50 protein-coding genes and 1 riboswitch (1 of these 51 running past the window's edge) are annotated in these 51,532 nt (G+C 32.0%); of the genes, 28 read left to right on the top strand and 22 right to left on the bottom strand.

The genetic code is table 11. From position 1 onward, the window contains the following. Positions 1 to 732 precede the first annotated feature (732 nt). The 5 genes from KPL50_RS14235 to KPL50_RS14215 all read left to right on the top strand — a co-directional run bounded on the left by KPL50_RS14235 (position 733) and on the right by KPL50_RS14215 (position 5,372). Complete coding sequence (locus KPL50_RS14235) at positions 733 to 1,695, top strand: helix-turn-helix transcriptional regulator (RefSeq protein WP_216299191.1); 963 nt, start codon at positions 733 to 735, stop codon at positions 1,693 to 1,695. Positions 1,696 to 1,907: 212 nt separating this feature from the next. Further along, on the top strand, positions 1,908 to 2,717 hold the full coding sequence (gene modA, locus KPL50_RS14230; RefSeq protein ID WP_216299190.1) for a molybdate ABC transporter substrate-binding protein: 810 nt from the start codon (positions 1,908 to 1,910) through the stop codon (positions 2,715 to 2,717). Between the two features lie 17 nt (positions 2,718 to 2,734). Continuing rightward, positions 2,735 to 3,418 carry a molybdate ABC transporter permease subunit gene (gene modB, locus KPL50_RS14225; protein ID WP_216299189.1) on the top strand — a complete coding sequence of 228 codons (684 nt, stop codon included), beginning with the start codon at positions 2,735 to 2,737 and terminating at the stop codon, positions 3,416 to 3,418. A 1-nt stretch (position 3,419) separates the two neighbouring features. After that, complete coding sequence (locus tag KPL50_RS14220; RefSeq protein WP_216299188.1) at positions 3,420 to 4,496, top strand: sulfate/molybdate ABC transporter ATP-binding protein; 1,077 nt, start codon at positions 3,420 to 3,422, stop codon at positions 4,494 to 4,496. A gap of 60 nt (positions 4,497 to 4,556) precedes the next feature. Continuing rightward, a complete protein-coding gene (locus KPL50_RS14215) occupies positions 4,557 to 5,372 on the top strand; it encodes a Cof-type HAD-IIB family hydrolase (RefSeq protein WP_216299187.1) in 816 nt (271 codons plus the stop codon). A 70-nt stretch (positions 5,373 to 5,442) separates the two neighbouring features. On the opposite strand, the gene KPL50_RS14210 is transcribed toward KPL50_RS14215, so the two are convergent. After that, the gene (locus tag KPL50_RS14210) at positions 5,443 to 6,642 is read right to left on the bottom strand and encodes a hypothetical protein (protein ID WP_216299186.1); all 1,200 of its coding nucleotides are present in this window, start codon (positions 6,640 to 6,642) and stop codon (positions 5,443 to 5,445) included. Between the two features lie 197 nt (positions 6,643 to 6,839). Here KPL50_RS14210 and KPL50_RS14205 point away from each other — a divergent pair, with 197 nt between their 5' ends. From KPL50_RS14205 to KPL50_RS14195, 3 genes are read left to right on the top strand one after another with little or no spacing between them, the layout of a single operon-like run. Beyond that, complete coding sequence (locus KPL50_RS14205; RefSeq protein WP_216299185.1) at positions 6,840 to 7,754, top strand: metal ABC transporter substrate-binding protein; 915 nt, start codon at positions 6,840 to 6,842, stop codon at positions 7,752 to 7,754. A 14-nt stretch (positions 7,755 to 7,768) separates the two neighbouring features. Continuing rightward, entirely contained in the window at positions 7,769 to 8,593 is an 825-nt protein-coding gene (locus tag KPL50_RS14200; RefSeq protein WP_216299198.1) for a metal ABC transporter ATP-binding protein, read from the top strand. Then, positions 8,593 to 9,435, top strand: a complete 843-nt coding sequence (locus tag KPL50_RS14195) for a metal ABC transporter permease (protein WP_216299184.1) — start codon at positions 8,593 to 8,595, stop codon at positions 9,433 to 9,435. The genes KPL50_RS14200 and KPL50_RS14195 overlap by 1 nt, the downstream gene beginning before the upstream one ends. A gap of 43 nt (positions 9,436 to 9,478) precedes the next feature. Here the strand turns inward: KPL50_RS14195 and KPL50_RS14190 are convergent, their stop codons facing one another. From KPL50_RS14190 to KPL50_RS14170, 5 genes are read right to left on the bottom strand one after another with little or no spacing between them, the layout of a single operon-like run. Continuing rightward, the gene (locus KPL50_RS14190; protein ID WP_216299183.1) at positions 9,479 to 10,471 is read right to left on the bottom strand and encodes a GTP-binding protein; all 993 of its coding nucleotides are present in this window, start codon (positions 10,469 to 10,471) and stop codon (positions 9,479 to 9,481) included. Between the two features lie 32 nt (positions 10,472 to 10,503). After that, the gene (locus tag KPL50_RS14185; protein ID WP_216299182.1) at positions 10,504 to 11,124 is read right to left on the bottom strand and encodes a hypothetical protein; all 621 of its coding nucleotides are present in this window, start codon (positions 11,122 to 11,124) and stop codon (positions 10,504 to 10,506) included. 1 nt (position 11,125) lies between these two features. After that, positions 11,126 to 11,914 carry a hypothetical protein gene (locus KPL50_RS14180; RefSeq protein WP_216299181.1) on the bottom strand — a complete coding sequence of 263 codons (789 nt, stop codon included), beginning with the start codon at positions 11,912 to 11,914 and terminating at the stop codon, positions 11,126 to 11,128. After that, positions 11,898 to 12,767, bottom strand: a complete 870-nt coding sequence (locus KPL50_RS14175) for an ABC transporter ATP-binding protein (RefSeq protein WP_216299180.1) — start codon at positions 12,765 to 12,767, stop codon at positions 11,898 to 11,900. Before KPL50_RS14175 ends, KPL50_RS14180 begins: the two co-directional genes overlap by 17 nt. 12 nt (positions 12,768 to 12,779) lie before the next feature. Further along, positions 12,780 to 13,142: a GntR family transcriptional regulator gene (locus KPL50_RS14170; protein WP_216299179.1), complete on the bottom strand. Its 363-nt coding sequence runs from the start codon at positions 13,140 to 13,142 to the stop codon at positions 12,780 to 12,782. 199 nt (positions 13,143 to 13,341) lie between these two features. On the opposite strand from KPL50_RS14170, the gene KPL50_RS14165 reads away from it, so the two are divergent. After that, positions 13,342 to 13,911, top strand: coding sequence for a GDSL-type esterase/lipase family protein (locus KPL50_RS14165; RefSeq protein WP_216299178.1), 570 nt, complete (start codon positions 13,342 to 13,344; stop codon positions 13,909 to 13,911). A 132-nt stretch (positions 13,912 to 14,043) separates the two neighbouring features. On the opposite strand, the gene KPL50_RS14160 is transcribed toward KPL50_RS14165, so the two are convergent. After that, positions 14,044 to 14,889 carry a DUF2785 domain-containing protein gene (locus tag KPL50_RS14160; protein ID WP_216299177.1) on the bottom strand — a complete coding sequence of 282 codons (846 nt, stop codon included), beginning with the start codon at positions 14,887 to 14,889 and terminating at the stop codon, positions 14,044 to 14,046. Between the two features lie 123 nt (positions 14,890 to 15,012). Further along, positions 15,013 to 15,264: a GNAT family N-acetyltransferase gene (locus tag KPL50_RS14155; protein ID WP_309245180.1), complete on the bottom strand. Its 252-nt coding sequence runs from the start codon at positions 15,262 to 15,264 to the stop codon at positions 15,013 to 15,015. Positions 15,265 to 15,315: 51 nt separating this feature from the next. Here KPL50_RS14155 and KPL50_RS14150 point away from each other — a divergent pair, with 51 nt between their 5' ends. After that, positions 15,316 to 15,528 carry a hypothetical protein gene (locus tag KPL50_RS14150; RefSeq protein ID WP_216299176.1) on the top strand — a complete coding sequence of 71 codons (213 nt, stop codon included), beginning with the start codon at positions 15,316 to 15,318 and terminating at the stop codon, positions 15,526 to 15,528. On the opposite strand, the gene KPL50_RS14145 is transcribed toward KPL50_RS14150, so the two are convergent. Further along, positions 15,497 to 16,375 (bottom strand): glycoside hydrolase family 73 protein, encoded by an 879-nt coding sequence (locus KPL50_RS14145; protein ID WP_375372925.1) that lies wholly within the window; start codon positions 16,373 to 16,375, stop codon positions 15,497 to 15,499. The two genes, KPL50_RS14150 and KPL50_RS14145, sit on opposite strands and share 32 nt — an antisense overlap. A 480-nt stretch (positions 16,376 to 16,855) precedes the next feature. Here KPL50_RS14145 and KPL50_RS14140 point away from each other — a divergent pair, with 480 nt between their 5' ends. The 7 genes from KPL50_RS14140 to KPL50_RS14110 all read left to right on the top strand — a co-directional run bounded on the left by KPL50_RS14140 (position 16,856) and on the right by KPL50_RS14110 (position 28,087). Further along, on the top strand, positions 16,856 to 17,542 hold the full coding sequence (locus KPL50_RS14140) for an ABC transporter ATP-binding protein (protein ID WP_216299174.1): 687 nt from the start codon (positions 16,856 to 16,858) through the stop codon (positions 17,540 to 17,542). 12 nt (positions 17,543 to 17,554) lie between these two features. Beyond that, the gene (locus KPL50_RS14135) at positions 17,555 to 20,062 is read left to right on the top strand and encodes an ABC transporter permease (protein ID WP_216299173.1); all 2,508 of its coding nucleotides are present in this window, start codon (positions 17,555 to 17,557) and stop codon (positions 20,060 to 20,062) included. A gap of 269 nt (positions 20,063 to 20,331) precedes the next feature. Further along, positions 20,332 to 21,015, top strand: coding sequence for an ABC transporter ATP-binding protein (locus KPL50_RS14130; protein WP_216299172.1), 684 nt, complete (start codon positions 20,332 to 20,334; stop codon positions 21,013 to 21,015). Positions 21,016 to 21,030: 15 nt separating this feature from the next. Continuing rightward, complete coding sequence (locus tag KPL50_RS14125) at positions 21,031 to 23,544, top strand: ABC transporter permease (RefSeq protein ID WP_216299171.1); 2,514 nt, start codon at positions 21,031 to 21,033, stop codon at positions 23,542 to 23,544. 162 nt (positions 23,545 to 23,706) lie between these two features. After that, positions 23,707 to 25,905, top strand: a complete 2,199-nt coding sequence (locus KPL50_RS14120) for a serine hydrolase (protein ID WP_216299170.1) — start codon at positions 23,707 to 23,709, stop codon at positions 25,903 to 25,905. A gap of 164 nt (positions 25,906 to 26,069) precedes the next feature. Then, a complete protein-coding gene (locus KPL50_RS14115; RefSeq protein ID WP_216299169.1) occupies positions 26,070 to 26,765 on the top strand; it encodes a response regulator transcription factor in 696 nt (231 codons plus the stop codon). Positions 26,766 to 26,845: 80 nt separating this feature from the next. After that, positions 26,846 to 28,087: a HAMP domain-containing sensor histidine kinase gene (locus tag KPL50_RS14110; RefSeq protein WP_216299168.1), complete on the top strand. Its 1,242-nt coding sequence runs from the start codon at positions 26,846 to 26,848 to the stop codon at positions 28,085 to 28,087. A 135-nt stretch (positions 28,088 to 28,222) separates the two neighbouring features. Here the strand turns inward: KPL50_RS14110 and KPL50_RS14105 are convergent, their stop codons facing one another. The 5 genes from KPL50_RS14105 to KPL50_RS14085 all read right to left on the bottom strand — a co-directional run bounded on the left by KPL50_RS14105 (position 28,223) and on the right by KPL50_RS14085 (position 32,574). Then, a complete protein-coding gene (locus KPL50_RS14105; protein WP_216299167.1) occupies positions 28,223 to 29,275 on the bottom strand; it encodes an HD-GYP domain-containing protein in 1,053 nt (350 codons plus the stop codon). Between the two features lie 226 nt (positions 29,276 to 29,501). After that, positions 29,502 to 29,801 carry a hypothetical protein gene (locus KPL50_RS14100; RefSeq protein ID WP_216299166.1) on the bottom strand — a complete coding sequence of 100 codons (300 nt, stop codon included), beginning with the start codon at positions 29,799 to 29,801 and terminating at the stop codon, positions 29,502 to 29,504. 166 nt (positions 29,802 to 29,967) lie between these two features. Further along, on the bottom strand, positions 29,968 to 31,443 hold the full coding sequence (locus KPL50_RS14095) for a 4Fe-4S dicluster domain-containing protein (protein WP_216299165.1): 1,476 nt from the start codon (positions 31,441 to 31,443) through the stop codon (positions 29,968 to 29,970). Between the two features lie 81 nt (positions 31,444 to 31,524). After that, positions 31,525 to 31,704 (bottom strand): hypothetical protein, encoded by a 180-nt coding sequence (locus tag KPL50_RS14090; RefSeq protein WP_216299164.1) that lies wholly within the window; start codon positions 31,702 to 31,704, stop codon positions 31,525 to 31,527. A gap of 165 nt (positions 31,705 to 31,869) precedes the next feature. Next, a complete protein-coding gene (locus KPL50_RS14085; RefSeq protein WP_216299163.1) occupies positions 31,870 to 32,574 on the bottom strand; it encodes an FTR1 family protein in 705 nt (234 codons plus the stop codon). A gap of 351 nt (positions 32,575 to 32,925) precedes the next feature. Here KPL50_RS14085 and KPL50_RS14080 point away from each other — a divergent pair, with 351 nt between their 5' ends. Further along, positions 32,926 to 33,579, top strand: a complete 654-nt coding sequence (locus tag KPL50_RS14080) for a (Fe-S)-binding protein (protein WP_216299162.1) — start codon at positions 32,926 to 32,928, stop codon at positions 33,577 to 33,579. A 125-nt stretch (positions 33,580 to 33,704) separates the two neighbouring features. Here KPL50_RS14080 and KPL50_RS14075 read toward each other — a convergent pair whose 3' ends face one another. The 5 genes from KPL50_RS14075 to KPL50_RS14055 form a co-directional block, all read right to left on the bottom strand. After that, positions 33,705 to 34,412: an MIP/aquaporin family protein gene (locus KPL50_RS14075; RefSeq protein ID WP_216299161.1), complete on the bottom strand. Its 708-nt coding sequence runs from the start codon at positions 34,410 to 34,412 to the stop codon at positions 33,705 to 33,707. A gap of 80 nt (positions 34,413 to 34,492) precedes the next feature. After that, complete coding sequence (gene glpK / locus KPL50_RS14070; protein WP_216299160.1) at positions 34,493 to 35,986, bottom strand: glycerol kinase GlpK; 1,494 nt, start codon at positions 35,984 to 35,986, stop codon at positions 34,493 to 34,495. A gap of 145 nt (positions 35,987 to 36,131) precedes the next feature. Then, on the bottom strand, positions 36,132 to 36,497 hold the full coding sequence (locus tag KPL50_RS14065) for a DUF1667 domain-containing protein (RefSeq protein ID WP_216299159.1): 366 nt from the start codon (positions 36,495 to 36,497) through the stop codon (positions 36,132 to 36,134). A 6-nt stretch (positions 36,498 to 36,503) separates the two neighbouring features. Then, a complete protein-coding gene (locus KPL50_RS14060; protein ID WP_216299158.1) occupies positions 36,504 to 37,763 on the bottom strand; it encodes an NAD(P)/FAD-dependent oxidoreductase in 1,260 nt (419 codons plus the stop codon). A gap of 15 nt (positions 37,764 to 37,778) precedes the next feature. After that, the gene (locus KPL50_RS14055; RefSeq protein WP_216299157.1) at positions 37,779 to 39,218 is read right to left on the bottom strand and encodes an NAD(P)/FAD-dependent oxidoreductase; all 1,440 of its coding nucleotides are present in this window, start codon (positions 39,216 to 39,218) and stop codon (positions 37,779 to 37,781) included. 429 nt (positions 39,219 to 39,647) lie between these two features. Between KPL50_RS14055 and tnpB the strand changes: the two genes are divergently transcribed. The 5 genes from tnpB to KPL50_RS14030 all read left to right on the top strand — a co-directional run bounded on the left by tnpB (position 39,648) and on the right by KPL50_RS14030 (position 45,450). After that, on the top strand, positions 39,648 to 40,712 hold the full coding sequence (tnpB, locus tag KPL50_RS14050; RefSeq protein ID WP_216299156.1) for an IS200/IS605 family element RNA-guided endonuclease TnpB: 1,065 nt from the start codon (positions 39,648 to 39,650) through the stop codon (positions 40,710 to 40,712). Positions 40,713 to 41,064: 352 nt separating this feature from the next. Next, on the top strand, positions 41,065 to 41,637 hold the full coding sequence (locus KPL50_RS14045) for a glycerol-3-phosphate responsive antiterminator (protein ID WP_216299155.1): 573 nt from the start codon (positions 41,065 to 41,067) through the stop codon (positions 41,635 to 41,637). A gap of 679 nt (positions 41,638 to 42,316) precedes the next feature. Continuing rightward, positions 42,317 to 43,600, top strand: a complete 1,284-nt coding sequence (locus KPL50_RS14040) for an extracellular solute-binding protein (RefSeq protein ID WP_216299154.1) — start codon at positions 42,317 to 42,319, stop codon at positions 43,598 to 43,600. Positions 43,601 to 43,654: 54 nt separating this feature from the next. Beyond that, the gene (locus KPL50_RS14035) at positions 43,655 to 44,584 is read left to right on the top strand and encodes a carbohydrate ABC transporter permease (protein WP_216299153.1); all 930 of its coding nucleotides are present in this window, start codon (positions 43,655 to 43,657) and stop codon (positions 44,582 to 44,584) included. An 11-nt stretch (positions 44,585 to 44,595) separates the two neighbouring features. Beyond that, a complete protein-coding gene (locus KPL50_RS14030) occupies positions 44,596 to 45,450 on the top strand; it encodes a sugar ABC transporter permease (protein WP_216299152.1) in 855 nt (284 codons plus the stop codon). Between the two features lie 129 nt (positions 45,451 to 45,579). On the opposite strand, the gene KPL50_RS14025 is transcribed toward KPL50_RS14030, so the two are convergent. Further along, complete coding sequence (locus KPL50_RS14025) at positions 45,580 to 45,744, bottom strand: hypothetical protein (protein ID WP_216299151.1); 165 nt, start codon at positions 45,742 to 45,744, stop codon at positions 45,580 to 45,582. Positions 45,745 to 46,154: 410 nt separating this feature from the next. On the opposite strand from KPL50_RS14025, the gene KPL50_RS14020 reads away from it, so the two are divergent. Then, on the top strand, positions 46,155 to 46,472 hold the full coding sequence (locus KPL50_RS14020) for a hypothetical protein (protein WP_216299150.1): 318 nt from the start codon (positions 46,155 to 46,157) through the stop codon (positions 46,470 to 46,472). A gap of 54 nt (positions 46,473 to 46,526) precedes the next feature. Here the strand turns inward: KPL50_RS14020 and KPL50_RS14015 are convergent, their stop codons facing one another. Then, positions 46,527 to 47,876 (bottom strand): hypothetical protein, encoded by a 1,350-nt coding sequence (locus tag KPL50_RS14015; RefSeq protein WP_216299149.1) that lies wholly within the window; start codon positions 47,874 to 47,876, stop codon positions 46,527 to 46,529. A gap of 305 nt (positions 47,877 to 48,181) precedes the next feature. Further along, a riboswitch (molybdenum cofactor riboswitch) is annotated at positions 48,182 to 48,297 on the top strand. Between the two features lie 195 nt (positions 48,298 to 48,492). Between KPL50_RS14015 and KPL50_RS14010 the strand changes: the two genes are divergently transcribed. The 4 genes from KPL50_RS14010 to KPL50_RS13995 all read left to right on the top strand — a co-directional run bounded on the left by KPL50_RS14010 (position 48,493) and on the right by KPL50_RS13995 (position 51,065). Continuing rightward, on the top strand, positions 48,493 to 48,984 hold the full coding sequence (locus KPL50_RS14010; protein WP_216299148.1) for a molybdenum cofactor biosynthesis protein B: 492 nt from the start codon (positions 48,493 to 48,495) through the stop codon (positions 48,982 to 48,984). Positions 48,985 to 49,162: 178 nt separating this feature from the next. Then, positions 49,163 to 50,122: a GTP 3',8-cyclase MoaA gene (gene moaA, locus KPL50_RS14005; RefSeq protein WP_216299147.1), complete on the top strand. Its 960-nt coding sequence runs from the start codon at positions 49,163 to 49,165 to the stop codon at positions 50,120 to 50,122. A 23-nt stretch (positions 50,123 to 50,145) separates the two neighbouring features. After that, a complete protein-coding gene (gene moaC / locus KPL50_RS14000; RefSeq protein ID WP_216299146.1) occupies positions 50,146 to 50,625 on the top strand; it encodes a cyclic pyranopterin monophosphate synthase MoaC in 480 nt (159 codons plus the stop codon). Next, on the top strand, positions 50,625 to 51,065 hold the full coding sequence (locus tag KPL50_RS13995) for an MOSC domain-containing protein (protein WP_216299145.1): 441 nt from the start codon (positions 50,625 to 50,627) through the stop codon (positions 51,063 to 51,065). The genes moaC and KPL50_RS13995 overlap by 1 nt, the downstream gene beginning before the upstream one ends. A 63-nt stretch (positions 51,066 to 51,128) precedes the next feature. Here KPL50_RS13995 and KPL50_RS13990 read toward each other — a convergent pair whose 3' ends face one another. Further along, positions 51,129 to 51,532, bottom strand: partial view of a hypothetical protein gene (locus tag KPL50_RS13990; protein WP_216299144.1) — the 3' portion only. The gene runs 502 nt beyond the window's last position; the window shows 404 of its 906 coding nt (coding positions 503–906); its start codon lies off the right edge, out of view; its stop codon occupies positions 51,129 to 51,131.

The raw sequence follows: 51,532 nt of genomic DNA, 5'->3' as shown, positions 1-51,532 counted from the left end.
CTCTACTATTGTATTTTTGAATTCCTCTGTGTATTGTTTTTGACCTCTTGCCATTATAAACACATCCTTCTCTTATTTATATTTTAATGTGTTCGGCTTTTCGTGTCTACAATATTATACTAACACCAATATCTTGCTCAGTCGCTTCCTATATGGAAGCGTGGATTGAAATTTTAAATCATCCTTTAACAGTGTTTTGTCTAAGAGGTCGCTTCCTATATGGAAGCATGATATATCCTAAAGTAAGGGGTGATTTTATACATATTACATTAATTCTAGAATATGTAATATGTAAAACAAATAATCCATATTTGAAGTTAGACAAAATCAATTAACCTTATATAAAAGAAGGAGTTGTTAATAAAGTGAAGAGTTCGATGAAGCATTTCTATATATTTAATTATATATGAAAAAGCAAGAATCAATGAAATAGAGTTTTTAATGTTATAATAAAAGTATAGTCGCTTATCAGTGAAAGCATAAGGAAAGAAATCAAAAAATGATAAAAAATTAAAATAGGATAAAAGATAAAAAAAAACAATAGCGATTATTGTGTCAAATTATATTGGATTAGAATTTGGTGTAACTTCTGGCAGTATTGCAATATAGTTATACCGCTGACTAATATAGCAAATATCACAAAGGGAATGGTTATTGGAGCAGTATTATCAACAAATCTTTAATAAGTTAACTATACTTAGAAAAAAATATTAAATGATGGGAGGTTAAAACGTGGAGAGAAATTTTGCATTAACACCTTTAGAGGTTGCGGAGATGCTTAAAATATCAAAGAATACTGTTTATGAATTAGTAAAAAGAGGAGAGCTTAATTCTTATAGGGTTGGTAACAAGGTAAGAATAGAAATGAAGGATATAGAAGATTATAAGAATAAATCTAAAAAACTTCAAAATACTAAACAAAATGATGAATCAGTTAATTCTAATATGACATTAGCGACTCCATACCAAATAGAAGAAGGTCAGGAAAATCATGATTTCGTCATTTGTGGCCAAGATATTATGCTTGATATATTATCTAGATATTTACAACATAATGTTAAAGGGATTCAGGCACTTAGATCTTATACCGGAAGCTATAATGGGTTATATGCTCTTTATCATGGCAGTGTTCAGATTACTGCTACTCATTTATGGGATGGCGATACAGGGCAGTATAATATACCTTATGTAAAAAGAATGCTTCCAGGAATAGCTGCAATTATAGTGCATCTTGCCAAAAGAATGCAAGGAATTTATGTTGCAAAGGGTAATCCTAAAGGAATAAAAGGGTTAGAAGATCTAAAACAACCTGGAATTAAGATAATAAATCGCGAAAAAGGAAGTGGTACGAGAATCTTGCTCGATGAGCATTTAAAAAGGCTAGGTATAAGCACCCAAAGTGTAGCTGGATATGAAAGAGAATGTTTTTCACATCTTGCTGTAGCTAGCACTGTTTCTAGAGGAGAAGCAGATTTTGGTATTGGTAATGAAAAGACTAGTCAACAGGTAAAGGGAATTGATTTTATCCCACTGCAAACAGAAAGCTATGAACTTGTTATTAAGAAAGAGGATATTCAAAAACCATATTTTCAGTCTGTGCTTCAAATTATTCGGTCTGATGAGTTTAAATTAGAACTACAGGGTATTGGTGGATATGATTTAAAAGATTTAGGGAAAATAACAGCAGAGACATAGGAAAAGTGATTTAGTCTTTATGCTAGATCACTTTATTATTATGATAAACAATAAATTTGATATAGAAGTAGATCATTGTTGAACTTTTTCTTGTATAAATATATAATAGAACATAACGGAACATAACAATAGCGATTAAAACATTACTGTCGTGTGCGTTTTTGTTATGTTTCGAATGAAAACGTTTTAAATATATTATAGGGGGAAGAAAAATGAAAAAAAGGTTAAGTTCTTTATTAGTTATGTCTTTAGTTATGGTTATGTTGGCGATGACGGGTTGTGGTCAGAAGGCTAATCCAGCACCAGTAGCTTTGCCACAACCAGTTACATTGACAATTTCTGCGGCTGCAAGTTTAACAGAGGTAATGGGGGAAATAAAAACACTTTATAAAGTAGAAAAACCAAATGTTACAATAAATTATAATTTTGCGTCTTCAGGAATACTTCAGAAACAAATAGAACAAGGTGCTGAGGTGGATTTGTTTTTTTCAGCGGGTACAAAACAGATGGTTGCTTTGAAGGAAAAAGCTTTGCTAATAGATGATACCAATGTTAATTTAGTAGGAAATAGTGTAGTTCTTATAGTTAAAAGTGATTCTACATTGGGTATTAATGATTTCAAGGATGTGGCAGATGCTAAAATTGTAAAAATAGCATTAGGAGAACCAAAAACAGTTCCTGTAGGTCAATATTCAGAAGAAGTATTTACATCATTAAATATCCTTGATATAGTTAAGTCAAAAGCTGTTTACGCAAAAGACGTTAAGGAAGTTTTGACTTGGGTTGAAACCGGAAATGTAGATGCGGGAGTAGTATATGGTACTGATGCTAAAACTTCTAAAAAAGTAAAGGTTGTTGCACTTGCTAGTGATGATTTATACAAAACACCGGTGGTATATCCAGCAGCTGTAATTAAAGCTAGTAAAAATATAGAAGATACTAAGAATTTTTTGAAATTTTTATCTAGTGATAAAGCAAAAGAAGTTTTTACAACATATGGTTTTGATTCTCTTTTGAAATAAGTTAGGAGTTGAATAGGATGTCGGAATTTTCACCCTTATGGATTTCCATAAAAACAGCTTTTACAGCTACTTTTATAGTGTTTTTCATTGGAATTGCAGCAGCTTGGTTTATGTCTAGATATAAAGGCCGCGCTAGAGGGATTCTAGATGGAATTCTTACCTTACCAATGGTACTTCCTCCAACAGTTTTGGGTTTTATATTACTTATTATTATTGGAAAAAATTATCCCATTGGTAAACTACTAAATGGATTTGGAATCACATTAATATTCACCTGGGCGGCTACAGTTATAGCTGCAACTGTAGTTGCTTTTCCTTTAATGTATAGGACCTGTGTAGGTGCTTTTCGTCAAATTGATGTTAATGTTCTTAATGCGGCTAGAACCTTGGGAGCATCAGAGTGGAAAATATTTTGGAAGGTAGCAGTTCCACTGGCCTTACCTGGAATTGCAGCAGGTACAGTACTAGCCTTTGCAAGGGCTTTAGGAGAGTTTGGGGCTACCATGATGATTGCTGGTAGCATTCCTGGTAAAACGCAAACAATTCCTATTGCAATATATTTTGCAGTGATTGCTGGAGAAAATTCTAATGCTGTTAAATGGGTTATACTAATATTTATAATATCCTTAACAGTCATGGTAGCTAGTGACAAATGGACTGAAAAGCAAGGGTTTTTAGTATCCTCTGCAAGGGGGAAATAATATGGGTTTACAAGTTAATATTATAAAAAAACTACCAGACTTTGAGCTTAGAGTTGATTTTAAAGCAGATAATGATATTTTAGGATTTTTAGGAGCATCTGGATCAGGTAAAAGCATGACACTAAGTTGTATAGCAGGAATTATTACTCCAGACAGTGGGAAAATAGTATTAAATGACCGAGTCTTATTTGACTCGGAGAATAAAATCAATATTCCAATTAGGGAAAGGAAAGTAGGATTCCTTTTTCAAAATTATGCCCTGTTCCCTAATATGACCGTAGAACAGAACATTGGGTTTGGTCTTCCTAAAAGTATTGCTAAAGTTGAAAGAAACAATAAAATTAAAAAGAAAATTCTAGATTTACAGCTTAATGGAATGGAAAAAAGATATCCGTCTCAATTATCAGGAGGTCAACAACAGAGGGTTGCACTTGCTAGAGCTCTTGTCGTGGATCCTGAAATATTACTCCTTGATGAACCTTTTTCGGCATTGGATGAGCATCTTAGGAATAGTATGATAGTACAGCTTAAGGACGACCTTATGATGTTTAAAGGAACTTCTATTTTTGTCACACATAACATAGAAGAAGCATACCAATTATGCAATAACATAATAATTATAGAAAAGGGAAGTATTGATGCTATTGGAAATAAAGATATTATATTTAATAGCCCGCCAACACTTTGTTCTGCAAAACTAACAGGTTGTAAAAATATTTCAAAGGCTAGAAAAATTGAAAATAACATTATAGAAGCTATTGATTGGGGATGTAGAATTACTTTTGATTATGAAATAGAGGATAGTATAACAGATATCGGAATTAGGGCTCACTATTTAGAAATTATGCTGGATGATGAAGATGTAAATACTTTCAACTGCTGGGTTGTCTTTACTGGTGAAACTTTATTTAGAAGGAGTGTATATCTTAAATTTAGTGAACCTATAGGAGATGAAAAAGATTATCATATACTGTGGGATATTTCAAAGGAAGAATGGGATTTGATTGAGGGAGAATCTCTTCCTTTGAAAATAAGAATTAACCCAGAGAAAGTTATACAAATCAATACAAATAGATAGCAAACATAAAAGAATAAGATAGTTAAATGATAATAAATAATAAATATATGGGAGATTAATATGACTTTTAAACTAGTAGTTACTGATATGGATGGTACTTTTTTAAATAGTAAAGACGAAATATCCTATGAGAATTTAAAAATTGTGGAAGAATTAAATGAAAGAGGAATTTTATTTTCTATAGCTACTGGTAGATTGGATACAATGATTAAACCTTATCTGAGGCAAATAGGAAATAATAACCCAGTTATATCTTGTAATGGTGCACTAGTTAGAAATCTTAGTAAAGGTGAGTTCTATCATGCACAGATTATAGAAAGAGAGGATTTCACAAAAATTATAGATATCTGCAAGAAAAATAGTCTTGTCTTTGCTGTATATTGTGAGTATACGGTTTATAGTGAAAGTATAGAGGGCAGAGTAAAGTACTTTGTAGAGCGTAATGAGGGCCTATGTGAAGAAGAAAAGGTAGCTATTAAAATTGTTGGGAATATATACAAAGACTTAGATGAAAAAGTATTTAAAATTTTAGTATCAAATGATAATTTTGAACTTCTTGAACAAGTTAAAGAAGAAATAAATAAAATTCCGGGCATTGAGGCAATTAAATCATCCTCAAACTTACTAGATATTATGGCAGCGGGAGTAACTAAAGGCAATGCGCTAAAGGATTTAGCAGAGACATTGAAAATAAAAAGAGAAGAAATTATTGCTATAGGTGATAACCATAATGATATTAGTATGCTCCAGTATGCAGGATATGCTATTGCAGTTGCAAATGCAGAGCAGGTTGTAAAAGACATAGCGGATTTAGTAACAGTTTCAAATGATGAAGACGGTGTTGCAAAGGCACTAAGAGAAGTGCTTAATATATAATAGATTACTAAAGGTATAAAATAAAAGGAGCAACAGAAATTTATTTCAAATTTCTGTTGCTCCTTTTATTTTAATCAGTGGGATTTAAAACTACCAGGGTATTTCCAATTTTTTGATTTTTCCAATTAAAAACCATACAGGAATCTAAATTAGGGTCATACATATTAACCGCTTCATCTTTGAGGAAATTTTTCAAATTAAAGGCTGCATATATAAAAGCTGCCTTTTTCTTGTTTACACTAGTGTATTTTCTCATATTAATTAACCCACAAGCTGCGCCTGCTATATGGAATGAAGGATCATATAAGCTATTACGACTATCACAAACTATTAACTTAACATTTTCTCGAAGTTTGCTTATAAGCTGTCTTAAAAGAGTCATTCCTTTTCCTTGAGGAAGCTCTACATCTGTTATTTCAGCACTTAGACTTTCACAGACCTTACTCCATAATTCCCTATCTGACTCTTTATCAATATCTAAACAATCTCCCAGGGTTATGGACTCAAGATATCTTAAATCGTGGAATACATTACAATCTTTCAAAAGATCACAAAAATCAATTATAATAGGTTTATTTTCAGCTATTATAATATTATCTCCTTGAAAATCTCCATGTGCATATGATGTAAGACAAACTACCTTTAAATTATTCCAAACATTTTCATTATTAAAATAATAGTATGGATTAGGTAGCAAGATGTCCGTTCCATCTAAAGATATCCACTTTATATTTTTGCTTACCCCTATGGATTCAAAAGCTTGTATATATTTACTATCCATATATCTATAGGAAAGTTCGTTTTTAACTATATCCATTGGAGACATGTTCTGTTTAACATGCTCTTTGTTCCAGGTAAATAAAAACTTAGTTATCGCTGATACTATATTATCTTTAAGCTCATCTTCTTTTAGAACCTTATCCAAAAATGTAACACTGTTATATATGTCATCCCCTGCTAAATCATATAAGTTAACATACAAGGTACCCTTGCTTTTATGTTGAATTTTATAACTAGATAGTAACTTAGCTATATACTTTTGCATATTGTTTTCTGAAGCGAGTCCGTAAGCCTTTTGGAATACTTCTGCTTCATTATTTTTAGTTACCTTTAATATACCTACTCTATTGGCACTTCCATATTCAACCATAAATACTCCGGCCTCAGACCTTCCACTTTTAAAAGTTTTTAATACTTGAAAAGGAGCAAATTTATCTTTTGTATCTTCACCTATCTTATTTATTTGATTAAGTACATCTGTAATATCCATAGTTAAACCTCCCAAGAAACATTTATAAAAATTGCGCTTTATTAAAATAAGCTCAACTTCATATAGTATAATATAATCACTCTGAATACACAAATCATTGTGAAGAATTCGGGGTTGCTATTTTTTACAAGGTGTAATATAATTTATAAGAAATGTAAATGCAAATGATTTGCATTTAATGAAAGGGTGAATAAACAATGAAAAATATAGTTACTAAAATAACATCACTAATACTTGTATCTGTAGTGCTTTTTAGTGGATGTACTTCTAAAAAAAATAATGAGGCATCATCTGATGCTGTTGCAAATAGTAAAGCTTTGACCGTTGCAGCTTCCTTTTATCCTATGTACATATTCTCATTAAATGTAGCAAAGGATGTTCCAAATGTAAAAGTTATAAGTATGACAAAACCAATGACAGGCTGCCTTCATGATTATTCAGTTACTACTGATGATATGAAAACACTAGATGGAGCGCAGGTATTTGTAACTAATGGTGCTGGGATGGAATCATTTATGGAAAAGGTAACAAAACAAATGCCTAATCTTAAAGTTATTGAGGCTAGTAAAGGAATACAACTTATTAAAGGTGAAGGCAATGAGGGAGATAATCCCCATTTATGGGTAAGTATATCTAATGCAATAACTCAAGTGAAAAATATATCAGAGCAGTTATCTACAATAGATCCTGATAATGCACAAAAATATAAAGCAAATACAGAGGCATATATAGTTAAACTTGAGGCTCAAAGAGTTAAAATGCACAAGTCATTAGATACTATTAAAAATCGTGACATAGTTACTTTCCACGAGGCATTTCCGTATTTTGCTAAGGAATTTAATTTCAATATAGTAGGAGTTATTGAACGTGAACCTGGTTCTGCTCCAAGTGCAAAAGAATTACAAGAAACTATTGAACAAGTAAAAAAATTAAAAGTAAAAGCATTGTTTGCAGAACCTCAATATCCTGCTAAATCTGCTGAAACTATTGCAAAAGAAACAGGTACAAAAGTATATACTCTTGATCCCTTTGTTACAGGCCCTATGGAGGCAGATGCATATATTAACATTATGAACAGTAATTTAAAAGTGTTAGAAGAGGCTTTAAAATGATAAATAATAATAAAATGATAAATGCTAATAAGTTGACAAATAGCGTTAAAATTAACAGTATAAATTGTAAAAAATGCAGCTGTGGTTTATGTTGCACAAAAATAAAAGATTTTGGTGTAACTATTGGAAAAACAGAAATATTAAAAGATGTCAATCTCCACATTCATTGTGGGGATTTGACTGCCATAATAGGAGCAAATGGTGCAGGAAAGAGTACACTATTAAAAGCACTATTGGGAGGGATACCACATTCAGGGCATATTACTTTTGCTGGCGGAAACAAAAAGGTTATAAGTAACCCTAAAATGGGGTATGTGCCTCAAAAACTTGATTTTGATAGTAGCTCACCGGTAAGTGTTATGGATATTTTTGCAGCTACATTAAGTAGTAGACCTATTTGGTTTTCTATTTCCAAGGATATAAGAAAAAAAGCTCTTAAAAGTTTATCCTTGGTTGATGGAGAATATCTTCTAGATAAGCGTTTAGGGGTATTATCTGGTGGAGAATTACAAAGAGTGCTTTTAGCCCTAGCACTAGAGCCTATACCAGATATATTATTATTAGATGAGCCAGTATCAGGAATTGATCAAAATGGGCTAAAACTATTTTATAAAACTGTATCAAATCTAAGGAAAGAATATGATTTATCAATCATTTTAGTTTCTCATGATCTACATTTAGTATCAAAATATGCGGATCGCATTGCATTTATCAATAATAAAACTATTGAATGCTGTGGTACGTCAGAAGAAGTATTTAGCAATGAAAAAGTAATTGATGTGTTTGGTGTAGATTGGAATAAGGTTTTGGTAGATAAAAATGATGGGGAGGATGACTAATGTCTTTATGGTATAATATCATAGATTTTTTACTTCCCTTTGATTGGGCTCATTATACATTTATGAAAAATGCATTATTAGGGGTTTTATTGGTTACTCCTATGTTTGGTTTACTTGGTACAATGGTTGTAAATAATAAAATGGCTTTTTTTTCAGATGCACTGGGACATTCAGCTCTTACGGGAATAGCAATTGGGGTAATTTTAGGTATAAAAAATCCAATATGGTCTATGCTAGCATTTTCACTTATGCTTGCTGTAGTAATAACAAAAGTTAAGAATGTAAATACTTCCTCAACGGATACTATAATAGGTGTTTTTTCATCTACAGCAGTTGCACTTGGTGTTGTACTGTTATCATTTGGAGGTGGATTTACAAAATATTCGGTTTATCTTATAGGGGATTTATTAAGCATTAGTGAAATTGATTTGTTAATACTTCCAATTATATTTGTAATTGTGGTTATTATTTGGGTAATTGCCTTTAATAAGCTTCTCTTAGTAAGTGTAAATCCATTATTGGCAAGAAGCAGAGGTATTAACGTTAATTTTTATGAATATCTATTTACAATTACTGTTGCAATTATTGTAACAATATCCATTCAATGGGTAGGAGTTCTAATTATAAGTTCAATGCTGGTGCTACCTGCGGCTGCGGCAAGAAATATTTCTAGCAATATGAGGCAGTACCATATATATTCTATAGCAATTGCACTTATTTCAGGGATTGTAGGACTTATTTTATCTTATTTTTTAGGTTCTGCTTCGGGTGCTACTATGGTACTGATTTCTTCAATGTTTTTTGGAATTACATTTTTTATGAAATTGAAATTCTATTCATAGAAATAGAGAAAGGAGCTAGATTAGCTCCTTTTTTAATTTCCATCTATTCTCTTACAGCAAACAAATTACAAAGTTTATTCTTATTTAGGTTTTTACCAATTATACACAATCTCCCTGTATAATCAGGGCTTATAGTTTTAACTTCAAATTCACCAGGAACATAATCAAATTGTAACCATGTATTGTTAGTACTTTTTACAATTCCTTTTCCTCTCAAAATCAAACCATAAGTTTTATGGTTTGACATATTGCTAAGAATTTCTTTTAGTACCTCTTCTTCGTATACATTTGGAGTCTCAGCACCCCAAACTTGAAAAACTTCATCTGCATTATGTTTATGCGCGTGAGAATCTCCACTTTGATTCCATTTATCATAGGAATGGCCCTTTATAGAAAAGTTTTTCGCACTTTTTATTTGTTTTTCTAATGATGCTGAATCATTTTGCTCTGCAACATCTATTATAATATTTGAAGTTATGAGCTCTAAGGCTGTTGTGATTATATTACATTTATTATTTAACTTACGTATAGAATTAACCACAGACTCTAGATTTTCTTTATCAGATTTTTCCGTTCTACTTAAAATAATTGTTTTTGCATTTTCTATTTGATTTTCAAAAAACTCACCAAAGTTATCTATGTATAGTTCATATTTTAATACGTCTACAAGGGTTATAATCATATTAATTTTTATTAGAGCTTTTAATTTAGTTGAATCACAGGCTTTGATTATATCTGAAAGTTTTGCCACGCCAGATGGTTCTATAATTATTCTATCTGGATTATACTTTGTTACAATCTCTTCAATAGCTTTTCCAAATTCTCCAACAAGAGTACAACAGATACACCCAGAATTAATCTCTTTTACTTCGACATTTGATTTTTTAAGTATGCTTCCATCAATACCAATTTCACCAAACTCATTTTCAATTATAACTATATTTTCGCTATGTAATTTTTCTTCGAGGAGCTTTTTTATCAAAGTGGTCTTTCCAGACCCTAAAAATCCTGAAATTATATCGATTTTTGTTTTCATTTTCTATACCTCCAAAATTTAAAGCATTTTATTTAAGTTCCCATTACTTTCTTTAATGTTAATTTGTAAGACTTTTTAACTGTAAATGATGCTAGGAAGCTAACAATTAGAATTGCTAGGAGGTCCCAATATAAAGCATTAGTAGGTCCGATAATCCAGGAACATAAGGCTATAAAACCCATACCCAGGAAGATTAAAGTAGTCCAGACGTATGACTCAGGATTATTGGTTAGCTTAAGTTCACAGGAAGCTAAAGTTGGATAAAGCAAATTTGTACATAAAAGATAAAGCACAATAAAGAATAAGTACAACCAAGGCAATTCCTGATGACTAAAAATTGATACAAAAAGAGTACCAATGAAACCTATAATATAGATTACATAAGTGTGAAGGTAAGCAATCTTTATAATATCTTTAGTTTTTATAGGAAGAGTTAAACAGAAAATATATCTCTTTTCAGATATTTCATTCATGCCCATGGATACAATGAAAAAGCCTACTATAACTACGAAAAACAGTTCGTAAAAGTCACTTTGTACACTAAATAAAGCATTTACTACTGAAGGAATAATCAAAAGTATTGCATATAAAAAGGTTTTATAAAAGAATCCAGCTTTAAGCATTTTAACATAGTTTAATAATAGTTCCTTCATTTCAATTACCCACCTTCTCCGAGATTTTCAAAGGTAACTTGCAACCTAAAAGATAACTGATTATAGTTGAAATAAGCATAATAATTAACCCTGAAAGCCCGCCGATATGTCTGCAGGCTTTTAAGATAGGAATGAACCGTGTCCCTAAACCACTGAACATATTTTGTTCGTTTATTAAAGTACCTGGTTGCAACTCGGGAATAGATATCAAATAAAATATAAACACAAGTGATAATAACAAGAGTGTAGGAAACAAGTACCTAAAAGCCTTATATTTTTTAGATGATAAAGATGAAAATCCTATTGATATATTTACAGTCATAGTCCATATACAATAGATCAATACAAGGAATCCTGAATATGCTGATATAAGCTCACTTGTGCTAACAAAAGCATTTAATCCTATAAGATATATTACTACAATAAAATATGGAATACCTACTATTTGAAAAATTCCGAATTTCACATTATATATATCTTTTTTTAATACTGGTGCCTGTATTAGAAAATTATTTAGATTACCAGTGATTTTTCCTTTCACCCTAGTAATACCTTGAGTGCTAAAAATAAATACATAAGATAAGTTGATTAAATTCAGTACCTGAACAACTATACTGCTAAAATTTATTATTGTTCCTCTATTTACATAATCCTGTACCAACCGTGTTGTATCGTAACATATCATTATTGATATTAGTCCAGTGAAAAATATAGAAAATCGTAATAACCACTCAGTATTGCTTGGATACATAAACCAAAAGGCTTTAAATATCTTAATAGTTCTTTTCATAATTATCACACCCCCAAATATTAAAGGTTAATAAATTTTCAACACTTGGGTTAGTGCCTTTGATATTTTTAAAATATTCATTAGCTTTTTCTCTTAAAATCAAACCTTCAAAAGCAATTTCACCTTTTCTAATTCCAACAAACTGATGCTCAAGCCCTTTTAGCTCTTCTATGCCTCCAGCTAATACAATATATTTTTCTTCGATTTTATCAATTGAAAGGCTTTCTATTATTTTACCACCGTGAATTAAAGTTATATAATCTGCTATTTTATCTAAATCCGAGGTGATATGTGTTGAAAAGAATACTGATTTTTCTCCATCAGACACAAACTCACGAAGTATATCTAAAATCTCAATTCTTGCAACGGGATCAAGTCCTGCGGTGGGCTCATCAAGAATTAAAAGGTTTGGCTGGTGTGCAAAGGCAAGAGCAAACATTGCTTTTGTTTTCATACCATTAGAAAACTCACCTATTTTTTGTTTCAAGGGAATTTTCCATTTCGAAACATAGTTATTGAAAATATCCTCACTCCAATTATCATAAAATAAGCTAAGGGCTTTTGCGTGATTGTGCACAGTAGAAGTACTTACAAAATAATCTTCATCTGGTATATAGCCAATATGGGACTTTACATATATCTCTTGTTCCACATTATCCTTTCCAAGAATTTTAATTTGTCCTGAGGTTTTTCCTATTGCATTTAATATTAACTTAATAGTAGTAGTTTTTCCTGCTCCGTTTTCTCCTATAAATCCCATAATGCATCCTTTTTTAAGAGTAAAGTTTACATTATGCAAGCTAAAATTCCTAAAATCCTTATTTAAGTTTAAGACCTCTAATATATTCTTCATTTTTAGTGCCCCCTATATAGTCTTAATTATTTCCATAAGAGTTTCTTTAGTTACTCCAGCCTCTATTATTTCACGAGTCATATTCTTAAACTCTTTAATTAGTTTATCTTTTTTTTCTAATAATAACTTTGACACATCCACAGTATTTACAAAAGTACCCCTGCCAGACACAGTATATATTAGGCCCTCATGTTCTAAATCTGTATATGACCTTTTTGTGGTAATGGTGCTTACGTTCAATTCCTTCGCTAGCTGCCTAACTGATGGGAGCGTGTCGTTTGATTGCAGTTTTCCACAAAGTATATTTGATTTGATACAAGCTTTTATCTGTTCATACATAGGTAAGTCACTTGTATAATCTATAGTAATATTCATTAATTCACCTCTTTTTAGCTAGCGTATATAAAATGATATATCGTATATACCATATATATACGATATATCATTTTGAACTTATTGTCAATGAATTTAATGTTATACTTATATATGAAAATATAACGAAATCATAAATTATGGTTTTATATATTATAAATAGTAAATTTAAATATGCTTTAGAAAGGACTGAACAAAATTTATGAAATTGGTATGTTTTGGCGATAGCTTAACCTATGGATATGGGATTATAAGAGGGAAATGTTGGGTAGATTTAATTAGAAAAAAATTAGATGTAGAAGTTATAAATCAAGGGGTTAATGGCGAAACAACTGTTGCTATGATTTCTAGGCATTATATTGATATAGTAGAAAAAACTCCAAGTCATGTAATTATAATGGGTGGTAGTAATGATTTCTTAAAGGGATATACGGTGAGTGGAGTTGAAGCGAAAATAAGCCGCCTGATTAAGGAAGCAAAAGAATATGGAATAATACCTATTATAGGCATACAAACCCTAATAGACAAAGATTTAGCACTTGAACATTGGAGTATTGATGTGGACTATTTAAAAGTAAATGAAAAGATCAAATTGTATAGGCAGTGGGTATTAAATTATTGCAATGAAGAACATGTTTTGTTTATAGATTTTTATAATGCTTTAGAAACTGCTAAAAAAACTTTATACCCTAAACAATTGTACATTGATGGGATTCATCTGACAGAAAGAGGCCATGAAATTATGAGTGAATGCGCATTATTAATGATTTAAGAAGGGGAACTTTACTATTCATACTAGTATAGTTGATGTAACTTAGAAAAACAGTGCCTATGGGGCACTATTTTTTTTAACTTGCCACTTGCCACGTGGGTGGCACCTTGGGTTAAAAATTCTACTATGCAACTATTTAAAATGATTTGGAGTTGTATTATTTAATACTTGCTCTACTGTATCCATAAATGATTTTTTCTCATTTCTTCTTTTAAGTCTAAAATATAGTGCTGATAAAAAGTTTTTGCGGTTACTTGTTAGATTGTGATCTTCTGGGTATTTGCCAGTAAATTCAGTGTTTTCAAAGCTTTTTATCCAATTTAAAAACTCTTCATCATTAAGAATTTCTCTTTCAATTATTTTGATAACAGCACCTATGAGCCTTTCGTCCTCGCAATTTATATATGCATAATGATTTATACATACCTTCTCTTTTATTGATTTTAATATCTCTATTAATTCTGGCTTCTTAGTTTCTTTACACTTTGCAATTTGACTAAACACATCAGCTGTATGAGCAGTTGAATGTGCCCAACCCTTAATTTCTACGTATCCTCTTGTATCTTTTTCTTGCCTTGAATATCTTATTACCTCTGCATAAATCCTTTTTATTTGTTCTTCTGTAAAAAGGGGATACTCACTTTGGTTATGACGATAGAGCATTACATCTAAAACTAATAAAGTAAAGGTTCTATTAAAAACAGAATCATCTTCAGTTTTACCAATATTGTAAAATAAATGTTTTTCACTTAATGATAATTCCAATATATTTTTTACCTCTTCATTTGTTAAATAGTTTTCTACAATCATGTCTGAAAGAAGTTCTAAAATAAGTCCATCTCTAAGGTCGGGATCTACTGAGCCTATATTTTCTAGCATCTCTAGAGATAGTTCATACTTATCTATACCACTTGGAATACTCCAGTTATTGTCTTTAATATCTATTAACTGCTGTTTTAATTGATTTACGTCTTTCATTTACTTATCCCCCTTGTTTATTGATTAGCAAAGATATCCACAAATAACCTTACCATTTTCTATAATATATTTCATAATTATACCATGTAAATTAATTACAATAAAGGCTTAAGTATAATTATCTTAGTTATTTTTGGAATGAATATAGTATGTGTCATAAGGCTCATCTAACACATAACCAAGTTTTTGGGCTAAGGCTACAGATTTAAGCTTAGCTGCATCATAGCTAGGATATTTTCCTCTGTGGAGACAATCTAAAATCAACGCAGAAGCTTCTACGGTTGCTAGTCCTTTTCTTCTATGATCAGGATGTGTATCAATTACAATCTCAATTCCATCATCATAAACACTATATGATGATGCGCCACATATCATGGAAATTATTCTTATTATATTAAAGATAAAAGAAATAGGTATAATCGAAAGTTGAGCTTATACAACATACAAAATAAGAAGATTAATATAGATTTTGCTTTAAGGGATAAAGAGGTTAATGAGGTATTAGAAATCAAAGGACTTTCTAAATCCTTTGATAATAAGATGCTCTTTAAAAATTTAGATTTGAATGTTGAGTATGGGGACAAGCTTGCCACGTGGGTGGCACCTTTTATTTTTGACTCTGTGCCTTACTATCAATAAGCTGTAAATCATTTTCCTTTATTATGGAAATCAATAAATCAGCGTATACCTTATTACCATTAGTATCTTCCTTAGTACTATATCCCGCATTTTCAAGCGCTTGAGCTTGCTGTATATACTGAGATGCCTCAAAGACCCCATTTTCTTTATATCTATCATTGTCAAAAAGAAAATTCCCATAATCATCTAGAGAATCTATTTTGCTTTCATATCGTCTAAAATTAGCTTTTATAACCTCATCATAATATTCTGATGTAGGCATATTTACACTTTTTCCACTCCAACTACTATCAGCTTTTATTCCGAATAAATTATTTGCTTTAATACTTAAATCTGATTTACCCCAAGCAGATTCTAATATACATTGAGCTATTGTGATAGAAGGAAGGATTTTATATTTATTATATAGTTCAATAGATTTTGGTGAAAGTTCCTCAATAAAAATTCTATATGAAGAATCCTTTAGTAAATTACCATTTACTAAACCTATAAATTCTAATTGTGCTAGGTAGTTATGAACTTTATCTTTATTTTTATTATTAAAAGATAAGTTATTTAATACATCCTCTACACTTAAAAGTTTGTAGTTATTTTCTTTACTGCTTGTACTATTTTTCTCTAAAAACATTTCACCTAGTTTTTTCAAATTTTCTTTATTGGCTTTTGAAAAATCTTTTTTATATCTAAATCCATCAATAGCTGCTAAGTTTTTCCAATTAACTTGAAGCTTTCCTTTGCTTACAGCATCAGCTGCATTTATATAAAGCTTTATTTCTGACTTACTTAAAGTAAGATAATCATCTTCAGTAAAATAATTTATGGTTATAAGTGAAATACATATAATCATAACCCCAAAAAAAATTTTGGTAAATATTTTGGTGAATATTTTTTTGGGTTTTTTCTTAGTTCTGATTCCAATTCTTCTATTTTTTTGCGTTGCTAAGTTATTATCCATGTAAACCCTCCATAGTATTAGTTTTCATAAGTTATTAATTCTAAAAAATATAATATTAACCCATTATAGTTTATAATTATATATATTAGTTTAAGTTTATTACAAATTATTCATTTTGGCTATAAATAATTTGTAATATACTTGTAAAATTTATAAGACACAAATATATTATGGGTTAAAGCATTACTTTTAGGGTATAAAAATATAACAACAAGACATATGATTTATTGTTTCTATTAGGTTATCTTACAGTACTGTAAGATAACCTTTTGTATTTGTAAGTTGAGTGACATGGATTGTGACGGTGGCGAGAAGTATAATAAGTATAGAGTGATGCGAAAACAAGAAACAAGAAAAAGGGGAGAGATATAAATGGAAGTTTTAAAGGTTGAAAATTTAACTAAAACTTATGGCAAAGGTGAAAATAAGGTAGAGGCGCTTAAAAATATAAATTTATCAGTACATCAGGGGGAGTTTGTAGCAATTGTGGGAGCATCTGGTTCTGGTAAAAGCACACTTCTTCATTTACTCGGTGGTTTAGATAGACCAACAGCTGGGAATGTGGTTATTGATGGAGAAAGTATTTATGATTATAAGGAAGAAAAACTAGCAGTGTTTAGAAGAAGAAAGATAGGTTTTGTATTTCAGTTTTATAACCTACTACCTATTTTAGATGTAGAAGAAAATATAGCTCTTCCAGCACTACTAGATAATGATAAGGTGGATAAAATTTATTTAGAAGAGCTTATTAAAGTACTCGGACTAAGCGAGCGAAGAAAACATCTTCCCTCTGAGTTATCAGGAGGACAACAGCAAAGGGTATCAATAGGTAGAGCAGTATTTAATAAGCCAGCGATAATACTTGCAGATGAGCCCACAGGAAATCTTGATACTAAGAATTCAAAGGACGTTATAGAATTATTAAAGTTTACTGCTAAAAAATATAATCAAACATTAATACTTATAACCCATGACGTTAATATTGCAGCCATGGCAGATAGAGTTATCACTATTGGAGATGGCGAAATAACTTCGGACAAAAACTTGAAAGTAAACTAGGGAGGGAAAAAGATGATAACTAGTTATAAACAGCTCACAGGGAAATATTTAAAGAAAAATAAGAAAAGAACTTTGCTTACGATTATTGGAATAATGTTATCCGTTGCGCTTATATCAACAATAGGACTTTTCTTTAAAGGAATGCAAGATGCGCAGATACAGGATGCTATAAATAGTGGAGGTTCTTATCATTTAGCATTTAACAAAACCGATGAAAAGTTAGTCTCTAAAATAGTTAATAATCCTAAAGTGGCAAGGTCAGGATTGTTTACTTCAAGTGAAGAAATAAAGATAAATGATAAATTGGCTGTTTACTTAATAACCGCAACAGACAAGGCATTAGAACTTTTTCCTTATAACGCAAAGCTAGGGAGATTACCAGAAAAAGAAAATGAAGTAGCCATGGAAAAGTGGGTATTATCAAATATTGATAAGGATGCTAAAGTAGGAAATAAAATTAAAATTGTGGATAAAGAATATACTCTTGTAGGAATACTCGAGGATAATGTACAAAATCAGATAGGGGGTAACGGCTTAATTTTATGTAAAAATAATAATATTAACAAACAAAATGCAGCGTTACTTATAGAAATAAGCTCAAAAACAAATTTAAAAATTGCAGTAAGGGAATTAAGGCAGTTAGGTGAGAAGGATACAGTTTCGGAAAACAGCTACTTGCTACAAATGCAAGGAGCAGGGGATTCTAGTTCGGGTCTCGGAGGCTTATATGTAGCCCTAGCAATAATTATTGGAATAGTTTTAATTTCAACAATAGCAGTAATATATAACTCATTTCAAATAAGTGTCGTAGAGCGAATTAAACAGTTTGGACTTTTAAGAGCAGTGGGAACTACTCCAAGACAAATTAGAAAGATTGTCCTAAGGGAAGCAACGATACTAGCAGTAATAGCTATTCCACTAGGACTCATATGTGGCATTATAGCCATCTTTGGAATAAGTATTGCATTTAAATTAATTGGGGTAGATTCTGTTATACCTATGAAAATTGCCATATCGCCTATGGTTTTACTAATTAGTGGGGCAGTGGGCATTATAGCAATATACCTATCGGCACTGGTGCCAGCATTCTTTGCAGGTAGGATTTCACCACTTAATGCTATAAGCGGTAGAACCTCAATAACAAAGGAGAAAATAAAAAGGAGAAAAAATATAGTTATTCAAAAAATATTTGGGTTTGAAGGAGCACTGGCTGCTAAAAACATAAAGAGGAATAGAAAAAGATATAGACTAACTGTTTTTTCAATAGTAATAAGTGTGGTGTTATTTGTTACTTTTAAATCTTTCATGGATATGTCACTGAATATATCATCAGATCTTAATGAATCAAAAAATATTCACTTCTCCGTTGTAAGAGGTAATGGAGAAAACACAGAAAAAAGAATAATAGATAATAAAATAGAAGATAACATTAAAGCACTGAAGTCAGTGGATAAGGTATATGGAGTATACGAGCCATATCTCTTTCAGATGGCAATAAACAAAAACAGTGAAGTTAAAGAAATTCAGGAGATGAAAAATATATATAAAAAAACAACTTTAGATGGAGAGAAGAAAACCCTTATGGAAAGTGCTATTATAATTTATGATAAGGAGTCTTTAGAAGTTTCTAAAAAATATCTAAAGTCAGGAAATATTGATATAGAAGCACTAAACAGTGGAAATGGTGTGATCTTGTATAATAAATATAGTTTATATAATGAAAACACGAAGAAACAATATTTTGGACCAATGGCAGACATAAAAGTAGGAGATGAAATTGACCTTCAATTTACTGGTGAATACCGTGAAGATAATGAAGTGAAAACAGAATTTGGGAAAGGTAAGGTCCAAAAGGTTAAGGTTATGGCAATTCTTGAAAATTCACCTTTTGACACTATACAATATAATAATAGCTTAAATATAATCACAACAGAAGAAATGGGAAAGAAATTGACTGGCGGCAAGAACGCTAAATCTGTAAAATTAAACATAGTTCTTAAGGATATAAAAAATGAAGAGGCAGCAAAATCAGGAATAGAAGCTTCTATAAAATCAAATTCTTCTTTAACGGTAATAAATAATATGGATAGCAATAGAAGGGACAAATCCGGAATATTAATGGTTCAAATATTATTGTATGGATTTGTACTTGTAGTTTCATTAATAGGTAGTGTTAATATTATAAATACATTAACAACAAATATTATCTTAAGAAAAAAAGAGTTTGCTACATTAAAATCCATAGGTCTAACCCAAAAGGGCTTAAAGAAAATGATTGTGCTTGAAGGACTTCTTTATGGCATTATGGGTGCTATATATGGCTCAATAATAGGCTGTGGCATATCATTTATACTATACAAAGCAATGGGTGACTTTAGAGAGTTTGGATGGATGGTACCTTGGCAGGCAATAGGTATTGCGGGAACTGCATCTATAGTAATAGGGTATATTTCAGTACTGTCACCACTTTCAAGAATTAAAAAAGAAAATTTAATTGAGGCAGTTAGAGAAGATTATTAATAATCTTCTCTTTTCTAATTACTTGTGTAGATTAGGGTTGGTTAACTTAAGATATAATTGTGGCTTATAATTACATATATTAGGTTAAATTTAGATAAAGTTCTTCAAAATCACTTATGAGTTAGTGTTCCTATTAGGTTATCTTACAGAACTATAAGATAACCTTTTGTATTTGTAAGAGGAGAGACATGGAGTGATTGCAATGTGCGAGGTATAATATGTGTATAGTGATGAAAAAACGAGAAAACAAGAAAAAGGGAGAGATGTAAATGGAAGTTTTAAAGGTTGAAAATTTAACTAAAACTTATGGAATCGGTGAAAATAAGGTAGAGGCACTTAAAAATATAAATTTATCAGTACATCAGGGAGAGTTTGTAGCAATTGTGGGAGCATCTGGTTCTGGTAAAAGCACACTTCTTCATTTACTCGGTGGTTTAGATAGACCAACATCTGGGAATGTGGTTATTGATGGAGAAAGTATTTATGATTATAAGGAAGAAAAACTAGCAGTGTTTAGAAGAAGAAAGATAGGTTTTGTATTTCAGTTTTATAACCTACTACCTATTTTAGATGTAGAAGAAAATATAGCTCTTCCAGCACTACTAGATAATGATAAGGTGGATAAAATTTATTTAGAAGAGCTTATTAAAGTACTCGGACTAAGCGAGCGAAGAAAGCATCTTCCCTCTGAGTTATCAGGAGGACAACAGCAAAGGGTATCAATTGGTAGAGCAGTATTTAATAAGCCAGCAATAATACTTGCAGATGAGCCCACAGGAAATCTTGATACTAAAAATTCAAAGGATGTTATAGAATTATTAAAGTTTACTGCTAAAAAGTATAATCAAACACTAATACTTATAACCCATGACGTTAATATAGCAGCTATGGCAGATAGAGTTATCACTATTGGAGATGGCGAAATAACTTCAGACAAAAATTTGATAAACTAGGGGGGATGGAAAAAGATGATAACTAGTTATAAACAGCTTACAGGTAAATATTTAAAGAAAAATAAGAAAAGAACCACACTTACTATTATAGGGATAATATTATCAGTTGCTCTTATATCAACAATAGGACTTTTATTTAAAGGATTGCAGGATACCAAGATACAGGATGCTAAAGATAGTTATGGTTCTTTCCAATTGGCATTTACAAAAACCGATGAAAAGCTAAGTTCTAAAATAGTTAATAATCCTAAAGTTTCTAGGAGTGGATTTTATACTATGAGTGAAGAAATAAAAATTGGAGATAAATTAGTTGTTAACATAATAACAGCAACAGACAAGGCTTTAGAACTTTTTCCTTATAATGCTAAGCAGGGGAGATTACCAGAAAAAGAAAATGAAGTGGCCATGGAAAAGTGGGTATTAAAGCATATTGATGAAAGCGTCAAAGTAGGAAGTGAAATTAAAGTTAAGGATAAAGAGTATACCCTTGTAGGGATATTAGAGGATAGTGTAAATAGTCAAATAGATGGTAAGGGCTTAATTTTATCTAAGAACAATAATATTAACAAAGAAAATGCACCGCTACTGGTAGAAATAAGCTCAAAGACAAACTTAAAAACTGCCGTAAAGGAATTAAAGCAGTTAGGTGAGAAAGATTCTGTTACGGAAAACAGCAACTTACTACGTATGCAGGGAGCAGGAGATGGTAATTCGGAGATGGCTTACCTACTCGTAGCCCTAGCAATAATAATTGGAATAGTTGTAATATCAACTATAGCAGTAATATATAACTCGTTTCAAATAAGTGCTGTGGAAAGAATTAAACAGTTTGGACTTTTAAGAGCAGTGGGAACCACTCCAAGGCAAATTAGAAAGATTGTACTTAGAGAGGCCACAATAATAGCCTCAATAGCTATTCCACTAGGGTTAATATGTGGCATTATAACTACCTACGGAATAAGTATTGCATTTAAATTAATTAGTGCAGATACAGTTATTCCTATGAAAATTTCAGTATCACCTATGATTTTATTCATTAGTGGGGCCGTAGGATTAGTAGCAATATACCTATCAGCACTCGTGCCAGCATTTTTTGCAGGTAGGATTTCACCACTGAGTGCTATAAGTGGTAGAAGCTCTATAACAAAGGAAAAAATAAAGAGAAGAAAGAATAGAGTTATTCAAAAAATATTTGGATTTGAAGGAGCACTGGCAGCTAAAAACATAAAGAGAAATAGAAAAAGGTATAGAATATCTGTTTTTTCTATAGTAATAAGTATGGTGTTATTTGTTACTTTTAAATCTTTTATGGATATGTCATTTAATGTACCATCGGATATTAATGAATCAAAAAATATTCACTTTTCAGTTGTAGGAGATGATCAAGCTGCAACAGAGAAATCAAGTATAGATAATAAAATGGAAGATGACATTAAAGCACTTAAGTCAGTGAATATGGTATATAGAGTATATGATTCATATTTTTTCAATGTGGCAATAGACAAAAACAGTGAAGTTAAAGAAATTCAGGACATGGGAAATATATATAAAAAAACAACTTTAGATGGAGTGAAGAAAACCCTTATGGAAAGTTCTATTGTAATTTATGATAAGGAGACTTTAGAAGTTTCTAAAAAATATCTAAAGTCAGGAAATATTGATATAGAAAAACTAAACAGTGAAAATGGAGTAATTTTGTTTAACAATACTGTGGTATTTAATGAAAATACAAAAAAAGATTACTTTGGACCAATAGCAGATATAAAGGTAGGAGATGAAATAGACCTTCAATTTGATGGAAATGGATTGGGTGAACCTAATAAAGTAAAAGCGGAATTTGGTAAAGGCAAGGTTCAAAAGGTAAAGGTTATGGCAATTCTTGAAAAGGACCCTTTTAAATTTAGAGGCTCTTCAAATGGATTAAGAATAATCACAACAGAAGAAGTAGGAAAGAAATTAATAGATGTAAAGGACATCCAGCCTGTAAACTTAAGCATAATTCTTAAGGATATAAAAAATGAAGATGTAGCAAAATTAGCAATAGAAGCCGCCATAAAATCAAACTCTTCTTCTTTAAAGATAATAAATAATATAGATAATAATAGAAAAGAGGTATCCTCCTTATTAAGGGTTAAGATATTACTTTATGGATTTGTATTGGTAGTTTCCTTAATAGGTAGTGTTAATATTGTAAATACATTAACCACAAATATTATTCTGAGAAAAAGAGAGTTTGCTACATTAAAATCCATAGGCCTAACTCAAAAGGGCTTAAAAAAAATGATTGTGCTAGAAGGACTTCTCTATGGTATTGAGGGTGCTATATATGGCTCAATAATAGGCTGCGGGGCATCCTTCCTACCGTACAAGGCAATGGGTGGATTTAGAGAGATGGGATGGGTGGTACCCTGGGAGGCAATAGGTATTGCTGGAGCTGCATCTATATTAATAAGCTATGTTTCAGTATTATCACCACTTTCAAGAATCAAAAAGGAAAATTTAATTGAGGCGGTTAGAGAAGATTATTAATGATCTTATGATCTGAATTTAGTAATGTCCCATCAATGTCTTGTCGGGCTGTATCATGCGATATATTAAACATTTTACAATATATTTCTTTTTATTCCATTATTTTGTGGTAATATGATACTGCACGGCAACATTCATAAACAAAAGGGGGAACATATAAAAATGAAGATGAAAAGACGTATATTTACATTTTTATTGATGATGCTAATGTGTACATCATCATCAATGACAGCTTTAGCTGTAAGCAACACATCAATAGGAAGAGTGACAACAAAATCGCCATATGCTTCAATTGCAACAGATTTTAAAATTAAAACCAGGGGTGAAGTAGAATTAAAGAAAGAAAGCAAAAACAGTAATAAGGCTGAAAGCTTTTCAACAAGTGATTATACTGATACGAAAGCCGTTGCAGAGAAAAAAGCTTTGTGTATGACTACTACTTATGGAACTATAAGTGTACAATATGCCTTAATAGATAATGGTAAGATTGTGTTATCAGGTAATTCAGGTGTATATTCAAAAGAAAATACTACGGCATTAACAGCTGATAATATGTATGGTATAGCCTCAATCAGTAAGATGTTTACAGCAACTGCTGTAATGAAATTGGTAGATGAGGGTAAAATTAAATTGGATACCCCGATTACAGAATATATTAAAAATTTTAAAATGGCAGATGACAGATACAAGAAGATTACAGCCAGAATGTTGTTAAACCATTCATCAGGCTTAATGGGAACTAGTTTTTTAAGTACAATGCTTTTCGGAGATAATGACACATATGCTCATGATACTTTTTTAGAGCAATTAAAGTCGCAACGTCTCAAAGCAGATCCTGGTGCTTACTCCGTATACTGCAATGATGGTTTTACGCTTGCTCAAATACTAGTAGAGTATGTGACAGGAATTGATTATACAAGCTATGTAACAAATACATTTGCGAGTCCTCTGAAAATGGAGGATACTAAAACACCAGTTAGTAAATTTGATAGAGCTAGATTAGCTAAGACATATTTTAATGGAATTTCTAGTGAGTTACCAGTAGAAAACTTAAATGCTATTGGTGCTGGTGGGATTTATTCAAGTGCAGAAGATTTATGTACTTTTGCAACAACTTTTACTAAAAATTCAAATGGAATCCTTTCAAAAGAATCCATAAAGGCAATGGAGAATAAGGAGTATCTAAATGGTATTTGGCCAGACGATACGGATAATATATTGGGCTACGGACTAGGCTGGGATAGTGTGAATACTTATCCATTCAATCAGTATAATATCAAAGCCTTATCAAAAGGCGGAGATAGTTTTCTTTATCATGGCAATTTGACTGTTTTACCAGAAGAAAATATGGCGGTGGCCGTAATAAGCTCTAGTGGAATAAGTACCTATGATCAAGTGATGGCTCAAGAAATACTTCTTGCTGCATTAAAAGAAAAAGGTGTAATTAGTGAAATAAAACAGGATAAGAAATTTACTACACCAGAAAAAATAACTGTTCCTACAGAAATGAAAAAATATGAGGGCTTATATGCATCAATTTTAGGATTTATTGATATCAAAATTGATAAAACAGGTATATTAAGTTTATCATCTCCTCAGGTACCACAAAATGCTTCGCAGACTCTTGTTTATACAAAGGACGGAACTTTTGTATCTAGTGAAGGAGGCGCAAGCTTAAAATTCGTAGAAGAAACAAATGGGAAAGTTTATCTAAAACAAACAAACTGGAAAAATTTTCCATTGCTAGGTCAAACAATATCAAGTATTTATGTGGCACAAAAAGAGGATGTAAATAAATTAAAAGAAAGCGTTTCACAAGCTTGGTCAAAAAGAGAGGGCAAGAAATACTTCTTATTAAACGAGAAATACTCCTCGTTACAATATATGGCATATCCCAATCTACAAGTTAGCTTTACAAAAGGGCTTGAAGGATATTTTAGATCAAATAAAATTGTGGATAATAATTCGGCTGTTGCTATATTAGATGGGCCAGGTGTATTGTCACGTGATCTAGCCGACTACACATTTTATAAAAAGGATAAGATTGAATACCTAAGTGCAGGTGGTTATATTTTTGTAGAAGAAGATGCAATTGAAACTTTTTCAACAAAGAATAAATTCACATGTACAATTAATAAAGATGGATATGCTAACTGGTATAAAATAGGTAAGGAATCAGCCGATAAGGAGATTACTGTAAATATACCGGAAAAAGCAGGCTTTGCAGTTTATGACAGCAAGGGAGTCTTAGTGAATGATTCTTTAATTACAGGGATTAAAAAAGTTACATTACCTAAAGATGGAACAATCGTATTTTTAGGTGATGCACAAGCTAAGTTTAAGATTCAATATAAGGAATAAGGGAGAAGAAAATTTAATTCAAGCAGTTAGAGAGGATTATTAGTAAATAATCTTCTCTTCTCTAATTTATATTGAAGCATGAAAGATAATGATTTGACCTAACTCACAAATGGGTATTACTAAGTTGCAGTAATACTTTACAATATTTACAGCGAGGTGAAGATATGAATAGATTATTATTAGTTGAAGATGATGAATCATTGGCTCTTGGTATAGAGTTTTCTCTAAAAGATGGTGGTTACGAGGTTTCTAGAGCTTCAACAGTAGACGAGGGGAAAAAGTTATTTCATTCAGAAGGGTTTGATTTGATTTTATTAGATATTAATTTACCAGATGGAAATGGATATGAATTATGTAAATACATAAGGAGCAAAAGTGATGTGCTTATAATATTTTTAACCGCTTGTGATGATGAGGTTAATATAGTCCAGGGGCTCGAAATAGGTGGAGATGATTATATAACAAAGCCTTTTCGAGTAAGAGAACTTTTATCAAGGATAAAGGCATTAATAAGGCGTAATTCTAAAAATACATTATCAACAAGTATATTAAAAAGTGAAAATATACTTGTTGATAATGCAAAAGGGACAGTCAGGAAAAATGGTGAAGCTATAAATCTTACATCACAAGAATATAAGCTTTTATTGATATTTATGAGTAAACCTAATGTTTTAATGAAGAGGGATGAGATATTGTGTGAGCTATTAGAAGGAGAAGATCCTTTTTTTGATGAAAATACATTATCTGTATATATTAAGAGAATAAGAGAAAAAATAGAAGACAATCCAAGGGAGCCACAGTATATAGTTAATAAACGTGGGCTTGGGTATAAGTGGAATAAGGATGTTGCAGCACACTAGGTGATCAACAGTTTCGAAGAAGATGAACCAGCTTCGAAGAAGATGATGTGACCGGGGTGAGGATTAAGGAGTGGATTACTATGAAAAGATATTTTGCTAATTCTGAACTGAAAATAAGCACGGCTACTCTTTTGTTTTTAATGACTTTATTTTTAATAATTACATCTTTAGCTTTAAAAATGAATCATGATAAATTAAAAGCCGATTATATAAAAACCTTGGGAGCAATTAGCGAAAGGGTAGTTTCGGAAAATCCTGAAATGGAAAAGAAAATTATACCTCTTATTACTAAAGAAGTTTCTAGGGATGAAGCTACACGTGGAAGTGCTTTTTTAAAGCAGTATGGGTTAACACAAGATTTAGAGGATGAACTTTTCCCCTATGTAAGTGATCCTATAATAAAGAATAAATACTCAATTATTTTAATTTTCATTGTTATGGCTATTACACTATTTATACTGAATTATTTTCAATATAGTTTTTTCTACAAAAGGATAAGAAGATTAACCTTTGCTGCAAAGAAGGTTGTTGAGGGAGAATATGATATTGCTATTAATGAAAGTAGAGAAGGTGATTTTTCAAAACTAGCAATTTCTTTTAATTCAATGAGGGGAATTATTAGAAGTAATTTAAGTGATCTTAAGCGAGAAAAGCAATTTCTAGTGGACTTACTATCAGATATATCCCATCAGCTAAAAACTCCACTTTCATCTGTAATTTTATATAATGATATTATGGTTACAAAGGAACTGGCCCAAAATCAAAGGTCGATGTTTTTATTAAATAACCAAAACCAATTAGAAAAGATGAACTGGTTGATTAAAAATATACTAAAGCTAGCTAAATTAGATGCTAAAGCTATAGAAATTGTGAAAGAAAAACAAAGTTTAAATGAAACGGTTCAAGATGCAATAGATGCACTAGAGAGCAAGGCATCTGAGGCTAAGGTTGTGATTACTTTTAAAGAAAAAGAAGAGATAGTTTTTATGCATGATAGATTGTGGCTTGAAGAGGCACTGATTAATATTATTAAAAATGGTATAGAGCATACGACCCCAGGTGGAACAATAAATTTGGAACTTATGGAAAACCCCTTGTATACAAGAATTATAATAGAAGATACAGGAGAAGGGATAAATGAGGCTGATTTACCGAATATATTTAAGCGGTTTTATAAAGGAAAAGCCTCGAAGAAAAGTGAATCAATTGGAATAGGACTGGCACTTTCAAAATCAATAGTTGAGGCACATAATGGGATGATTGAAGTGCGAAGCAAGGTGGATATAGGAACCAGATTTATTATTACATTTGTTAAATGTTAGTAAGGGAGTAATAACAAACAATAGAAAAAGGGAACAGTCATCCATTAGTTCCAACTGTTCCCGTAAGCAATTATGAGGTGTGGATATTTTGAAAAATGTTGGCATAGCATATAGCTTTAGGTTTTAAATTGATTATCAGATTAGCAATTTTTCAACATACAAATCTTTCTCTTTTTTTAAGTCTAGGAATCCATTGTCATCAAGCATAATAGGATTCGTCAAGTCATTTATTCGAACTTGGATAATTTTGCAGGAACGTTTATCATTCAGCAGTACATTTTCACCCATATAGTAATTTACTATGTGGTTTAAAAACATGTTGCAATATGTGGGATCAAGTTCTGAAATACTTTCATCTTGAATCACTTTTAGAGCTTCTAGTGGGCCTCTGATTTTTTTTATATATCTGTTAGAGTTAAGTTCGTCAAATACATCCGCAATAGCTATTATTTTAGCGAATTTTGGTATTTTATCATTGCTAACATGTAGAGGGTACCCCGATCCATCCATTCTTTCATGGTGCATCAGTACTGTGAGGCCAACAGAAGGATCTAAATATGGAATCTGTTTAACAAAATGATACCCTATAACAGGATGTGTCTTTAAAGTATCAGATTCATCAGAGGTAAGATTCTCTCTTTTGTTTAGTATAGCCTTACTTATTTCTAGTTTACCAAAATCGTGCAATATTGCCGAATAGGTTAATAAACTTAGTTCTTTTTCATCAAGCCCTAACCATTTTCCTAGTATAAAACTAATAGCGGCTACGTTTACGCTATGCCTATAGATTGAATCATTTCCACTACCATAGAAGATTATATTTCTAATAACTATTCCTGTTGCCGTGAATTCCTGCTGAATATTTTGTGCGAAAGTTCTTATTTCGGTCATTTGAGGAACCTCTAAGGTAGATATATTATCAAATATATTTTCTAAATTAGAAGAAAATTCATTAAAGGTATTTTCAAGTTCTTTTACAGTTTTAAGTTTCAAAGACTTGCTAGAATTATCTTCTACATAAACCTCTAGCTCATCAACAATATAGTTTTTCTTTAGATTAATTAGCATTGATTCGGTAATGGTGATACCGGTGCCTAGCAATATTTTGCCTTGGAAGGTTATATCTATGGCAGAAACCATTCCTACTTGCAGTTCATTAATTGGTAATGTTTTTTTTAACGATAACATATTAACTCACCTCATATCTAATTTTTTAGCATAGAATATTAAATTATTTCACATTATCATTGTAGAATATATTACATTTATGTATATATTATCGTATTAATTATAAATTTCTAAAGGGGTTTACTGCAAAAAAAATCAATTTTTCTATGTTTTTTTATTTATACTCAATTTCACACTCGAGTTATTAAAAATGAAATCATTCTCTTTAAACAAAATATTTCTAATCCTATTTTTTTCTTCTTATTATCTTCTGCATATTTGAGAACAACCCCAAAAGAACTCCCGTTAGCATGGAGTGGATCCCATAGGTAAAAGCACTAGATATATGCAAAATCATTGATAATGTTCCAACTATTATTGCACTAAGTACTAAAGATATTGTTATAAAAGCAAATAACCCTAAAAAATTAGTTATCTTAAGCTTTGCTTGTATTTTATTGCTAATTAATAGCTTTTCATCAAAGTAAATAAATAAACCAGCTGGAACTAAAAGTAGTAGTAGTTTTATTAGTATATTCGTATCCATGTTTTATCATCTCCTGTAATTTTAATGTATCTTAAAATTATAACATAGCACTATTGTTTTTTATATAAAATAGAAGGCATAAAAGAGCATCAACTATTTCTAGTTGATGCTCTTTTATAAAGAATATTTCTTGATTAAGATAGCAAATAAATTTAAAAATAAAGTATTATTTAGACATAAAGTCTTTACCACGATGTAGGTCAATTTCATCTAATTTCATTACTCTCAGTGAAGCACTAACATTTTCTTCTAGGGCTAATTTTCCATATTTATCTACTTCGGTTTTATCTTTAGGACCATGATTAATGGAGGCTGCTCCACCGATACATCCACCAACACAAGCCATTCCTTCTATGAAATTACCGTTTAATCTATTGAATTTTAATAATTTTAAGGCTTTATCACATTCAATAAGACCATCACAACTTATAGGTTTAAATTCTACTGAAAGATTTTTAGCTTGGACTAAATGTTTTACTGCCTCTGTAAGGCCACCTGATCTAGCAAAAATTCTACCATAAAAAGAGGCATTATTTAAGGGAAGTTCTTCGCATTCTTGAAGAGCTATTTCGAAAGCATCAAACATCGCCTGAAGCTCTTCAAAAGTCATTACATAATCAGTAATGCCTTTTAGATCTTCCTCTTTTATTTCCATCTTCTTAGCTGTACAAGGTCCGATAAATACAATTTTAGCAAGTGGATCTGTATTTTTAATAAGTTTGGAAATTGCTATCATTGGGGAAACAGTATTTGAAACATATTTACCGAGTTCCGGGAATGTTTTCTTGATATAAGACACAAAAGCAGGACAACAAGAGCTTGTCATAGCTTTGAATTCTTCAATGGTTTCTGCAAATTCAGTTGTTTCATTTTGTGCTACCATATCGGCACCAAGGGCTACTTCAATTACATCTTTAAAGCCCATTTTTTTTATGCCAGAAACTACTTGGCCCAGTTTAACATAGGTAAATTGACTAGAAATTGCAGGAGCAACCACAGCATATACATGTATATTTTTATTTCCTTTTGATTCTAATAATATATTAGTAATATCTACTACAGAGGATTTATCCATAATAGCACCGAAAGGACATTGATAAACACAAGCGCCGCATTGTATACATTTATCATAATCTATTACTGCTTTTTTATCTTCATCAATACTTAAGGCACCTGCATTACAAGCTCTACGACAGGGTCTCATAACGTCAGAAATTGCGTTGTATGGGCAAGCGGTTCTGCATTTACCACATTCAATACATTTATTTGGGTCAATGTAAGAGTGTCGATTTATAGAGTGAATAGCACCCACAGGGCATACTTGAATACATTTGTGGGTTAAACAGCCTCTACATGCTTCAGTAACAGAAAAACGTTGTATGGGACATTCCTCACAAGCAATATTTATTACCTCAATAACATTTTTGTTTTTTTTGTTTCCACCCATTACAAGTTTTATTCTTTCACCAATAATTGCTCTTTCCTTATGAATGCAACAACGGGTTCTTGCTTTAGGTCCTGGAACAAGAACCTTAAATAGATTTTTACCCTCTTTTTTTAGAGTTCCTTTAATAGCAAGTTTAACTACTTCTCTTATTACCTCGTATTTTATAAGTTGTATATCGTTATCAAAAGTTTTCACATTTATCGCCTCCACTATTTTTATGATATTGTATGTAATATATATATCAAATTCTAAAATTTAAACAATAACTAAAGGATATTACTGCCTATCATTGAGAATGTATCCATCAAAAAAATCATTTTCATTATCTTTATTAACTGAAATTACAGAGCTGTCATTAAATTTTGCTGACACTCCTTTTAAAGGACAGCTACTACCAATATGGTTACTATTTTCATATATATATATATCACTTCCGGTAAATAGTTTTATTAACATAATAATATTATCATTATGTTAATAAATTATCAAGTGGGCTCAGTTGCTGCCCACAAAGGTTATTGGGAATGGTATTGTTTACATATAAGATAAAAGGTGGAAAATTAAAAAACCAAGCAAACAAATAGGGATTTGTTTGCTTGAATTTTATTATTTAATACAGTGTTATTTTATTTTATTAGAGTTGATATATTTTTTTAAGTCATTTTTTATCATTAGGTAGTAACTTGGAACGGCGTACAATAATATACCCATTTTTAAAATCTCAGGAACATATCTACCAAACAATACTTCTAATCCATCACCGAAGTAATATGCGCCAAGTCCTACTAAGAATAGATTTAGCATATAAAATACTACGCCTATATTTAGATTAGAGATCCCCCTACATACTACATAGATAATTAGAGCGGCACACACTAAACCTAATACAGATGAGCCTGCCACAAGTAGTGCAGAACCATCTGAGCTAGTTAAAATAAACAATGTTACTTCTAACAATTCTCTAAAGAATGTTACAGCTGCTAAAATAAAGACTCCCTTTTGACTCAATGAAATAAATTGTTCATTTGCAGTAGTGTTAAAAGATTTATTTTTCCTTAAAAGTACTATACTGTATAATATTAATACAGCTAATACGAGTCCTAGCAAGCCATCAAATAATTCTCCAGCAGTACCGTTTAATAGTGCAACTTGTGAAAATATAACTGAACCAGTTATAGCTGCAATAAACGTACCTAAAGCCCCGCCTAATAAAGCGCTCTTAGTCATCCCATATAGCTTATTTTTGTTGAAATAAACCACTAGAGGAATAATAACTAAGAAAATCTCCATACCTTCTCTTAAGCATATTAAAAAAGGAGCAAACATCGTGAATCACCTCCTAATCGTTACATTGTAGACTTGTCTACAATGTATAATATGCAAAATTAACGTTATGAGACACCTAGTTGTATGCCTTTAATAATAAATTTTATAATTATGGTAATATATAAATTATTTCTATTAATTTAAACTTATAGAAAATAAATTAATAGTGATATAATCTAGGTAACTCATCAGTAAATAACAATTTATCCAGGAATGAAACATGGTCGATGAATTTGGAAGCGGTATTGAGGATTACATTATTAAAATCAAAAAAGCTGTAACTGTTAATGTAAACTCATACTCAGTTTGGTATAAAATATAAAAATTTAAAAGGATTGGTAGGAGGGTATTATGAAAAAAGTATTCGCACCTGGGTGTGCCTTGATGATTTACAAGCCAGAGCTAGGAAGGAAAGTGCTAGACTTTTTAAATAGTGATTTAGGCAAGATAGATGAATATCTAACTTGCTGTAGACATGAACCAAATTTAGACACGGGGACACAAATAATAAATACCTGCGCCGGTTGTGATAAACGTTATAGAGAACTCTATGAAGGAATAACAACAATTTCGCTTTGGGAGGTATTAGCCCAAAACAAAACATTTCCATTTCCTGATTATAAAGGAAAAGAAATGGCAATTTTGGATGCATGTCCTACAAGGCATGAGGAAAGAGTTCATAATGCAGTAAGAGTGTTATTGAAAAGAATGAATATTATTGCGGTAGAGCCAGAAAAAACAAGAACAAAGGGTACTTGCTGTGGAGATAGTTTTTATGGAGTTATCCCTGTGGAGCAAGTTAAGGAGCAAATGAAAAAACGTGCGGAAGAGATGCCAGCTTGTGATGTTGTTGTTTATTGCGTTTCTTGTTCTAAATCCATGTATATAGGAGGTAAAAAACCAAGATATTTAGTAGACCTTTTATTTGGAGAGGAAACAACCCCTGGTACTTTTGAACCAGATGAGTGGCATGGTGAGATTAACGATTTTATAAATGAACATTAATCATCATCTTCTATGATGTAATATTAAAGCTGAAGCCTCCACTTTCATGGGGGCTTCAGCTTTTGTTAAATTATATATTTCCAAATATACAGTATGTTACAATGTTACATACTTAATGTATAATATTAAAATACTGCTACCCAAACTAATGCTGCCATAACTCCACCAACTACTGGTGCCAATACTGGAATCCATGAATATGCCCAATCAGAGCCGCCTTTACCAGCTATTGGTAATAAAGCATGCATAATTCTTGGTCCGAGGTCTCTTGCTGGATTAATCGCATATCCAGTTGGTCCACCCAGTGAAAGTCCTAAAGCTAAAATAAGTCCTCCAACAACAAATGTTGGTATTCCATCAGCTGCTTTAACGTTGCCTATACCTAATATAACAAAAACCAATACAAAGGTTCCAATTACTTCTGTTATAAAGTTGGATGAATAATTTCTAATTGCTGGTCCAGTGCAGAATACAGCCAGTTTGCCTGCTTTATCATCTGTTGCCTTCCAGTGGTCTAAATATGCAAGCCATACTAGTGTAGCACCAGCCATTGCACCTAATATTTGCGCTATAACATAACCAGGTACTTCAGCCCAAGGGAATTTTCCAATTATCGCTAGTGCGAAGGTAAGTGCTGGGTTAAAGTGAGCCCCACTTATTGCCCCAAAAATGAAGGCTGGTACCATAACTGCCATTGCCCAACCAGAGGCAATTACCATCCACCCAGCGTTTTGGGCCTTACTCTTGTTTAATACAACGGCTGCAACTACTCCGTCGCCTAAAAGAATAAGTATCATAGTACCAAAAAATTCAGCTAATAATTTTGTTGACATCTCATTTCCCCCTTATTATTTCAGTATTTAGATTAAGGAATGTATTAAATCCTCTTCTTAATACATTCCTAATGGTAAATTTATTTTTCTTCCCAGTCCAATGATCTTCCAACAGCTTTATGCCAACCTTTTAAAAGTTCTACTCTCTTTTCTTCTCCCATTTTTGATTCAAAGGATCTGGAGAGTGCCCAATTTTTTGCAACTTCTTCTTGATCTTTCCAATATCCAACTGCAAGTCCTGCTAAGTATGCAGCACCTAAAGCTGTTGTTTCAATAACTTCTGGTCTGTCAACTTGAACATCTAATATATCTGATTGGAACTGCATTAAGAAGTTATTAGCACAGGCACCACCATCAACCTTTAAGGCTTTAAGTGTAATACCTGAATCTTCTTGCATAGCTTTTAATACATCATTTGTCTGATAAGCTAAGGACTCAAGAGCGGCTCTTATAAAGTGTTCTTTCGTAGTGCCGCGAGTTAAACCAACTATTGCTCCTCTTGCATATGGATCCCAATAAGGTGCGCCAAGTCCAACGAATGCTGGAACCATGTATACACCATTTGTATCTTCAACAGCGGTAGCATATTCTTCTGATTCGGGGGCAGTCTTTATCATTCTTAATTCATCTCTTAGCCATTGAATAGTTGCTCCTGCAACAAATACACTTCCTTCAAGAGCATAGTTAACTTTGCCATTAATACCATAAGCTATAGTTGTAAGCAAACCGTTGTGGGAATCAACTGCTTTTTCACCAGTGTTCATTAATAAGAAGCAACCAGTGCCATAAGTGTTTTTAGCTGTTCCTGCTTGATAACAGGTTTGTCCAAATAAGGCAGCTTGTTGATCACCGGCAGCTCCTGCTATTGCTATAGGAGAACCAAATATTGAATTATCAGTGTATCCATAAACACAACTTGAAGGTTTTACCTCTGCAAGCATTGATTTAGGTATATCTAAAGTGCTAAGTAGTTCATCGTCCCATGTAAGTTTATGAATGTTATACAGCATCGTTCTGGAAGCGTTTGTATAATCTGTTACATGAACCTCGCCTCTAGTTAATTTCCAAATTAACCATGTATCTATAGTACCAAATATTAAGTTTCCTTTTTCAGCTTCGTCTCTAGCGCCAGCAACATTATCAAGTATCCATTTTACTTTTGTTCCAGAAAAATAAGCATCGAGTATAAGGCCAGTTTTGTCTCTTACCACTTTATCAAAACCAGCAGCTTTTAATTCATCACAGGTACCAGCTGTTCTTCTGCACTGCCAAACTATTGCATTGTATACAGGGACACCAGTGTGTTTATTCCAAACCACTGTAGTTTCTCTTTGGTTTGTGATACCAATAGCTGCGATATCTTCTGCTGTTGCATTAATCATAGCCATTGCTTCTTGTGCTACACCTAATTGAGTAGCCCAAATTTCCATAGGATCATGCTCAACCCAACCTGCTTTAGGGAATATCTGCGTAAACTCTTTTTGTGCTACACTTGCAATTAGTCCTTCTTTGTTAAATAAAATGCATCTTGAACTTGTTGTCCCTTGGTCTAGTGCCATTACATACTTAGCCATAATCTTTTACACTCCTTCATAATTTTATTAGAAACCGTTTACTTGATGCTTATAGAAACACGGTACTATATTCATTAATACCGTGAATTTATCATAATTTAACTTGCCAAATGGGTGGAACTTGCCACTTGCCACGTGGGTGGCACTAAGCCTCTTCAATATCCTTAGTTGCTATAATATTTACTCCAGTGTTTAGTACGTTTTCCAGTACTACATCACCTATATGGATGGGAGCTTTTACTACGATATTTTTCAATGCTCCTACACAGTCATAAATCAAATTCTTTGGAATATCCTTCTCTGTCTTCACAGGAAGTATCCCACTTTTTCCGCCTGTTACCAAAACAGAGGATGTAACAACTCTTGTTGGATTTGTGCATTCCTTCTTGCCATAGGTTTCACCGATTTTACAGCTACTTCCTTTTACACTTATAACTTTATCGCCCTCAAGCTCTACTATAAGAGCGCAACCCACTGGACAGCCTATGCAAGTCAATTCTCTAGTACTCATAATATGCTACTCCTTTTCTACTTTTATAGTAATTTTCGTACATTCACTATATTTATCAAAAACTGCTTTAGTTAATTTAACACTTTCCATTTCACCTGGGGTAAGAATTTTCTTCTTTAAATGCATTTCCCTAGCATCATCAAAGTAAACAGATATATAAGCATTTTTATAGACCTCGCCCACTCTAAACCTAACATCTATTCCATTGCCGATATTTTCAGCGTTGATAGTTTGTGGTACCGTATATCTAACACCATCTGTTGCGAAAATTGGAATCGAAGCTCCCTCGTGGTGAATTCCATTTATATAATCTGCGGCATTTCTACCAGCAGTGTAGCTTTCAGTGGTTACATTGTCTACCAAATCATGAACATGAAGCACATTGCCACAGGTAAATATCCCAGAAATACTTGTCTGCATACTTTCATCAACCTCGGGTCCCCCAGTAACCCTAGAAAGCTTAACATTTGCTTTTCTAGAAAGTTCATTTTCTGGTAGAAGTCCAACGGATAAGAGTAATGTATCGCAAGGAATATATTCCTCAGTGCCTTTAATTGGCTTTCTGTTATTATCAACCTCGGCTATTGTAACGCCAGAAAGTCTATCTCCACCATGTATATTTGTTATAGTGTGGCTTAATTTTAGTGGAATATCAAAATCATCTAAGCATTGTACAATATTTCTCTTAAGTCCACTTGAATGGGGCATGAGTTCTATACAAGCCTTGACTTTTGCTCCCTCTAAGGTCATTCGCCTTGCCATAATAAGTCCGATATCTCCAGAACCGAGTATTACTACTTCTTTGCCGGGCATTAAACCTTCAACATTAACATATTTTTGAGCTGTTCCTGCTGTATAAATACCTGAACATCTTGCTCCTGGTATGTTTAAAGCTCCTCTTGGTCTTTCACGACAGCCCATTGCAAGTATTATTGCTTTTGCTTGAATCTCAAGAATACCATCAATTGTATTTACTGCTGTAACCTTTTTATTATCAAACACATCTAAAACCATGGTATCTAGCTTATACTCAATACCAAGATCAACAACCTTGTCAATAAATCGTTTTGAATATTCAGGGCCAGTTAATTCTTCTTTAAAGGTATGAAGACCGAAACCATTATGAATACATTGATTGAGAATACCACCTAATTGGTCATCTCTTTCTATAATTAAAATGCTATTTATGCCTTGCTCCTTTGCAGAAACCGCAGCTGCAAGTCCCGCTGGACCGCCACCAATTATGACTAAATCATATTCTTGCATATTTATTCCTCCAATTTATAGTAAGTCTTTATTCTTGCCAGTTAGTAAAATGGAATCTCCACCTGATTTTGTAACTTGGGCGCGAGGTATATTAAGTTCTTTTGAAAGAATGTCTACAACTCTTGTTGCGCAAAAACCTGATTGACATCTTCCCATTCCAGCTCTTGTACGCCTTTTAACTCCATCAAGTGTTTTTGCTCCAAGAGGTCTTCTTATAGAATCTATAATTTCACCTTCGGTTACAGTTTCACACCTGCAAATAATTTTTCCGTATTCAGGAATTTCTTTAATTATTTCTTTTCGTTCTTCATTTGACATTTCTCTGAATTTTCTTATACCTTGTCGTATAGGGTTGAATCCTAGATTTTTTTCAGGTGCTAATTTTTCTAATACTATATCAGCTACCATTACAGCAATGCTTGGAGCGCTAGTTAAACCTGGAGAATCAATTGATGCTACATTAATAAAGTTTTTAGCGTCCCGTGCTTCACCAATTATAAAATCATTTCCAATATTTTTTGCTCTGTTACCTGCAAATGAAGTTATTACCATATTCATTGGAAGTGGCTCTTGAATACTGAGTCCCGCATTCAATAAGATATCATCAATACCTTCCTTAGTTGTAGAGATATTGGCTTTACTTTCTACATCTACAGCATCAGGTCCAACAAGTAGATTGCCGTCCACAGTAGGTGTAACTAAAACACCTTTTCCAAGTTTAGTTGGAAGCTGAAAAATAGTTTTTGTAACTAAATCGCCTAAGGCTTTATCAAATAAAACGTATTCGCCTCGTTTTGGAAGTATTTTAAACTTATGATCGCTTACCATATTATTAATTTCATCTGAGAATAAACCAGCTGCATTTATAATTATTTTTGTTTCAATATCACCTTTATTAGTTTTTAAAACATAGCTATTTGATTTTTTTTCTATGCCAATTACTCCAGTTTCAAGTTGAAAATTTACACCATTGGTATAAGCATTTTCTGCCATTGCAATAGTCATTTCATATGGGCAAACTATTCCTCCGGTGGGAGCGTATAGTGCATAAGCGCAGTTCATAGCTATATTAGGTTCTATTTCACGAACTTGATCTCCGCTCATAATAACTAAACCAGGCACACCATTTTCTTCTCCTTGATGAAGTAACTTCTCGAGATCGCTCAGGTTTTCTTTGTCAAAACATAAAACCAATGATCCATTCCTCTTAAAAGGAAAATCTAATTCCTTCGCAAGGTTTGTATACATTGCATTACCTGGGGCGTTTAATTTTCCCTTCAGAGTATTTGGACCCGCATCATACCCGGCATGAACAATAGCGCTATTTGCCTTGGACGTTCCAGAACCCACATCACCAGATTTTTCAAGTACACAGGTTTTTAAATTATATTTAGATAGCTCTCTCGCTACTCCGCATCCCACAATACCAGCACCAATAATAGTTACATCAAACATGATATTACCTCCTAAACGCAAACAAAAAGAGAACCTTGAAAAATAGGTATAACATACCTATAGATCAAGGCTCTCTTCTCTCCGCCTCTACTTTATTAACTTAACGATAACATAATAATTAAACAATTGCAAGACCTAATAAAAAATAAAACCAAAATATGGATATATAAAGATAATCGGAGCAAATGTTTTATTTGAAGCCCTCGACCGCACTCTCGTGGCTTCAGCCATGAGTTAGGTCGACTTGCATATGTTAATTTACGTTAATAAGTGAAATTAATGAGTAATTATATGATGGAAGTGGCTATGGTTTTTTAATACAATAGCATATTATTTGGCGTGATAAATATAGATATAAAGTTGTAATTTCTAGTATAGAAATTATATTAATAGCAAAAAATAAAAGTAGAAAGGCAGGTGAATTTATCTATGGTAAAAGGATTTAAATATCGTATTTATCCAACAGTGGAACAAGAAACGCAATTAGCTAAGACCTTTGGTTGCGTTAGGTTTATATATAATCAAATGTTAGCTAAAAAAATAGAATTATATGAAACTGTAAAGAAGAGTTTATCGAAAACGGACTGTAACAATTACTGTAATAGGGAACTAAAAAAAGAATACCTTTGGCTTAAAGATGTAGATAAATTTGCTTTAACTAATTCTATTTATAATTTGGATAGTGCTTATCAGAAATTTTTTAAAGAACATACCGGTTTCCCTAAATTCAAATCAAAACATGATCATAATTATTCTTACACTACTAACTTTACAAATAACAATATCAAGGTTTTATTTCATAACGATTTAGTTCAATTACCTAAACTAGGTAAAATAAAAGCTAAATTACATAGAGAATTTAAAGGGAAAATACTATTTGCTACTGTTAGTAAAGTGCCAAGTGGTAAATATTTTGTTAGTTTCAATGTAGAAACTGAGAATTTTCAATTACCTATAAATAATAGAATGATAGGATTTGACTTAGGTCTCAAAGAATTTCTTATAGATACAAACAATAACCATATAGAAAGACCTAGATCGTTATATAAATACGAGGATAAGTTAATTAAATTACAAAGACAGCTATGCAAAATGGTGAGGCATAGCAATAATTATAAGAAACAAAGGGCGAAAATAGCTAAAATTCATGAGAAGATAGCAAATATTAGAAATGATTTTTCAAATAAACTGTCAGTGCAAATTATTAACGATAACCAAGTAATAATTTCAGAAGACTTAAAAGTTTCTAATATGATAAAAAATCATAATTTAGCTAAGAGTATTCAAGATGTAGCATGGTCAGAATTTACAAGACAACTAGAATATAAAGCAAATTGGTATGGGAGAATATATCATAAAATTAGTCCTTGGTTTGCCAGTTCTAAGATTTGCTCTGAGTGTGGAGCGCTAAATAAGAAGGTTAAGCTGCTATCAATAAGAGAGTGGACTTGTAAAGAATGCAAAAACATTCATGACAGGGATGAAAACGCATAAAAAAACATTCTAAAACAAGGAATAAAAGAATTGGGTTTAGAAATAGCAATTTAATATATTATAGAAATTTATATAGATAAGATGTAGGGTAGGAATTTATCCGAAGTATAACGCCCATGGAGTTAGTAGGTTACGAGGACAATGATGTGGGAAAGTCTATTAGTAATAGTAGAAGCCTGTCACTTCAGTGATGGGAGGTTCACATGTTCTGCTTGTAATGTAAGGATTCTTTTCATATACTTATATAAAAGTATAACAAATAAATTAACTTGAAAGAAAAATAGCACTATGATAAAATTAATTTTATTAATTATATTATGTAGACTAAAATAAATTTTTGGAGGATAAATCTTTGGCAAAACTAGAACAATTACTAATAGAAAACCCAGTTATTGGAGCCATAAGAAATGATGAGGATTTAGAAAAAGTAATTCATAGTGGTGTTCTTATTGTGTTTGTATTGTATGGGAGCATAATAAATCTAAAGGAAATATGTGAGAGGCTCAAAGCGGCAGGCAAGGTAGTATTTGTTCATGTGGATTTAATAGAAGGATTAAAAGGAGATTACACAGGATTACTTTTTATTAAGCAATGTGGTGAGCCCTATGGGATTATAACTACAAAGGCAACAAATATAAAAAATGGGAAAAAGTTAAATTTTTGTGTTATACAGAGAATATTTGTGGTGGATTCGCTATCCTTAAGAACAGGAATACATAATATACAATCTGTACTTCCAGATGCTGTAGAAGTTATGCCAGGGGTTGCAAGCAAGATTATAAAAAGTATGGAAAATGAGGTGCGAGTTCCAATTATAGCAGGAGGCTTAATTCAAACTAAGAAAGATATAATGGAATCACTCAGTGCAGGAGCCATGGCGATTTCAACAACAAAACAAGAATTATGGACACTATCTGAGGAGTAGCAAAAACTGTGAGTATAATTTCAATGTACTAATTTCTCTATTGAAAAATTACCATTAATCCGTGACTTTAGTCATGGGAGGTTCACTGGAACAATAATTTAAAGTATAATAACTTTGAATTCCTTGTTCCTTATTTTTTATCATTTTATGCACTCGTTTGCACAAAATAATAGCGAATATTAGCAAATAAGAAACAAGGTTGAGACTTGACGGACGTAGTAGACATTGATTACAACAATAGTGAACTTTGGGATTAGCAAATAGGAACCTTAAAATATTGGACAAACGATCATCCTAGAGAAAAAGAGCTTATTAAATGTAGGTAATCAGAAAGGCACGATGGGTCTAAATGTATCTGAGGGTGAATATACTAATCTTACGGATGGCATGGTGGTAATGGTTAATAAGGTTAAGGTTGAGCTTCAAAATTAAGCTGTAAACTTTGAATTTTAATAAAATATTTATGAGTCAATAGTTTTTGTTGGCTCCATTAATATTAGAAAGCAAAATAAAACAATTAATTGAGGGAATTTTCAAAAAAATGGTTTGACATATAAGAAAACTAATAGTAAAATAAGGCTAAGCAAACGGTTGCACAAATCACTAAAACTGTTTGTATAGTAAGCAATTATATGGTTAGTTAAAAAATCTTTATTTTATAATATTAAGGGGGAAAAAAATGAAAAAAATAAAAGTATTAATCGCTATGGCAATGATATCTACTTTAGTTGTAGGATCAATGGCAGGATGTACAAAAAAAGCAGCAGTTACACCAGATAAAACAACAGCTGTAGTAGAATCAACTAAACCAGTGAGTTTAGCAATATGGGAACAGGATGATCCGAATGCGCAGAAAATACTTGATGGATTAATCACTGAATTTCAAGCTGCAAACAAAAACATAACAATTAAAAGAACACATTTTGAAACTGAAGATTTAAGAAAAAATTATACAACAGCATCCCTTGGAACAACAGGACCGGATATAGTTCTTGGACCAAATGATAACCTTGGAGTATTTGTTCCTGGTAGTTTAGTACAACCTATTGATACTATTCTTGGGGCAGATTTCATGGCAACAATAGATCCACTAGCCTTAGATGCTGCTAAATATACAGGAAAACAATATATGCTTCCAGATAGAAATGGTAATGAACTTTTAGTTGCCTACAATAAAAAATTAGTTCCAACGCCTCCAAAAACTTTTGAAGAATTAGAAGCAATGGGATTACAACTTAAAAAAGACGGAAAAGTAGAATACGGTTTAGTTTTCAATACAATTGAACCATTTTTCTCAATTCCTTTCTTAGGAGCTTTTGATGGTAAAGTATTTGATGATGTTAACTCAGCAACGCCTAAACCAACACTAAATACACCAGCTGTTGCACAGTGGATGACTTTCATGAAAAAAATTCACACTGAAGGCTTAATCCCTAAAGAAGCAGACGGAACAGTAGCTGACAACCTTTTCAAAGGTGGAAAAGCTGCATTTGAAATCAATGGACCTTGGGGCTTTGGAGACTATACTAAAGCTGGAATCGACTTTGGTATAATGCCAATACCTACAATAAACGGTAAATCCCCAGCTCCTTATTCAGCTGTTAAAGGCTACACAGTATCAGCAGGAGTAACAGACAAAGATAAATTAGCAGCAGTTAAAGCTTTCCTTATATTTGTAAATTCAAAAGATGCACAATTAAAAATGGTTGACGCACATCAACAAACTCCGACTAATCTTGAGGCTATGAAAGATGCTAAGATTACAGGAAACCCATTAATAGCAGGACAAAAGGATCAATTAGCTTTAGCAACACCAATGCCAATTATTACACAAATGAGAGCTATATGGGATGCTATTAAACCAGTTCAACAAGACGTATTATCAGGAAAAACAAAGCCAGAAGCTGCAGGAGCAATTATGCAGAAGAAAGCTGAAGAGGGAATAAAAGCTTTAGGATTATAATTTTCATTTAAAAGGGGAGAAATCCCCTTTTTCTTCTAAGAAAGGAGCATTCACATGGATGGGACTGTCAAAAAAATAAAAAAGAAAAAAAGTAATAGTAGTTTTGGAATAGGACAAAGTAAAATGACCCCTTTCTTTTTTTTAGCACCAGCTGTTATAGTTTTAACATTTGTTGTAGCATATCCACTTATATATGAAATAATAATTTCGTTTAAGAATGTTACACTATTAAATTTGAAAAGTCAGAAATATCCTTTTATTGGATTCGATAATTACAAAAACGTACTTGCTGACAGTTTATTTTACTCTACTTTAATAAGAACAATATTATGGACTGCAATCAATGTATTTTTTCATGTTTCCATTGGATTATTTCTTGCAATAGTTTTAAATAGAAAATTACCTGGCAAAGCACTTATAAGAGTTTTACTAATTCTACCTTGGGCAGTACCACAGTATATTGCAGCAATGACCTGGAAGGGCATGTATAATGTGGAATACGGTTCTATTAATATTATCTTAACAAATCTATTTGGAAGCGCAGCAGCAATTCCATGGCTATCTATACCCAGCTGGACATTTATAGCTTGTATTATAACCAATATATGGCTTGGAATTCCTTTTATGATGATGATATCTCTTGGTGGACTTACGAGTATTCCAGAAGAGTTGTATGAAGCTGCAGATCTTGATGGAGCATCAGGCTTTCAAAAATTCAAAAGTATAACGTTACCACTTTTAAAGCCAATACTTACTCCTGCCATAATACTTGGAACAGTATGGACATTTAATATGGTTAACGTAATATACATAATTACAAGTGGTTCAGCTTCGGATGAGTCTCAAATTCTTATAACTATGGTATTTAAGAGAGCCTTCCAATATTTCAGGTATGGTCAATCAGCAGCGCTTTCAGTAATTATATTCCTAATTTTGCTTGCATTTAGTACAGTCTTTATTAGAGCTCAAAAATCAGAAGATTAGAGGTGATTTGTATGAAGAAAAGTGATAAATTTAATAGAGGCGATTCGCTTCCAAAAATAATACTAATATATGCATTTTTAATAGTTGCGTGCATATGCTCCATATATCCAATATTAAATATATTAACAGTATCCTTAAGACCAGCAGATGCATTGTTTACTAAATCTTTAAGTATAATTCCCCCTAATGCAACCTTTGATAATTTCAGACAAGCCTTTATACAATATGATATGTTAGGGTGGCTTTATCATAGTTTAATCGTATCCGCTTCCGCTTGTGCTTTTAGTGTAGTGCTTTCTGTTACAGCAGGATATGCATTTTCTAGGTTTGAATTTAGAGGTAAAAAAATGGGATTATCACTGATTTTAGTTACACAGATGTTTCCATTAGCTATGACACTGTTACCACTATATTTAATGATAATAAATTTGAAGATGACAAATAGTTATTTTGCATTGGCAATAATATATGTATCAACTTCAATCCCTTTTAACATTTGGATGATGAAGGGTTTTTATGATACTATTCCTAAGTCACTTGAAGAGAGTGCCTACGTAGATGGAGCTTCAGTATTTAGGTCTTTTTATCAGATAATATTACCACTAGCAAAACCTGCTGTTGCATTAACAGCGTTATTCTCATTCATGGGAGCCTGGTCTGAATATATAGTTGCCAGTGTAATCATTAATGAAGCGGGAAAAATAACACTGCCCGTTGGACTTGTAAGTATGCAAGGACAGTTTTCAACCGCATGGGGTATTTACTCTGCAGGGGCACTAATTACAGCGGTGCCTGTAATGATATTATTTATTGCCTTGTCTAAATACCTTGTTGGTGGTTTAACCGTAGGTAGTGTTAAAGGTTAGTTGATAAAATTGATTAAATCCTAAGGCAAATGGATTAATTCAATTAATTGAGAAATTTAACTTTAAAAAAAAAGCAATCTCTTTACCTGAAATAAATTTAAGGTAAAGAGATTGCTTTTTTTAAATGATTTAAAGTTGTTTGTCGCAATCTAGTGGTCCACATATATCGAACTCCGAATCGGATGGTTCTGGTACAAAATTTGCGTCTTTTTTTGCTTTTTCAAGTTTAGCTTTTTCTATTTTTGCTGATTCCTCTGGGCTTAATTTTTTAGATGATATTTCTTTATCTGGCATTGTTTATCCGCTCCTTTTTTTCAATATTATTTCTTTATTTATTTACACTATAACCCTAAATTAAAATTATTTCAATGATTATGAACGAATATTAATTGTTATATTGGATTAATTGTTTCATATTTCAAATTATCTTGAAAAATTAGAATTATTAAAGTTCACCAATAATTCTGTATTTTATCATAATTCTATCAAATAAAGATATAAAGTTAATATTAAGCTAGTAGGGCAGGCGATTATCGTGTCTGCCTATTTAGTTCTATATTAGAGTAATAAATTGCTTGATGGGATATTATTGCTTATTAATGTAAATATAAACAAAATAAATATGTATTAGTAGGAGGAATTTACAAATATATATAGAATATACATATTATATACTATATTACGTTATAGAGGGAGATTATCATATGGAATTGAGTAAACTAGAAAATCAGATAATAACTGATGTTTATGATGCTGATATGTCACCAGGGATGTCATTTGAAATTCAAAATTATAAGTTAGAAGAGAAAGACCCCAATGACAAGAAACATGAATTTGCTTTCTATTTAGGAAAGCTAAAAAAGTTAGGCTTTATTAAATATGAAGAAAAAGAAGCCTTCTTAAAAGGTGGAAGTCATAGCATCAAATATAATAATAATGTAAAGAGGGTTTGTGAGGATAAAATCCACATAGATTCTGAGGGAATAAAATTGGTAGAAGAGGCTAACAAAACCATATTATAAGGTAAAAAAAGAATTCCAATAATGGAGTTCTTTTTTATCAGTTTACCTGCCTTGTTATTTCACATCAGTAAATAGGGTAGTATAAAAATGACCATAATAACTTTGACTTGGATAATTCATATCAGTATAAAATATTAAACCCTCCGCAAGCAGCCACTCTTTCCCTTTGTCATATTTCCAAATGGATACATTTTCATTTTTATCACTACGGAAAAATATGATGTCTTTGTTATCTGTACATTTTGGCGAAAAATCAAAATAAGTTTTATTATTTGTAAGCTGTTTTATTTGTTTTGTAGTTGTATCAATACTAAAAATATGGTGATTACCATTTGAAAACCACTCTGATAAAGCTAGGATTCCCTGTTTTTGTTCTGGAGAGGAAGCATATAGAATGCTTTTTCCATCACTTGTGTAATAAGGTGTCATGGCTGCTTCATCCTTTGGGACTAAGGGCTGAAATTTGCCTGTTAATATATCTAAAACAACTAAATCTTTGTTACTATCCATCTCTCGGCCACCACCGTAGATTAATGCTAAATACCTGCTATTTTTAGGGTTTGGGGATATATTATCACTATAGCCTAGTGAAATTATATTTGGATTAGTATATTCTATTAAGTTATTATTTAATATATCGTAAACTGCCAAATCAACTCCGTCTGCTGCTAAGGAGCCTGAATGTGGATGTTTCCATATATAAAGATACTTATCATCCTTCGATATACCTGTTATTACAGGGTACATGCCTAAATCTCCACCTACATCCATTTTATTTGGAATGGATTTTACAATTATATTTTTACTCTTTGTGACTGGATTAAATAATAGTATACCGTAATCCTGTCTATAATCATAACCGTTCTTTTTATAGAATAGGTACTGCTCTGCATATATTTTTCCACTGCTGTCTAAGGTAATATTTTCATAATTAAATTCATTCTGAAAGTAGGGTTTACTGGTTTTATTTACAACATTATAAGCATATAAGCCCCCAGATTTAGGGGAGTATAACAGTGAATTTTTATCTTGCCATGCAAAAGATAACTGAGGAATATTAGCTGCTACTTTTATATGTTCAAGATTATCTGTTGTAATATATAAAACATTATCCTTAAGATATGAAACTTGGTTTTTATTAGGAGATATGAGAGGACGGGAAAAGATACCTCCACTATCTAATGTGATATTTTTATGGCTATTATTTAAGGAAACCAGTAGTAACTCATTTTTCCTCACTACCACAACATTCATTTTTTTAATGGGTATATTCTGTAGCGCAAATGCTTCTATGCTTTTTTCGCTTGCACTGACTTTTACTACAAAACCGTTTGTAATTATAATAGTAATTAGCAACAACAATGTAATTGTGAGCCGTTTCATTTTTGTTTTTAAACCTATCATGATCGCATGCCACCAACCTTTCTTTTTATAAATAGCATTCCCTGATTGGGTGGATTCATCATAAAAATTTAGAAAAATAAATTTGAATTTTTATATATTGCATAATCTTATTAATTTTTAAAATCTAAATTAAGTTATATATAATACAAACAGGTTTATTATTTATAGGATCATTAATTACAAGAGCTTCTATATTCATATTTTAGGAGCATATTCCCTTTTCATTTTAATCTGTTTATGCTATATTACTTGTATAAATAAATATTCTAAATATTGCAATTAGTTATAGACTTGTAAGCATAATTTTATCATTTATTCTCCGAGTCATATTTCCTAAGGGATGCTATGGAATTATGACCGTTAGGGTTGAATTGAAGACGATTTAGCCTTCCATTTGAAAAGGTGGATGATAAATTGTCATTCTCTTTTATATTATAAAATATGAAAGGGGTTTTTTTATGCGAAAATCAAGAGACTGAATGCAAGTCGCAGGAGTTGCGGATTTTGTTATTTTTTTTAGATAAGGGAAGGATTATTGAACAAGGAGAAAAAAATAAGGTTCTTAATTTTCCTGAGCATAAATTGTTAAAACAGATTTAAAAAAGGGGCGATGAATATGATAAAAACTGCAATATTAACTATGAGTGATAAAGGTTCAAGAGGAGAAAGAATAGATGGAACAGGTCCTGCACTTAGAAGTGAATTAGAAGGTAAGGGATTTATTATAAGCTACTATAAAATGATTCCTGATGAGAAAAAGGAAATAGAAAGTGAACTTATTTATTTATGTGATGAACTTAAGGTGGATTTAATTTTAACTAACGGAGGAACAGGATTTTCACAAAGAGACGTTACTCCAGAAGCAACTCAAAATGTAATTGAGAAATATGTACCTGGTATTGGAGAAGCTATGAGAATGAAATCCCTTGCCATCACACCAAAGGCTATGCTTTCAAGAAGTATTGCAGGAATTCGTGGAAAAACCTTAATTATTAATCTTCCCGGTAGCCCAAAGGCTGCAGTAGAGAATCTCGGATTTATACTACCTGCAATTCCACATGGGATTGAAATACTCACAGGAGAGGCAGGTGAATGCGCTACTTTGTAGCGAGCGCTGCAGCTAAGACCCTATGAAATAGGTGTTCTTGCAAGTATCGGAATTTCCGAGATTTCAGTTTATAAAAGACCTAGGGTTATTCGTCTTTTTATAATAGTTAACTTGATAAACTCGGCGGTTATGATTATAGTGAAATAGGGGGAATAATTGAAATTTAGGAGAGGGTTTTATGAGAGATAGTCAGGGAAGAAACATCAATTATTTAAGAGTATCAGTAACTGACAGATGTAATTTAAGATGTGTATATTGTATGCCAGAAGAGGGCGTTAAAAGTTTAGGACATGAGGATATTTTACGTTTTGAAGATACACTAAAAATTATAAAGGCAGCCACTACACTTGGCATTAATAAAATAAGATTTACTGGTGGAGAACCACTGGTTATGAAAGATATAGACAAACTAATATATGAAACTTCTAAACTACCAGGAATAGATGACATTTCCATAACTACAAATGGTATTCTACTTTCTGATATGGCAGTGGATTTAAAGAAGGCCGGGCTTAATAGGGTTAATATTAGCCTTGATACTTTGAATAGTGAAAAGTTTAAAAGTATAACAAGAGTAGGAAGTTTAGATAAAGTAATGGAAGGCATATATAAGTGTTTATCTGTTGATTTAAAACCTGTAAAAATAAATACAGTATTAATGAGAGGCATCAATGATATAGAGTTTCAGGATTTTTTAAACTTAACCCTCGAGTTACCAATAGAAATAAGGTTTATCGAACTTATGCCCATAGGTGAAGGTATTAAATTATATGAACAGAGAAAATTGACCATTATGGAGATGCTTAAGCTTCATCCTGAGTTAATCCAAATAGAAACCCCTAAAAGTAGTACTGCGGAGTTGTACAAGCTACCTGGGGCAATAGGAAAGATTGGGTTCATCAGCCCTGTAAGTTGTAAATTTTGCTCGGATTGTAATAAAATAAGGCTTACGTCTACAGGAACAATTAAACCTTGTCTTCATTCAGAGGAAGAAATAAACCTTAGAAAATATCTAAATAATGAAGAGATGCTTACAGCTGCACTCAAATCCGCAATTTTAAATAAACCACTTGAGCATCATCTTGAGGAGGGAAATGTTAGTAGAAGTATTAAGGTGATGTCTCAAATAGGCGGTTAATAAACTTAAAAAGGAGATAGAAAATGGAACTTACCCACATAAACGACCAAGGAAGAGCTAAAATGGTGGATGTATCTGAAAAGTGTGATACTACAAGAGAAGCAATAGCTATTGGGTCAATATCAATGAAAAGGGAAACCCTTGAAAGAATAAGGGATGGCTCTATTTCAAAAGGAGATGTACTAGCTGTAGCGCAGGTCGGCGGAATTATGGGTGCTAAAAGTACTTCGCAAATAATACCGATGTGTCACGCAATAATGATATCAGGATGCGATATTAGTTTTAAAATTGACTTTGAAAATAATAAAATTGAAATAACTGCTACCACAAAGACAGTAGGAAAGACAGGTATTGAAATGGAAGCACTAACTGCGGTATCTGTTGCAGCACTAACTATTTATGATATGTGCAAGGCAATTGATAGGGGAATGGTTATAAATAATATTATGCTCCTACGAAAAAGTGGGGGAAAATCAGGAATATTCGAAAGGGCGGGATTGTAATGGCAAAGGTTACTGCTATAAATATAAGTGAGAAGAAAGGTGTAATAAAACATCCTATAGAAAGTGGATACTTTAAAATTGACCACGGCATTGTTGGAGATGCTCATGCTGGGAATTGGCATAGACAGGTGAGTTTTCTTGGGGAAGAGAGCATTGATAAAATGAGAGCCACAGGAGTAGAAGGTTTATGTTCAGGAAAGTTTGCTGAAAATCTTACTACTGAGGGAATAGTTTTGTACGAGCTTCCTGTGGGAACTAAACTTAAAATTGGAGATGTAGTATTAGAGGTAACGCAAATAGGAAAGGAATGTCATAAGGGTTGTGAAATTATGAAACTAGTTGGCGACTGCATAATGCCAAGAGAAGGTATATTTGCAAAGGTCCTTACAGAAGGCTATATCAAAGCCGGTGATGAGATTGTAGTGGAGGGTAATAGCTAAATGGAGCTTATAGAAAGAAAGATAATAAAGGAATCAGTTTGATTTAACTGATTCCTTTATGTTTTAATTATTTATAGAAGTAATCATTAATTTAGAATCACTGCCAGCAGTTGTTTGTTCATTAATCCAAATATTATATAAACCTTCACCGAACATTATTCCTTGCCAATTCACAAACATATACTTTGTATATGCATTACTAATTGCTTTCTTAAAATTAGGATTGAGAATTTGGGAATAATTCACGATAAAATCATCTTTGTTTTGTATTTTGGTGACTTTACCATTAACCATAACATTAATAGGATATTTTATTTCCTGCGCTAACCCCTCCTTATCACCATTAATTACCAGCGTTTGAATTTTGCTAACAAAATTTTCTACATCTTTATCACTTTTAGTAGCTAAAGCAGTCATATATCTCTTTCCATATTCAACTCCGGGAATATTACTTTTAAGTGACATTG

This window comes from Clostridium sp. CF012 (assembly GCF_018861755.1).
Lineage (GTDB): Bacteria > Bacillota > Clostridia > Clostridiales > Clostridiaceae > Clostridium_AD.
The sequence above is the reverse complement of the archived record's forward strand: the minus strand, read 5'-3'. Positions and strand labels throughout refer to the sequence as shown.

Coding starts and splice junctions, on each gene's coding strand:
- KPL50_RS14180 (WP_216299181.1), bottom strand. CDS start 11,914: ATGAAAAGAACTATTAAGATATTTAAAGCCTTTTGGTTTATGTATCCA.
- KPL50_RS14015 (WP_216299149.1), bottom strand. CDS start 47,876: ATGATAGGTTTAAAAACAAAAATGAAACGGCTCACAATTACATTGTTG.
- KPL50_RS14220 (WP_216299188.1), top strand. CDS start 3,420: ATGGGTTTACAAGTTAATATTATAAAAAAACTACCAGACTTTGAGCTT.
- KPL50_RS14195 (WP_216299184.1), top strand. CDS start 8,593: ATGTCTTTATGGTATAATATCATAGATTTTTTACTTCCCTTTGATTGG.
- KPL50_RS14135 (WP_216299173.1), top strand. CDS start 17,555: ATGATAACTAGTTATAAACAGCTCACAGGGAAATATTTAAAGAAAAAT.
- KPL50_RS14210 (WP_216299186.1), bottom strand. CDS start 6,642: ATGGATATTACAGATGTACTTAATCAAATAAATAAGATAGGTGAAGAT.
- glpK (WP_216299160.1), bottom strand. CDS start 35,986: ATGGCTAAGTATGTAATGGCACTAGACCAAGGGACAACAAGTTCAAGA.
- modA (WP_216299190.1), top strand. CDS start 1,908: ATGAAAAAAAGGTTAAGTTCTTTATTAGTTATGTCTTTAGTTATGGTT.
- KPL50_RS14080 (WP_216299162.1), top strand. CDS start 32,926: ATGAAAAAAGTATTCGCACCTGGGTGTGCCTTGATGATTTACAAGCCA.
- KPL50_RS14125 (WP_216299171.1), top strand. CDS start 21,031: ATGATAACTAGTTATAAACAGCTTACAGGTAAATATTTAAAGAAAAAT.
- KPL50_RS14085 (WP_216299163.1), bottom strand. CDS start 32,574: ATGTTTGCTCCTTTTTTAATATGCTTAAGAGAAGGTATGGAGATTTTC.
- KPL50_RS14040 (WP_216299154.1), top strand. CDS start 42,317: ATGAAAAAAATAAAAGTATTAATCGCTATGGCAATGATATCTACTTTA.
- KPL50_RS14025 (WP_216299151.1), bottom strand. CDS start 45,744: ATGCCAGATAAAGAAATATCATCTAAAAAATTAAGCCCAGAGGAATCA.
- KPL50_RS14200 (WP_216299198.1), top strand. CDS start 7,769: ATGATAAATGCTAATAAGTTGACAAATAGCGTTAAAATTAACAGTATA.
- KPL50_RS14110 (WP_216299168.1), top strand. CDS start 26,846: ATGAAAAGATATTTTGCTAATTCTGAACTGAAAATAAGCACGGCTACT.
- KPL50_RS14055 (WP_216299157.1), bottom strand. CDS start 39,218: ATGTTTGATGTAACTATTATTGGTGCTGGTATTGTGGGATGCGGAGTA.
- KPL50_RS14105 (WP_216299167.1), bottom strand. CDS start 29,275: ATGTTATCGTTAAAAAAAACATTACCAATTAATGAACTGCAAGTAGGA.
- KPL50_RS14160 (WP_216299177.1), bottom strand. CDS start 14,889: ATGAAAGACGTAAATCAATTAAAACAGCAGTTAATAGATATTAAAGAC.
- KPL50_RS14115 (WP_216299169.1), top strand. CDS start 26,070: ATGAATAGATTATTATTAGTTGAAGATGATGAATCATTGGCTCTTGGT.
- KPL50_RS14170 (WP_216299179.1), bottom strand. CDS start 13,142: ATGAATATTACTATAGATTATACAAGTGACTTACCTATGTATGAACAG.
- KPL50_RS14185 (WP_216299182.1), bottom strand. CDS start 11,124: ATGAAGGAACTATTATTAAACTATGTTAAAATGCTTAAAGCTGGATTC.
- KPL50_RS14020 (WP_216299150.1), top strand. CDS start 46,155: ATGGAATTGAGTAAACTAGAAAATCAGATAATAACTGATGTTTATGAT.
- KPL50_RS14155 (WP_309245180.1), bottom strand. CDS start 15,264: ATGATATGTGGCGCATCATCATATAGTGTTTATGATGATGGAATTGAG.
- KPL50_RS14100 (WP_216299166.1), bottom strand. CDS start 29,801: ATGGATACGAATATACTAATAAAACTACTACTACTTTTAGTTCCAGCT.
- KPL50_RS14165 (WP_216299178.1), top strand. CDS start 13,342: ATGAAATTGGTATGTTTTGGCGATAGCTTAACCTATGGATATGGGATT.
- KPL50_RS14090 (WP_216299164.1), bottom strand. CDS start 31,704: ATGTTAATAAAACTATTTACCGGAAGTGATATATATATATATGAAAAT.
- KPL50_RS14060 (WP_216299158.1), bottom strand. CDS start 37,763: ATGCAAGAATATGATTTAGTCATAATTGGTGGCGGTCCAGCGGGACTT.
- KPL50_RS13995 (WP_216299145.1), top strand. CDS start 50,625: ATGGCAAAGGTTACTGCTATAAATATAAGTGAGAAGAAAGGTGTAATA.
- KPL50_RS14145 (WP_375372925.1), bottom strand. CDS start 16,375: ATGATTATATGTATTTCACTTATAACCATAAATTATTTTACTGAAGAT.
- modB (WP_216299189.1), top strand. CDS start 2,735: ATGTCGGAATTTTCACCCTTATGGATTTCCATAAAAACAGCTTTTACA.
- KPL50_RS14035 (WP_216299153.1), top strand. CDS start 43,655: ATGGATGGGACTGTCAAAAAAATAAAAAAGAAAAAAAGTAATAGTAGT.
- tnpB (WP_216299156.1), top strand. CDS start 39,648: ATGGTAAAAGGATTTAAATATCGTATTTATCCAACAGTGGAACAAGAA.
- moaC (WP_216299146.1), top strand. CDS start 50,146: ATGGAACTTACCCACATAAACGACCAAGGAAGAGCTAAAATGGTGGAT.
- KPL50_RS14030 (WP_216299152.1), top strand. CDS start 44,596: ATGAAGAAAAGTGATAAATTTAATAGAGGCGATTCGCTTCCAAAAATA.
- KPL50_RS14215 (WP_216299187.1), top strand. CDS start 4,557: ATGACTTTTAAACTAGTAGTTACTGATATGGATGGTACTTTTTTAAAT.
- KPL50_RS14175 (WP_216299180.1), bottom strand. CDS start 12,767: ATGAAGAATATATTAGAGGTCTTAAACTTAAATAAGGATTTTAGGAAT.
- KPL50_RS14075 (WP_216299161.1), bottom strand. CDS start 34,412: ATGTCAACAAAATTATTAGCTGAATTTTTTGGTACTATGATACTTATT.
- KPL50_RS14190 (WP_216299183.1), bottom strand. CDS start 10,471: ATGAAAACAAAAATCGATATAATTTCAGGATTTTTAGGGTCTGGAAAG.
- KPL50_RS14205 (WP_216299185.1), top strand. CDS start 6,840: ATGAAAAATATAGTTACTAAAATAACATCACTAATACTTGTATCTGTA.
- KPL50_RS14140 (WP_216299174.1), top strand. CDS start 16,856: ATGGAAGTTTTAAAGGTTGAAAATTTAACTAAAACTTATGGCAAAGGT.
- KPL50_RS14120 (WP_216299170.1), top strand. CDS start 23,707: ATGAAGATGAAAAGACGTATATTTACATTTTTATTGATGATGCTAATG.
- KPL50_RS14130 (WP_216299172.1), top strand. CDS start 20,332: ATGGAAGTTTTAAAGGTTGAAAATTTAACTAAAACTTATGGAATCGGT.
- KPL50_RS14010 (WP_216299148.1), top strand. CDS start 48,493: ATGATAAAAACTGCAATATTAACTATGAGTGATAAAGGTTCAAGAGGA.
- moaA (WP_216299147.1), top strand. CDS start 49,163: ATGAGAGATAGTCAGGGAAGAAACATCAATTATTTAAGAGTATCAGTA.
- KPL50_RS14065 (WP_216299159.1), bottom strand. CDS start 36,497: ATGAGTACTAGAGAATTGACTTGCATAGGCTGTCCAGTGGGTTGCGCT.